Below are 57,671 nucleotides of genomic sequence, written 5' to 3' on the forward strand. Positions count from 1 at the left end.
CTCGTAGCGCACCAGCATCCGGTCGCCCCCGGCCCGATCACTCCGGGCCTGATCACTTCGGGCCTGATCACTCCGGGCCTGATGACTCATCGCCTGGTCACTCATGTCACGCCCCTCAGTAGCTCTTCGGCAGCCCGAGCGAATGCTGGGCGACGTAGTTGAGGATCATCTCCCGGCTGACGGGCGCGATCCGGGGCAGCCGGGACGCGGCGAGCATCCCCGCCAGGCCGTACTCGACCGACAGTCCGTTGCCGCCGAGGGTCTGGATGGCCTGGTCGACCGAGTGGGCCGAGACCTCGCCGGAGGCGTACTTGGCCATGTTCGCGGCCTCCCCGGCGAGGTCGTCGCGGCCGGCGTCGACCAGGGCGGCTGCCTTGCGCATCATCAGCCGCGCGAGTTCGAGCTCGATCTTGCACTGCGCGAGCGGGTGGGCGACGCCCTGGTGCGCGCCGATGGGGGTCTTCCACACCGCCCGCTCGTTGGCGTACTTCGTGGCCCGGTCCAGGGCGAAGCGAGCGGTGCCGCACGCCATGCCGGAGGCCATGATGCGCTCGGGGTTGAGGCCCGCGAACAGCATGAGCAGGGCGGTGTCGCCGTCGCCGATGAGCGCCTCGGCGGGTACGCGGACGTCGTCGAAGTACAGCTGGAACTGCCGCTCCGGCGTACGCACCTCCGTGGGGATGTGGGTCTTCTCCAGCCCGGGCGCGTCCGTGGGGACCATGAACAGCGCCGGCTCGAGTCGGCCCGAGGCGGAGCCCTCGAGCCGGGCCACGACGAGGATGGCATCGGCCTGGTCGACGCCGGAGATGTAGGTCTTCTGACCGCTGATGAGGAAGTCCGCGCCGTCGCGGCGGGCGGTGGTGGTGATGGCGTGTGAGTTGGAGCCGGCGTCGGGTTCGGTGATCGCGAACGACGTGATGGTCTCGCCCGACGCGATGCCGGGCAGCCAGCGCTTTTTCTGCTCCTCCGTGCCGAAGCGAGAGATGATGGTGCCGTTGATGGCGGGCGAGACGACCATCATGAGCAGCCCGGCGCCGGCGGCGGAGAGCTCCTCCTCGACGATCGCGAGCTCGGTCATGCCGGCACCGCCTCCGCCGTACTCCTCGGGCAGGTTCACGCCGAGCAGGCCGAGCCTGCCGGCCTCGGTCCACAACTCGTCGGTGGTCTCCCCCGCGTCGGACTTCGATCGCATGTATTCGAGCCCGTAGCGCGAGCCCAGGTCATAGGCCACCTTGCGGAGCTGGGCCTGCTCGTCGGTGTCGATCACGGGATTGGGGATCTGGGAGATGTCGGTCATCGTGGTCACTCCTGGGCTGTGGTGGGATCGGTGGTGTCGGTGTCGTCGGTGTCGGTGCCGTGGGTGTCGGTGCCGGGTTCGGTGACGACGGCGAGGACCGTTCCCGACTCGACCTGGGTGCCGACCTCCACGGGAAGCTCGGTGACGATGCCGTCGACGGCGGCCGCGATGGTGTGTTCCATCTTCATGGCCTCCATCCACAACAGGGGCTGGCCCGCGGTGACGGTGTCCCCGACGGAGACGGCCACCCGGATGACCGCACCCGGCATGGGCGCGAGCAGCGACCCCGCGGCGACCTCGGCGGCCGGGTCGGTATAGCGCGGAGGTTCGACAAGCGAGACGGGCCCGAGCGGCGAGTCGACCTCGACGACGGTGTCCGCGCCCGGGGTCTCGTAGCGCGCCACGGTGAACACCCGCCGTACCCCCCGGACCGAGAGCACGGCGGAGTCGGCGGACACATCCTCGATGCCGACGACGTCGGCGAGCTCGCCGACCGGGCGGGGGCCCGAGCGGTCGCGGAGGTAGCTCACCTCGAGCTCGTCCTCGCCGACCCGGAAGGTGCGCTTCTGAAGGGCGCGACCGACGTTGCGGAAGCCTGGCTGCGCCAGAGCGACCGGGCCGGCGGCGTGCTCGGCGGTGCCGGAGACGACGGCAGCGGCCAGGGCGGAGATCCGCACCGCCTCGGCGTCGGCGAGCGGCGCGGCCAGCGCCCCGGCGCCGTGGTCGTCGAGGAACGCGGTGGACAGGTTGCCGGCGACGAACTCGGGGTGACGCAGTACGCGGACGAGCTGCGCGCGGTTGGTGGTCAGGCCGTGCACCTTCGCGCGGGCGAGCGCTCCGGCGAGGGAGGCACGGGCCTCGGCGCGGGTGCGACCGTAGGAGATCACCTTGGCCAGCATGGGGTCGTAGTGCACGCCGATGAGGGCGCCGCCGGGGCCCGGCTCGACGCCGCTGTCCAGGCGGATGCCCGGGCGGTGCGGCCCGGAGAACCATGACGAGACGCCGGGGACGTCCAGCGCCCACAGGGTCCCCGTCCCGGGCGTGTAGTCGTTCGCGGGGTCCTCGGCGTACAGGCGGGCCTCGAGAGACCAGCCGTGGGCGGCCGGGGGCTCGGCCGACGGCAGCGGCAGGCCCGCGGCCACGTCGAACTGAAGGGCGACGAGGTCCAGACCGGTGGTGGCCTCGGTGACCGGGTGCTCCACCTGGAGGCGGGTGTTCATCTCGAGGAAGAAGAACTCGCCGTCGTCGGTGGCCAGGAACTCCACCGTGCCGGCGCCGGTGTACCCGATCGCGGCGGCGGCGTGCCGCGCCGCCTCGTAGAGCTTCTCCCGCATGCCGGGGGTGCGCTCGACGAGCGGGCTGGGGGCCTCCTCGATGACCTTCTGGTGGCGGCGCTGGATGGAACACTCGCGCTCCCCGACCGCCCAGACGGTGCCGTGGGCGTCTGCCATGACCTGGACCTCGATGTGTCGGCCGCGTTCGAGGTAGCGCTCGCAGAACACCGCGTCGTCGCCGAAGGCCGACCCGGCCTCGCGCTGCGCGGCGGCGATCTCGTCCTGCAGCGAGTCGAGGGTGCGGACGACGCGCATGCCACGACCACCGCCACCGGCGGAAGCCTTGATCAGGACGGGGAGCATGTCGGAGGTGACGTCGGCGGGTTCGAGGTCGGTGAGCATCGGCACGCCCGCGGCGGCCATCATCTTCTTGGCCTCGATCTTGGAGCCCATGGCCTCGATCGCGGCGACCGGCGGCCCGACCCAGGTCAGCCCTGCCGCGATCACATCGCGGGCGAACCCGGCGTTCTCGGACAGGAAGCCGTATCCGGGGTGGATCGCATCGGCGCCGGCCGCCTGCGCCGCGGCGATGACCAGGTCACCGCGCAGGTAGGTCTCGGCCGGGGTGTTTCCCGGCAGCCGGACCGCCGCGTCGGCCTCGCGGGTGTGGGGCGCGTCCGCGTCGGCGTCGGAGAAGACGGCGACGGTGCTCATCCCGAGCGCGCGGGCGGTGTGGTGGACGCGCCGGGCGATCTCGCCGCGGTTGGCCACCAGGACGGACGTGATGGGTGTGGTGCTCATGGTCTCGTTCCTCACATCCGGAAGACGCCGAAGCGGTCGGTTCCGGCGACCTCTCCGGAGTGGATCGCGGACAGGCTGAGGCCCAGCACCGTCCGGGTGTCTCGGGGGTCGATGACGCCGTCGTCGTAGAGCATCCCGGACAGGAACGCCGGCAACGACTCGGACTCGATCTGGTCGGCGATCGCCGCCTTGAGCCCCTCGATGGTCTCGGGGTCCATCTCCTCTCCACGGGCGGCCGACGCGGCGGCCGCCACCGAGGTGACGACGTCGGCGAGCTGCTGGCCGCCCATCACCGCGGACTTGGCGCTGGGCCAGGAGTAGAGGAACCGCGGGTCGAAGGCGCGGCCGCACATCCCGTAGTGGCCGGCGCCGTAGGACGCGGCCGTGATGAGAGACAGGTGCGGGACCTCGGAGTTGGAGACCGCGTTGATCATCATGGCGCCGTGCTTGATGATGCCGCCGCGCTCGTACTCCGAGCCGACCATGTAGCCCGTGGTGTTGTGCATGAACAGCAGCGGGGTGTCGTAGCGGTTGGCCAGTTCGATGAACTGCGTGGCCTTCTGGGCCTCCTCGCTGAAGAGCACGCCGCGGGCGTTGGCGATGATGCCGATCGGGTAGCCGTGGATCTCGGCCCACCCGGTGCACACGCTCGCGCCGTAGAGGGGCTTGAACTCGTCGAAGTCCGAGCCGTCCACGATGCGGGCGATGATCTCGCGCGGGTCGAAGGGGATCTTGAGGTCGTCGGGCACGATGCCCAGGAGCTCGTCGGCGTCGTAGAGCGGCTCGACCACGTCGGCGCGCGGTGCGCGCCCGGCCTTGGTCCAGTTGAGGCGGCGGACGATGCCGCGGGTGATGCGCGCGGCGTCGGACTCGTCGACGGCGAGGTGGTCGGCGAGCCCGGAGACCCGAGCGTGCATGTCGGCGCCACCGAGAGTCTCCTCGTCGGCGATCTCCCCGGTCGCGGCCTTGACCAGCGGAGGGCCGGCCAGGAAGACCTTGGACCGTTCCTCGATCATGACGACGTGGTCGCTCATGCCGGGCACGTAGGCGCCGCCGGCGGTGGAGTTGCCGTACACGACGGCGATGGAGGGGATGCCGGCCTTGGACAGCCGGGTGAGGTCACGGAACAGGCCGCCGCCCGGGACGAAGACCTCCTTCTGCGTGGGCAGGTCGGCGCCGCCGGACTCGACGAGGCTGATGACCGGGAGCCGGTTCTTCATGGCGACGTCGTTGAGTCGGAGGATCTTGCGTAGGGTCCAGGGGTTGGAGGTGCCGCCCTTGACCGTGGGGTCGTTGGCGATGAGCAGGCATTCGACGCCGGAGACCACCCCGATGCCGGCGACCACGGAGGCGCCGGTCTGGAAGTCCGAGCCCCACGCGGCGAGCGCGCACAGTTCGAGGAAGGGCGACTCGCGGTCGAGGATCATGTCGATCCGCTCGCGGGCGGTGAACTTGCCGCGCTCGCGGTGGCGGGCGACCTTGCGCTCGCCGCCACCGGCCAGTGCCGGCTCGAGGTCGGTGGCGAGCTGGTCCAGCTTGCCCTCCATCGCCTCTCTCGCTGCGCCGAACTCGGCGCTAGTGGTGTCCAGTGTGGACCGCAGGATGGTCATGCCGTGTACCCCAAACGTCGTCCGGCGAGGGTGGTGAGGATCTCGGTGGTGCCGCCGCCGATGCCGAGGAGTCGGACGTCGCGGTACTGGCGGCTCACCTCGGACTCGGCCATGAAGCCGAACCCTCCGAAGAGCTGCACCGCCTGGCCCGCGACCCATTCGGCGCACTCGACGGCGGTGTTCTTGGCGAAGCAGACCTCGGCGATGGCGTCGTGCCCGGCGACGGCGAGGTCGGCGCACCGGTGCGTGTAGGTGCGGGCCACGTCGACACGACGGGCCATCTCGGTGACCGTGTTCTGCACGGCCTGGCGCGACAGCAGCGGGCGGCCGAAAGTCTCGCGTTCGCGGACCCACGCCAGGGTGAGGTCGAGGCAGCGCTGGGCGTGCGAGTAGCCCTGGGCGGCCAGCGCGATCCGCTCGCCCACGAAGCCGATGGCGATCTGGGCGAACCCGTCGTTCTCGGCGCCGACGAGGTTCTCGACCGGCACCCGGCAGTCGGTGAAGGTCAGCTCCGCGGTGTCGGAGGCGCGCCAGCCCAGCTTCTCCAGCGGGGCCGATCGGTGGAATCCCGGAGTGTCGGTGGGGATGACCAGGAGGCTGACGCCGGACGCACCGGGCAGGTCGTCGCCCCCGGTGCGGACCGCGGTGACGACGAAGTCGGCGCGGGTACCGGAGGTGATGTACGTCTTGGCCCCGTTGACCACGAAGTGGTCGCCGTCCCGGCGAGCGGTGGTGGTCAGGTGCCCGACGTCCGACCCGCCGCCGGGTTCGGTGATGGCCAGGGAGCCGATCATCTCGCCGGCCAGGGTGGGGCGGACCCACCGGTCGATCTGATCGGGGCGTCCGGACTGGGCGAGGTGCGGGGTGGCGATGCCGCACGTGAACAGTGAGGCGAAGACCCCGCCGGACACGCCGGCCTCGTGGAGGGCCTCGCACACGATGACCGAGTCGCGCATGTCTCCCCCGCCGCCGCCGACCGCCTCCGGGAACGACACGCCGAGCAGGCCGATCTCCCCGGCCGCGCGGTGCAGGGCGCGGGGGATCGCGCCGGCGGCCTCCCACTCATCCTGGTGCGGCTGGATCTCACGCTCGGCGAAGCGGGTCGTGGTCTCGCGCAGGGCGAGACGTTCGTCGGTGTACCAGGGGTCCCCGGGGACGTGCGGTGGGATGGTGGGGGCTGTACTGCGTGGGATGGTCACGCGTTCTCCTCGGCGGCCGCGCGGGCGGCATCGGCGGTGGTGGGCACGGGGGCGGTGAGGGAGTCGGGGATGTCGACGTGTCGGGAGCGCAGCCACTCGGCCAGCCCCTTGGCCTGCGGGTCCCAGCGGTAGCCGTGGGCGACGCCCTTGCCGAGAAGACCGTCGATGACGAAGTTCACCGCGTGCAGGCGCGGCAGCTCGTAGCGCTCGATCGGCAAGTCGGCGGCCTCGGGCAGCAGGCGGCGGACTTCGTCGACGGTGAGCGTGGCCAGCATCCAGCGGTAGGCCTCCTCGTCACCGGCCCACAGCCCGATGTTCGCCGTACCGCCCTTGTCCCCCGAGCGGGCGCCGAGAACGTCGCCGAGAGGGCGACGGCGGACCGGGCCGGAGGGCGGGACGTAGGCGTCGAGCGGGGCCCCGTCGGCGCCGAGCCCGTCAGAGGTGTGGCCGTCGCCCATCTCCTGCGTCCGCTGCGGCGGTTCGATGTCGACGCGGGTGCCGTCGGGGAGCACGGCCACGTGCGGCACCTCGGTCTGCGGGAGGTAGGCGGGGATGTAGACGCCGTACGGTCCGCCGCGGCCGGGCGGTCCGCTCGGGGTGGCCCCGGGGTAGCTGGACAGCGTCATCGCGACGGCGGCGTCGGAGAACGCCCGGCCCACAACGTCGGGGTCCGCATCCCAGGCGACGATGGTCAGCATGGCCGTCGCGGCGGCCTGGGTGTCGGCGTCGGGGTGGTCGGTCCGGTGCAGACGGAAGTCGAGCTGGGCGGGTTCCCGCTCGAGGCCCGCGCGGAACTGCCGCTCGACCAGGGCGGCCTTGTCGGAGATGTCGAGGCCGGTGAGCAGGAACGTGACCTCGTTGCGGAATCCGCCGAGGCACGTGACCGACACCTTGGTGGTGGGCGGGGCGGGCTCGCCGAGGACTCCGGAGATGCGGACGCGGTCGGTGCCCTCCTGCTCCACCACGGCGGTGTCCAGGCGGGTGACGACGTCGGGGCCGCCGTACCGCGCGCCGGTGACCTCGTACAGCAACTGGGAGGTGACGGTGCCGACGGTCACGGCGCCGCCCGTGTCGGCGTGCTTGGTGATGATCGAGGTGCCGTCGGCGGAGATCTCGGCGATCGGGAACCCCGGTCGGGTGAGGTCGGCGATCTCGCCGCGGTCGAAGAACGCGTAGTTGCCGCCGGTGGCCTGGGTGCCGCACTCGATGACGTGACCGGCGGCCGTGGCGCCGGCGAGCGCGTCGAGGTCGTCGCGGCCCCAGCCGAAGTGGCTGATGGCCGGCCCGACGATGACAGAGGCGTCGGTGACGCGACCGGTGACGACGATGTCCGCGCCCGCGTCCAGGCAGCGCGCGATGCCGAACGCACCGAGGTAGGCGTTGGCGGTGACGGGGACGCCGGCGTCGGCCGGGATGTCGAGGTCAGAGACTCTGGACATGAGGTCGTCGCCCTCGACGTGCGCGACGACCGGCGACAGTCCGAGGCGCGTACCCAGCTCGCGGATCGCGTCGGCCAGTCCGGCCGGGTTGAGGCCGCCCGCGTTGGCGACGATCTTCACGTTCTTCTCGAGCGCGAGCCCGAGGCAGTCCTCGAGCTGGCGGAGGAACGTCTTGGCGTAGCCGAGCTCGGCGCTCTTCAGCCGGTCCCGGCCCAGGATGAGCATGGTCAGCTCGGCCAGGTAGTCGCCGGTGAGGACGTCGAGCTCGCCGCCCTCGAGCATCTCGCGCATCGCGGAGATGCGGTCGCCGTAGAACCCGGACATGTTGCCGACGCGGAGCGGGGGCACCGTCGACTCAGGGCCGACGCGGCGCGGCGCCGGTGGGGTGGACCCGGTCATGCCCGCGCTCCCTTCTCGCGGCCGCCGCCGGGGAGGCCGGCGAAGGCCTGGGCGATGCGCAGCCACTCCTCGGCCTCGGCGCCGACCGCCTCGAGGGCGGTGTCCTCGCGGTGGACGCGCTGGGTGACCAGCAGGCAGAAGTCGAGGATCGGCCCGGTGACGCGCTGCTCGGCGTCGGCGGGGCCGAACTCGACGACGGTGCCGTCGGCCTGCGCGAGCGCGACGTACACCTCTGAGGCGGGGGCCTCGAGGCCGTTCATCATGTAGGCGAAGGCGCGGGTCTTCCATCCCAGCCGGGCGACGTGCGGGAGGGCTCCCACGAACGCCGGGTCGGAGTCGACCGGGACGCCGAGCGCGTCGGCCACATCGACCCCGTGGGCCCAGGTCTCCATGATCCGCGCGGTGGTCATCGACTTGGGACGCATAGGCGGCCCGAACCACGGGATCTTCTCGCCCGGGTCCGCCGCCTTGAGGGCGTCGGCGAGCTCGCCACGGGCCAGGCGCCAGCGCGCGAGGACCTCGTCGCGGCCGGTGGCCGCGACCTCGGCGGCGCCGGCGTCGACGAAGCCGGTCGGGTCGGCCTCGGCCTTCTCGACGACCGACCGGAAGGCGTCCGCGTCGCGAATGGCGGTGACCGAGACCTCGTCGGTCCAGGCCAGGTGAGCGATCTGCAGGCCGATGTCCCAGCCCGCGGCCGGGGTGTCGATGTTCCAGCCGTCGACGCCGGCGGCCTCGACGAGCTCGTCCAGTCGGGCGCTGAGCGCGGCGAGGGCCGTGTGCGGATCCTCTGTGACGGAGGTCTCGGGGTTCGTCATGTGATCACGATGACACCCCGCCACAAAAAAAGCAAGCGTGATTGTTTGCTTTCTCGCCGGGCCTCTGCGAGCCTATGCCTACGGTGATACGCGTCACAGACACGCGTTCCCCTCACCCCTCCCCCGAGCCCCTGGAGACACTGTGCGACTCGACCCCACCGGCATCGACCCGACCGATCACGCCCTCGCCCGCCGCTGCTCCGTGGGGGACATCCCCACCCGTGCGGCCGCTACGTTCTCTCACCGCACCGCCCTCACCGACGACACCGGTTCGTGGACGTATCTCGAGCTCGAGTCCGCCGCCAACCGGTTCGCCCACGGGCTGGTCGAGCACGGCATCCGCGAGTCCGAACCGGTCGCGATCCTCTCCCCGAACTGCCGGGAGTTCGTCGCCACCTACTTCGGGACCGCCAAGGCCGGGATGGTCGCGCTGCCCGTCAACCTGCTGTCCGGGCTCGAGAACATCGCGCACGCCCTGACCGACTCGGGGACGCGCATCGTCGTCGTCCACGGCTCACTCGTGGAGCTCGTCCTCGGAGCGACCGCCGCCATTCCCGGCGTCGAGACCCTCGTCGTCGTCGGCGGGGTCCCGGACGGACTCGGGGCCACGACCGACGGACCCACGCTGATCGGCTGGGACGACCTGCTGGCGGACGACGACTCCAACCCGGACACCGTGATCGGCGACCGCCAGGTCGTCCAGTGCCTCTACTCGTCCGGGACCACCTCCCGCCCCAAGGGCGTCCTCACCTCCCACCTCTCGGTGACCGTCGCCGCCCTCGGCAACGGCGCGCTGTTCGGCCTGAACTGGGGCGCGGAACCGTCGGTCACCGTGTGCCCGCTCCCCCTCTTCCACACCGCCGGCCTCAACGGCGTCCTGCTGTCCGCGGTGACCATGGGCGCGACGGTCCACCTGCTGCCGGGGTTCGACCCCATCGGGTACGCCGACACCGTCGCCCGCGTCCGCGCCACGCACCTCGTGGGCCTGCCCCTCATGCTCGAGGCGCTCGCCGACGGCACCGACCGGGGACTCGACCTGTCCTCGGTCCGGTTCCTCCTCTACGCCATGGCCCCGATGTCGGAGGAGATGCGCCGACGCCTCGAGACCGCGCTCCCCGACGCGCGGATGGTCCTGGCCTCGGGGATGAGCGAGTGCACGCCGGCCACCGTCATGCAGTGGCCCGAACTGGGCCCGGACAAGTCCGACTCGTGGGGCTACCCCACCCCGATCGCCGAGAACCGGATCGCCGAACCCGGCACCGACGAGTTGCTGCCGCCCGGGACCGACGGCGAGATCGTCTACCGCGGCCCGACCGTCATGGAGGGGTACTGGAACAACCCGCAGGCCAACGCGGAGGCGTTCGTGGGTGGGCGCCTGCACTCGGGCGATCTGGGGCGCATCGACGACGAGGGCGTGGTGTGGTTCTCCGACCGCGTCAAGGACATCGTCAAGTCCGGCGGCGAGAACGTCTCGTCACTGCACGTCGAGCGCGTCCTCATGGACCACCCGCACGTCGCGGAGGTGGCCTGCGTCGGGCGCCCCGACCCGACGTGGGGCGAGCTGGTCGTGGCGGTGGTCGTGCCCTCCGAGGGCGCCCCGGCCGAAGACGAGCTCAAGGCCTCGGTGAGCGAGTTCGGCGCCGAGCGGCTCCCCTCGTCACACCGACCGCGCGATGTCGTGGTGGTGGACTCGATCCCCCGCACCGCGACCGGCAAGATCCGCAAGGTCGAGCTGCGCGCGCTCGCCTGACGACCCGATCGGCCTCTCCGGGCGCCCGGCTGGCGCGGGCGGCGCGGGCGGCGCTGGTTCCTAGGGGCCGACCTCGAGCAGCTCGCCGGGGATCTCCAGTCGAGCCGCGGCGAGGTCGGCACCCAGCCCGGGCCGCAGCACCTCTCCGCGCGGCGGGCGCGCCACCAGGTTGACCGCGCGGAGGTTGGGCAGCAGGTACAGCCTGGTGTCCATGCCCTCCAGCTCGGGGACGAGCTCGCGGAAGCGCTCCGCGGTGAGCTCGCCCGCGAGCCAGGCGAAGGCCGAGTCGTCCCACGTCCACACCGCGATGTTGACCCCGCGCCCGACGACGCCGCGGCGGACGCCGGCCACCGACCCCAGGGTCGCGGCGACGGGTTCCCCGCCCGGGACGGCGCCCGCCGACCACGGGACCGGCAGCTCCCCCGGGCCGATCGGCGCGGTCTCGCGCGGCACGGGAACACGGACGCGCGCACCGTCTGGCAGGACGACGGTGTGCCCGGACTCGTCCTGCGGCAGCGGGCGGGCGACCCGGGTGGGGCGCCGGCCGTCCGGGCCGCCCTGGCCGCCCCGGCTCATGCCGACCACCGCGACGACCGGCGGAGCCTGCTCGCCGCGGGCGCCGCTGATGCGGACGCGGTCGGTGCCCTCCTGCGCCAGGCGGAGGGAGTCGAGCCGCAGGACGACGTCGGGCGCCGCGTACCGGGCGCCGGCGACGCCGTCGAGGAGTTGGTCGGTGACGGTGCCGACCGTGACCGAGCCGAACGCCGACGGGTGTCGCGTGATCACCGAGCAGCCGTCGTCGGCGATCTCGGCGATCGGGTACCCGCCGGTGACGGGGTCGGTGGTACGGGTGACGTCGGTGGTGGAGTCGACGACCCCCGTCGCGCCGGGGCCGCCGGAGAGCACGTGTCCCACCGCGACTGAGCCGGCGAGGGCGTCGAGGGCGGACGGGGTCCAGCCGTGGTGCGCCGCCGCGGCGCCGGCGACGAGGGCCTCGCGACTGACGCGCCCGGTGACGACGACGACGGCGCCGGCCGTGAGCGCGCGTGCGATCCCGAACGCACCGTGTCGGACGGTGGCCACGTCGACGTCACCGAGCCCGAGTGCGGGCGCCCGGTCCGTCACCTCGCCCGGGTCGAGGTGGGCCACGGCGAGCTCCACGCCCTTGTCCGCGGCCAGGGCCCGCAGCTCGCGCGCGAGGCCGGCCGGGTCGAGCGCACCCGCGTTGGTGACGATCCGGACCCCGCCGGCACGGTTCCCTCCGGCGCCGTTCTCGCCGGCGCCGTCCCCGCCGGCACCGCCCGCGCCGAGACGGTCCAGGCACTCGCCGATCTGTACGAGGGCGGCGCGCTCGTACCCCGGACCGCCCGCCGCCCGCTGCTCGGCCAGATCGAGCATCGCCTCGTCCGAGAGCATGTCCAGCGCGAGGACGTCCAGGGACGCCGCCGCGAGGAACTCGGCGGTCGCGCTGGAACGATCGGTCCGCGACGCGGAGACGTTGCCGATGCGTAGGGGCCTCGGGCTGGTCGTCATCGATCCTCCGGGTGCGTCTGTCGGGATGGTGCTCCTCTACTCCAGCATGCTTCCCGTCGCGGCGAAGCGGGTGTGGAAGGAGAACGCCTCCTCGAGCATATGCGGGGTGTTGCCGGCGTCGGGCCGGGCGTTCGCCCTGTCGAGGTAGTCGTGGAGCAGCGGCCGGTACGCCGGGTCGGCGCAGTTGTCCACGACGAGGCGGGCGCGCTTGCGGGGGCTGAGCCCGCGCAGGTCCGCCAGGCCGTGCTCGGTGACGATCACCTGGACGTCGTGTTCGGTGTGGTCGACGTGCGGGATCATCGGGACGATCGCCGACACCGCACCGCCCTTCGCGGTGGACGGGCTCAGGAACATGGAGACGTACCCGTTGCGGGTGAAGTCGCCGGAACCACCGATCCCGTTCATGATCCGGGTGCCGCACACGTGGGTTGAGTTGACGTTGCCGTACACGTCCGCCTCGAGCATGCCGTTCATCCCGATGATGCCCAGGCGTCGGACGATCTCCGGGTGGTTGCTGATCTCCTGCGGGCGCAGCGTGATGTGGTCGCGATAGAGGTCGATGTTGTCGACCAGCTCCTCGAGACCCGCCTGCGACAGGGCGAGCGAGGTGGCGGAGGCGTGCGCGACCTTGCCCTCGCGGATGAGCCGCAGCATGGAGTCCTGGATGACCTCCGAGTAGCAGGTCAGATTCTCGAACGGCCCGGCCTCCAACCCGGAGAGCACAGCGTTGGCGACGTTGCCGATCCCGGCCTGCAGCGGGAGGAGGCTGCCGGCGGGCATCCGCCCGCGCTCGACCTCCTGGCGGAGGAACTCCGCGACGTGCCCGGCGATGGCCCGGCTGGTCTCGTCGGGCTCGGTGAGTGCGCTGGCGGAGTCCTGACGGTCGGTCGGCACCACGGCGATCACCTTGGCCGGGTCGACCTCCAGGTGTGCCTGCCCGATCCGGTCGTCGGGCCGGGTGAGCATGATCGGCCGACGCTCTGGCGGCAGCGCGGTGCCGTAGTAGACGTCGTGCATGCCCTCGACGCCCAGCGGGACCCACGAGTTCACCTCGAGGATCACCTTGTCCGCGACATCGAGCCACTTCTTGTTGTTGCCCACGGACATCGCCGGGACGAGCTTGCCGTCGTCCGTCACCGCCGCCACCTCGACCACGGCGACGTCCACGTTCCCGTAGTAGCCCTCCCACACCTGCTGCGCGACATGTGAGAGGTGGATGTCCACGTAGTCCACGCGGCCCTCGTTGATCGCGCGCCGCGCGGTGGGCTCGCTCTGGTACGGCATCCGGAGGTCGACGCCGCCGACCTCCGCGAGCATCGCCTCGACCTCGTTGCTCACCGAGGCGCCGGTGAGCAGGTTGACGCGGAGTCGGCCGCCCGCCGCGCGAACGGTCCGCATCCGCTCAGCGAGGGCCGGCGCGAACGCCTTGGGGGTGCCCGCACTGGCGAACCCGCTGATCGCGACGGTGTCCCCGTCCTCGATCCGGGAGACGGCCGTGGCGGCGTCGGTGAGGAGGTCCCGGAAGTGCGGATGACGGATACGCGCCGGGTCGAACGATGTTCCCGACTGCTGGACAGCAGATCTCATGCGGCGACCATAGCGTCGGTCACACCGCGAACCCGCGTCGCCGGAGCGCCGCGGTCCCCCCGACATGGTGGGGCGCGCGTGCGGCGGACCCCGCGTGGCCGTGCCGGGTCCTCCCTGCACGGGCCCGCCGGGCGGATAGACTCTGCTGACCGCCCCGACCGTCGTGCCCTCCAGGAGTGTGCCCTTGCCCCCCAGGACCACCCCGATCCCCGATCGCATCGACCAGGCACGCGCCAACTGGGAGCGCGAGGGGTGGGCCGACGCCGCGCAGGGCATGACCGTGGTGACGTCGGTGATGCGGGCGCACCAGATCCTGCTCGCCCGCGTCGAGGAGACCCTCAGGCCCTGGAACCTGTCGTTCCCCCGCTACGAGCTTCTGCGGCTGCTCGCTTTCTCGCGTTCCGGGTCGCTCCCCATCACCAAGGCGTCCGAGCGCCTCCAGGTGCACGTCACCAGTGTCACCAGCGCGATGAAGCGGCTGCTCGACGCGGGCCTGGTCGAACGTCGCCCGCACCCGACGGACGGCCGCACCACGCTCGTCGAGATCACCGACGACGGCCGGCGTGTGGTGGCCGAGGCGACCGCCGCGCTCAACGCCGGCGTCTTCGCCGACCCGGGAATGAGCGCCGACGAGCAGGTCGCGCTCATCGACGCGATCGCCTCCCTGCGCCGGTCCGCCGGAGACTTCTGATCCCGGGGCGCCACACGACACCGCGCCCGGCCCCCTCTCGGGTGGGGCCGGGCGCGGCTGATGGTGGCGGGCTCCCTCGGCGGGGAGTCCCGGGGTCACCCGGTGCGGGTCAGGGCACCTCGGTGGCGAGGACGCGGTCCTCGGAGATCTCGGCGTCCGCGTGGATCTCGTTCTTGCTCGACTCCGTCATCGCCACCACGCACAGCATGGACATGGCCGACAGGAGCGACAGCATGATCCCCACCCCGAGCGTGTTGCCGGCGGCGACCATCGCGGCGGCGGCCAGCGGCGGCAGCGCACCGCCGAGGATACCGGCGAGGTTGTAGCCGAGGCCGGCACCGGTGTAGCGGTAGCGGGCCTGGAACAGCTCGGGTAGCAGAGCGCCGGCCGGGCCGTAGGCGATGCCGAAGATGATGAGGGTGACGAACAGGACCAGGGCGAACGCGATCGGCGAGCCGGTGTCGAGGATCGGGAACACGAACAGCGCCCACACCACGGCCAGGGCGACCGAGGTGCCGATGACCTTCTTGCGGCCGATGCGGTCGGAGTAGATGGCCGAGACCGCGATCGCGGCACCGAAGATGAGCGCGGCGACCATGCCCATGCCCAGGACGAAGGGGCGCGGGTGCTCGAGGTTCTTGGTGGCGTAGTTCGTCAGGAAGGAGGTGCCCATGTAGAAGAGAGAGAACAGCGAGGTGAGCGCGCCACCGGCGATGAGGATCTCCTTCCACTGGAAGCGGATCGCATCGGCGAAGGGCAGGGTCCGGGGAGCGGTCTCCGTGGCGGCGAGCGCCCGGTCCTGCTTGAAGACGGGGGTCTCCTCGACTGAGATGCGGATCCACAGACCGATGAGGACCAGGACCGCGGACAGCAGGAACGGGATGCGCCAGCCGTACTGCATGAACGGGCTGTTGACGTCCGCGCCGTCACCGGCGATGAGGGAGAACAGCAGGAAGGTGCCCGAAGAGAGGAAGAAGGCGAAGGCCACCCCGAGCTGCGGCCACATACCCATGAGTCCGCGCTTGCCCTTCGGCGCGTACTCCGCCGTCAGCAGGGTCGCGCCGGCCCATTCTCCGCCGACGGCGAAGCCCTGGAAGAAGCGGCACGCGACGAGAAGGATCGGCGCGAGTATGCCGATACCGTTCTCGAACGCCCCGAACGCCCCGGTTTCGTACCCGGGCAGGAGGCCGATGAACACGGTCGCGACACCCATGATCATGAGCGTCCAGACGAGGGTGCGCTTGCGGCCGATCCGGTCGCCGAAGTGACCGAAGACCGCCGCGCCCACGGGCCGCGCGAAGAACGCGACCGCGAACGTGGCGAAGGACGACAGGGTCGCCGTGGCGGGGTTCTGGTCCGGGAAGAACAGGGCCGGGAAGACCAGGGCCGCGGCGGTGCCGTAGATGAAGAAGTCGTACCACTCGATCGTCGTACCGATCGAGGAGGCCGCGGCTACCTTCGCTAGCGAGGTCTTCTGCGTGACCGGCGGGTCGTTCGGCGACTGTGCCGAATCCCCCGCGGGGAGGTTCGTGGCTGTCAAGACAACTCCAAGTCCTGTAAGGGGCCGTCGGGCGGAAGACCCGGCGGGGTGGTCCCCGGCGCGTAAACGCCGATTGACGGACAAGGTATGTGATGGCTGCCACACCCCGTTACACCCGAAAGTGGAGGGTGGGTGATCTGGCTCACGCGGAGGGCGCGGACAACTCCTGTGGCGTCCTCGTGCGGAACCACTCGACCGTCCGCCGGAGTCCGTCACGCCACGACACCGTCGGCTCCCACCCCAGCGCCTCGGCGGCCAGTGCGGTGTCCGGGCGCCGGACCTGCGGGTCGTCGACGGGACGGTCGATGTACCGGATCCGCGAGGACGACCCCACCACCTCGATGACGTCGCTCGCGATGCGCAGGACCTCGAGCTCGTTGGGGTTGCCGATGTTCATCGGCCCCGCGTGGCCCGATTCGGCCAACGCGAGGATCCCGCGCACGAGATCGTCGACGAAGCACACCGACCGGGTCTGGGATCCGTCGCCGGCCACGGTGAGTTCCTCGCCGCGCAGCGCCTGCCTGATGAAGGTCGGGATCGCCCGCCCGTCGTGGGGGCGCATACGGGGGCCGAAGGTGTTGAAGATGCGCACGATCGCCGTGTCGACGCCGTGGGTGGTGCGGTAGGCCTCGGTGAGTGCCTCCGCGTACCGCTTGGCCTCGTCGTACACCCCTCGGGGGCCGACCGGGTTGACGTTGCCCCAGTATGTCTCGGGCTGGGGGTGCACGAGCGGGTCGCCGTACACCTCGGAGGTCGAGGCCAGGAGGAACCGCGCGCCCTTGTCGCGGGCGAGGCCCAGGGCGTTGTGCGTGCCCTGAGATCCCACTCGAAGGGTGTGGATGGGCAACTTGAGGTAGTCGATCGGTGAGGCCGGGGACGCGAAGTGCAGGACGAGGTCGACCGGGCCCGGCACGTGGACGTAGTCGGTGACGTCGCGCTCCATCAACTGGAACCCCGTGTCCGCCGCGAGGTGCGCGAGGTTGTCCGGGGTGCCGGTGAGGAAGTTGTCCAGGGCGACCACCTCGACGCCGCGGCGGCGGAGCTCGGTGCACAGGTGGCTGCCGAGGAAGCCGGCGCCTCCGGTGACGACGGCCCGTGCGATGGTTCGGGTCATGATGTGGTCCTCCCCGTGTCGTGGCTGAGTAGGTCGAAGGCGGAATCGAGCACCTCGTCGGTCCGCACGGCGTCCAGTCGCGGATCGACGACGTCACCGTGGGGGTCGCCCCACGAGTCGGCGTCCGGGTCGCCGTGCCACAGGACGTGGTGCAGGTGAGGGTCGATGAGCGGACCCCACCAGCGGGGCGGGACGGGGCCGAAGAGAACCACCGACGGGGTGGCCAGCGCCGTCGCGAGGTGCGCGATGCCGGTGTCCCCGCCGAGGACGAGTGCGGCCCCGCGGACGAGGTCGGTCAGGGCGTCGAGGTCGAGTGCTCCCCCGGCATCGGTCGCGCCGGGGGTCGACCCGGCGACCTCGGCCGTCAACGCCGCCTCGTCGGCCGAGCCGGTGACCACCACGCGGTGACCGTCCTCGGCCAGCGCGCGCGCGACGGCCGTCCACCGCCCGACCGGCCAGCGTCGGGCGGGCGCGGCGGCGCCGGGGTGGACGACGACCGGCCCCCCGGGAGCCCGGCCGGATGATCCGCCGGACGAGCCGGTGAGGCGGAGGTCCTCGGGACCGCACGGCCCGCCGGCGTCGCTCACCAGGCGGCACCACCGGCGGACCTCGTGTTCGTCCCGGTGCCAGGGCGGGCCGGTGTGCCCCACCTCCGGGCAGTCGAACCCGATGAGGCGGCCAGGGCCCGTGGCGGTGAGCAGGCCGCGACTGGCCGGTCCGTTGCCGTGCAGGTCCACGGCGATATGCCCCCCACGGATCGGCCCGAGCGGGACCAGGCCGGGGGTCGGCAGGACCGCGTCGACCACGCCCAGGCGGGCCAGCCAGCCCCCGACCCCTGCCGGGGCCGCCAGCACGAGGCGGAACCCCGGTGCCAGTCGTCGCAGGCCCCGCAGCGGTGCGATACCGGTGAGGGCGTCCCCCATCCCGAGGGCACGGAGGGCGAGCACGTCGCCGGATCCGATGTCCTCCGGTCGCAGCGCCCACGACTCCTCACGGGCGACGTCGATGTGCGTGGGCACCCCGGCCGCCCGGAGCGCCTCGGCGGTGTACGGCTCAACCGGCATCGCTGATCCGATCGAGGATCGAGGTCGTGGACCGACCGGACAGGAGCGGGAGGATCTCGACCCGGCCGCCCCAGCCGTGGACGATCGGCGCCTCCGGCAGGTCGGCCACGCGGTAGTCGCCACCCTTGACCCAGACGTCGGGCCGCAGTGCGTCCAGTGCGTGACGCGGGTCGTCCTCGTCGAACACCACCACGGCGTCGACGCTGGCCAGCGCCTCGAGCAACGCGCGCCGGTCGGCGACCGGGTTGACCGGCCGGCCGGGCCCCTTGAGCCTGCGTACGGAGGCGTCGGAGTTGAGCAGGACCACCAGCAGGTCGCCCAGCTCGCGGGCGGCGCGGAGGTACTGCGCGTGTCCGGCGTGCAGGACGTCGAAGCAGCCGCCGGTCGCGACGACGACCCCGCCCGCCTCACGGGTGCGGGCGATGCGGTGGGCGAAGCCGTCGAGGGTGCTCGGTGCGGGCTGGTTGCCGCGGCCGCGGAACCCGGCGGCGCCGCCCTCCGCCACCCACCGGGAGGCGTCGGCCACGGCCCGGACCGCCGCGGTGGCCGCCGACTCCCGCCGGCCCAACGACGCGGCGATCGACGCCGCGACGCGGTCGCCCGCGCCGCACGGGTCGCCGGCCTCGCGCCCGCCGGACGGGATCTGCCGCAGGTCGTCCCCCTCTGCGAGCCAGGCGCCCTCGGAGCCGACGGTGACGACCACGGCGCGGGCCTCCCAGGCGCGCCGGAGCGCACGGGCGAGTTCGCCCGGCCGTTCCGGGTCGGCGTCGAGACCGAGGGCACCCGCCGCGTCGAGGGCCTCGGCCAGGTTCGGGGTGACGACAGCGCACCCCGTCACGGGCGACCCGCCCCGGGGGTGCGGGTCCCAGACCACGTCGCCGTCCCGCGCGGCGTGCTCGAGCCCCGCGCGCACGGCCGGGTCGCGGGTGGTCCCCGCGCCGTAGTCACTCACGAGCACGACCGCCCCGGCCAGCGCGTCCGCCAACCGGGCGGGGTCGACATCGCGCGGTGTGGCCGGCCCACCGTCGTCCACGCGGAGCAGCGTCTGGCCGCCGGCCCGGATGCGGGTCTTGGTGCGGGTGCCGCCCTCGTGCCCGAGCGCGCGGACCTCGATGTCGGCGAGCTCGGAACGCAGCGTCTTCCCGGCGGCGTCGTCGGCCAGGGGCGCGACGAGCCGGACGCGGGGCACGCGGTCGATCCGCGCGCACATGAGCGCCGCCAACCCGGCGCCGCCGGGACTCACGCGCGTGTGGTCGGCGTCCACGACGGGGACGGGGGCGTCGGGGCACAGCCTGGTCGACGTGCCCTCGAGGTCACGGTCGAGGACGACGTCTCCGACGACGGCCACGGGTTCAGCGTGCATTGTCCACCTCTCGGCTCCGGGGCAGCCGCGTGTCCACGGCGGCCGCGAGGGCGTGCAGGAGCACCAGGTGACACTCCTGGATCACCGCCGTGTTGCAGGAGGCGACCCGGATCGACTCGTCGCACTCCTGCTCGAGCGGGCTGGGTCCGCCTCCGGTGAGCGCCCATGTGGTGACCCCTCGTTCGCGCGCCCGGCGGGCGGCGGCGATGACGTTCTCGCTGGTGCCGCTCGTGGACAGCAACACGAGGATGTCGCCCGGCGAGGCGTGTGCCTCGACCTGGCGGGCGAAGACCTCGGCGTAGCCGTAGTCGTTGCCGATCGCGGTGAGTCCGGACAGGTCGGAGGTCAGGGCGATCGCGGAGACGGGACGCCGGTCGTCGATGAACCGTCCGACGAACTCGGCCGTGAAGTGTTGGGCCTCGGCCGCGCTGCCGCCGTTGCCGGCGGCGAGGAGCCGGCCGCCCGCGAGCAGGCGCGCGGTGAGCCGGCCCGCCCACCGGTCGAGGGTGGGTCCGTGTCGGGCGACGTCGTCGAGGGCCGCGCGCAGTCCCCCGAGGTGCGACTCGAGCCACCCGCTCGCGGGGGTCGCGTCCCCTGCCGTGCGGGGGGCGGCCGACCGCGCGGCGTCCGCGTAGGCGGCGAGGGTCGCGTCCACGACGCCGTCCCAGGAGAAGAGCGTCTCGGCCCGGCGGCGCGCGGCGGCGCCCATGGCCTCCGCGTGGTCACGGTCGTCGAGCAGCTCGGTCACCGCCCGGGTGACGGCGGCCTGGTCGCCGGGTGGCACGAGTAGCCCGGTGACGCCGTCGTCGACCGAGTCGAGCAGCCCGCCCACGGCCGTGCCGACGAGGGGGCGGCCGCACGCCATGGCCTCGAGCGGGACCATGCCGAAAGGTTCGTACCACGGGGTCACCACCACGACGTCGGCGGAGGCGAGGAGGGCCGCGGCGTCCGGGCGGTCGAGCCGCCCGGTGAAGGTCACCCGGTCGTCCACCCCGAGTTCGCGCGCGAGCGCCTGCAGCCGCACGGCCTCGGGGTCGCGGTCGAGTTCCGCACGGTCGGGTCCGCCGGCCACGACGAGGTCGGCGTCGGGGATGGAGGTGAGCGTGCGGATGGCGTGGTCGATGCCCTTGCGCGGCACCATCCGGCCGAGGGAGACGATCCGGCGGTACCCGTCGCGGCGCGACGGCAGGTGTTCCGCACGCGTCTGGTGGGCGTCGGGGCGGAACAGTTCGAGATCGACCCCGCAGGGGATGACGTGGATCCGGTCGGGGTCGGTGCCGAGGTCGACGAGCTCACGGCGTTCGTCGCGGCAGCTGGCGGTGACGGCGTCGGCGCCGGTCGCGAGCGCGACCTCGTCGGCGAGGCGGCCGGGCGGGCTGGTGTCCGCGCTGCCCTGATGGCGTCGCTTGACCGCGCCGAGGGCGTGGAACGTCTGGAGGAAGGGCACGTCGACCGTCTGCCGGGCGCGATGAACGGCCAGGCCGGACATCCAGAAGTGGGCGTGGGCGACGTCGGGGACGCCGTCGGCGAGCCAGTGCCGCGCCAGCGCGCGCCCGAACTCGTCCATGTAGGGGGCGAGCTCGTCCTTGGGCAGCGGCGCCGGTGGGCCGGCGGTGACGTGGACCAGCCGTACTCGCTCGGCGAGCCGGATCGTCCCGGGAGCCGAGGCCGACTCTCTACGGGTGTAGACGGTGACGTCGTGCCCGCGCGCGCCGAGGCCGGTCGCCAGCTCGGCGACGTAGACGTTCTGCCCGCCCGCGTCCTCCCCGCCGAGCGCGGCCAGTGGACTCGCGTGTTCCGATACCAGGGCGATCCTCATGTCGTCATCTCCTGCAGGACGGTGTCCCAGTCCGCCAGGAAGCGGCCGAGTCCGTAGTGGCGCAGTGCGTGGTCCCGGGCGGCGGCGCCGGTCGCCGCGGCGGCGTCGCGGTCGTGGAGCCAGTCCCGGGCGCGCGCGAGCAGTTCGTCGGGGTCGTTGCTGAGCAGGCCCGCCTCGGGCGGCACCGCGTGGGGCGCCTCGGTGGTGCTCAGCGCCAGGACTGGCATGCCGAGCGTCATGGCCTCGAGCAGGGCCAGGCCGAGGCTGGTCCAGCGGTACGGGTGGAAATAGGCGCGGTGCCGGCCGAGCGTGCGGTGCAGTTCGGCCTGGGGCGGGTTCTCGTGCAGCGTCGGTGCGAGGTGCGGTGCGAGCTCGGCGAGCTCGTCCATCCCCATGCCGTAGACGTGGAGGGGCACCTGACGTCCCAGGTCCACGACGAGGTCGGTGCCGGCGATGCGACCACGGCGTACCGGTTCGTTGACGACGACGGCGAGGCTGGCGTCCTCCCCCGTCCACGACCGCCCGGGATCGACGATGCCGTGCTCGACCACGCCCGTGCGAGCGGATCCGCAGTCCCACATCATGCGGTTGAAGCGGGTGACGTGGATGACGGGCACCCGGTCCTGGTCGGCCATCGGGTGCCGGGACCCGGCCGCGTGCTCGCGGGGCGTGTCGTGCTCGACATAGACGGCCGGCACGTCGACGCCGGCCCGTAGTCCGGTCCACTCGCGCAGCAGGTCGACCTCGTGGGCGCGTTGGAGGATCACGACGTCGATCCCGCCGTCCGCGGCCCGGTCGCGCAGCTGCCCGGGGGCGAGCTCGGAAACCGAGGCGGGCCAGTCCCACGTCTGTGCGCGGCCGCGGCCGTCGGGGCCCCGGTCCGGCAGGACGGGCACGAGGTACTCGTGGTCCCCCTGGACGAAGGACGTGGTCCAGGAGCCGTGGACGTGCCAGATCAGGATGCGCATCGGGTCCTCCTCTCCGTGGCGAGTTCGGTGACGGCGGAGACCACCTCGTCCGGCGGGACGCCGGTCAGGCAGGGGTGCCCGTCGACGGGGCACTCGCGGGCGCGGGTGTAGCGGCACGGTGCGTGTTGGTCGCCGAGGAGCCGGACGGGGACGCCCCAGGGCGCCCAGCGGTCGGCGGGGACGACCGGTGAGAACAGCGAGACGACGGGGGTGCCGACGGCGGCGGCCAGGTGGGCGGGGCCGGTGTTGCCGACGACGACGACGGCCGCGCGCTCGAGGACCGCGGCCAGCTGCGCGAGGTCGGTGCGTCCGGCGAGGTCGAGGACACCGCCGTCGGTGCGGCGGGAGCCGTCGGCGCCCGGGCTCTCGCGGGGGCGGTCGCCGCCGGGGCACGCCGCGAGGGTCCGGTCGACCAGGTCGCGCTCGCCGGGGCCGCCGGTGACCGCGACGAGGTACCCGGCGTCGCGCAGCGTCGCGACGATGCGCCCGGCGTGGTCGGGCGTGAGCGACCGGGCGGGGACGGAGGCGCCGGGGTGGACGACGACGAGGTCGCGCCCGTCGCCCGGGAGCAGGTCGGTCACGTCGGGGAGCGGGTGCCGCACGGCGAGACCGGGGATCCGGGCGGGTCGCCGGGCGCCGGCCGCGACGGCGATCTCGACGGCGGCCTCGACCTCGTGCCCGCCGCCGGGCGGGTCCTCGCGGCGCACGCGCACGTCGAGCAGCGAGCCGGGGTAGTCCACGCTGGCGGCGGCGATGAAGGGCACCCCGGCCAGCCGCAGCAGCAGGGACATCGGCAGGGGGCTCTGGTGGAAGGAGGTGAACACCACCGCACGGTCGTAGCCCCCGGAGGCGATCCTCTCGACCAGCCCGGCGGTGGCGGCGCGGTCGACCGGCGGCGGGCGGAAGCCCGACCAGGGGGCGTCGTACACCAGCACCTCGGAGACCGCCGGGAGGAGCCCGGCGGCCGCGAGGCCCTGGGAGGAGACCAGCAGGTCCACCTCGTCGCCCGTCTCGGCCAGGAGGGTCAGGGCGGGGCCGCAGAGCAGCACGTCGCCGTCGGAGTCGAGCCGGACGGCCAAGGTGCGTCCCATCAGCGCAGCACCTCCCCCACCGCCGTGAGCAGGTCGGGGGCGACGCACGGGGCGTCGCAGACCTCTTCGGGCCGGGTCACCGGGGTCGGCACGAGGACCGGCCGGGCGCGTGCGGCCAGGGCGGCCTCGACGTCGGCGCCGATGTCCCCGATGACCACGCACTCGCGCGGGTCGACGCCGAGGTCGGCGGCGGCGCCGGTGACGAGACCGGGTTCGGGCTTGCGGCAGCCGCACCCGTCCTCCGGTCCGTGCGGGCAGTACCGCCAGGTGTCCATCCCGCCGAGGAGCTCGTCGACCCGGGCGTTGACCGCGCGGACCGCCGCTTCGTCGAGCAGTCCCCGGGCGATGCCGGACTGGTTGGAGACCACGCCGACCGCCAGGCCCGCGGCGCGGGCCCGGTCGACGGCCTCGCGGGCGCCGGGCATGAGCTCGACCTTCGCCGGGTCCCCGTTGTAGGGAACGTCCCGCACGAGGGTGCCGTCGCGGTCGAACAGCACCGCGCGGGGCCTCGGCGGCCACGGTGTCGCGTCACGGTGGCGCCGCCACCCGTCGATCCGGTGGCGGACCGCCGCGAACGGGATCGTGAGAGACGTCGGCACCATCCGGCGCACCTCGGCGCGGAACTCCGGGTCGCCGGGCCGGGGCCCGGGTCCGAGCCGGATGGCCAGGAAGCGGGCGGTGAGGCCGGCCCAGGCCAGCGCGCCGACGCCGGCCGCCGCGCCGGCCGCACGCACGGTACAGGCCGCGCGGGCCGTGCCGGCATCAGTCCCGGTCGCGAGGCCCGCGGCGGGGGCGGTGCGCGCCCACGCGCCCGCGGCCACCGCCGTGGCGGCACCCCCCGCCGCGACCAGCGCCCCGGCCACGGTGGCCACGTGATAGCCGAATCCGCCGCCCGGGGCCTGTGCCACCTCGCGCCAGCGCGGGCCGTGCAACCTCCGCATGAGGGCGTCGTCGGCGTTGCCGGCCTGCAGGCGCAGGCTCACCCCGCCGTCAGCCGGGCGGACGGGATGGACGATGTGCCGTGTGCCGCGGGTGAGCGACCAGCCCGCGCGGCGGACCCGCAGTGCGAGATCGGCGTCCTCGCGGAAGGCCCGGGGGAACCGCTCGTCGAAGCCCGCCACCTGTTCGAGGGCCGCGCGGCGGTACGCCATGTCCGCGGTCGCCCAGTCCGCGCCCTCGAGCGCGGCGACGTTGCGCTCCCAGTCCGTCGGCGGGCGATCCGTCGGACGCGGCACGCGGATCGAGGCCTGCGTGGCCCCCGTGTCCGGGCCGCACGCCGCGAGGTCGTCCACGAGACCGGATAGCCACCCGTCGGGCAGGATCACGTCGTCGTCGAGGAAGGAGATCCACTCCGGGGCCGACTCGTGGGTGGCCCGCCAGCCGCGGTTGCGGGCGGCGGCGGGGCCGCGCCCGTAGCCGCGGACGACGCGCAGCGGCCAGTCGACTCCCGGCAGGCTCGCCGACAACGGGTCGACCCGCCCCGGCCGGTCGTCGACGAGCACGACCTCCACGGGAGCCGGGTGGGTGTCATCTGTCCGCTGCGCGGCCAGGGAGTCGAGCATCGCCTGGAGGCACTCCCGACCGATGGTGGGCACGACGATCGCCCAGCGGGGAACTCGGCTCATGCGTCACCGCCGGCGACGAAGTCGGCGCGGCGCACGAGGTGGGGGCCGAGCACCAGCGCGGCGACGGGCGCCGACCCGAACAACTCGAGGGCGTCGCGGGGATCGTCCACCATGGGCCGGCCCGCCGTGTTCAGGCTCGTGTTGACCAGCACCGGGACACCGGTCCGGGCCTCGAAGGCGCGCAGCAGGTCGGCGACCCGCGGCGTGTCGGAGTCCGAGACCGTCTGGACCCGCGCGGTGCCGTCCGTGTGCACCACCGCGGGCAGCCGATCCCGCCATTCGGGGCGCACCGTGTGCACGAAGAGCATGTACGGGCTCGGCAGCGGGCCGTCGGTGACGATATCGGCGGCGCGCTCGGCGAGGATCATCGGCGCCACGGGCCGGAACTGCTCACGCCCCTTGACGTCGTTGAGCCGCTCGACGTTCGCCGCCCGCGTCGGGTTGGCCAGCAGGGACCGGCGACCCAGCGCCCGGGGACCGAACTCACTACGCCCGTCGAACCACGCAATGACGCCGTCGGCGGCGAGTAGATCGGCCACCTCGCCCGCCAGATCATCCGGGGTGCTGAAGGGCACGCGCGCCGCGGTGAGCCACTGCGCCAGCTCGTCGTCGTCCCATCCACGCCCCACCGCGGGGTCCACGGCCCCCGGGGCGAGCTCGTCCTGCTCGCGCGCCAGGTGCAGCGCCGCCCCCAGTGCGGTACCGGAGTCGCCGGACGCCGGCTGGACCCACACCTCGTCGAACGGCCCGTCACGCCAGATCCTCGTGTTGGCCACACAGTTCAGCGCGGTCCCGCCCGCCATGGTGAGCACGTGCTCGCCCGTCTGCCGGTGCAGCCAGCGCACGTTCTCCACCAACACCTCCTCCACCCCGGCCTGCACCGACGCGGCGAGATCGGCGTGCACACCACCCCACGTCCCGTCGTCGACGCGGCGGGGCGCGAACCTCTCCCACTCCGGGGCGCGCGCGGTGAACCCCCCGTCCGGGTTCGCGTGCAGGCTCTCGCGCAGCTCCGGCAGGAAGCGCGGCTCGCCGTAGGAGGCCAGTGCCATCACCTTGAACTCGTCGCTCGAGCGTAGAAAACCCAGGTGCTCGGTGAGCGACTCGTAGTACAGGCCCAACGAATCGGGCAGTTCCTGGCGGTGACAGATCTCCAGCTCCCCGTCGCGGTAGTGCCCCGCCAGCTGGGAATGCCGCTCCCCCCGGCCGTCGTTGACCACCACCGCGCACGTGCGGTGCGGCCCGGCCAGCGCGGCGGAAGCGGCGTGCGCGACGTGATGCTCGACGAACCGCACCTGGTCGGGGTCCAGCCCGGGTAGCGCCTCGGCGAGGAACTCCGGCGCGCGCCGCACGTAGTCGATGCGCACCGGGTCGAAGGGGTCGTCGGGCTGCAGCGCCGCCAGCTCGGGGTCGAAGGCGTACCCCACCGCGTCCAGATCCGCCGCGGTGATCCCGGCCTCCTCGAGGCACCAGCGCATCGACAGCTCCGGCAGTTCCCAGGCAGAGAACGGCACCGGCCGCTTGGCGTGCTTACGGCGGGAGAAGCGTTCCTCCTCGGCCGCGGCGACCACGCGTCCGTCGACGACCAGCGCGGCGGACGAGTCGTGGAAGGTGGCATTTACTCCCAGGACGATCATGGCGCGACCATAGGCCCGATCGGGGGGAAGTGGCCACCGAACGCGGCCGTCCTAACGCTCGACCGCGAACCGGCGTGCGAAGCCTCAGCTCTCGTAGCGCCTCGCCGCGCTGGACCTCTGGCTCTCCTCGAGGGCCAGGAAGCGCGCCTCGACGTGCGGTGGCAGGACCCGCCGATCCCTCGCCACCCAGGCCGCGCCGCGGAGGGCGTCGAGCACCCCCGCCGCGGTGACCCGGTCCCGCGGGGCGCCCGCGAGGACGTCGCGCGTGCGCCGGAGTGCGGCGGGCAGCGGCCGGCGCAGCCACGTGAACCAGAGGGTGTTCCGGATGCCGTGACGGCGGCGCAGATGCGGGTCGCGCAGCACCGACGCCTGGTGGTGCACGGTCATCTCGGGCAGGTAGCAGAGCTCCCAGCCGGCGGTGGCGAGGTCGGCCGCGAGCAGCTCCTCCTCGCCCCCCAGCCACAGACGATCGTGAAAGCCGCCGACCTCCCGGTAGGCCCCGGCCCGGACGATGCTCGCCCCCGCGAGGAAACTGCCCAGCGCCGGCCCGGGGAGCCAGTCCGGGCCGCGCACCGGTGAGTTCTCCAGCTCCGCGACGATCGGGTCGTCCTCGCCGTCCGGCTCCACGACGATCCGCGCCGTGACCACGCCCAGCCGCGGGTGCGCGTCGAGGGCGTCCGCACCGGCGCGCAGCGAACCGGGATCCCACCACGTGTCGTCGTCGCAGAACGCGACATAGGGGGTGGTCGCCGCGTCCACCCCGAGGTTGCGGCCGACCGCGCCCAGGTTCGTGGGGCTGGCGATGAGCCGCACGCCCGGGCGCTGGCGGGTGATGGCGTCGGCGGTGCCGTCGGTGGAACCGTTGTCGACGACGATGACCTCCGGACGCTCGGGAAGCCCCGCCAGCCGGTCCAGGGCGGCGAGCGCCTCCTCGCGGCGGTTCCAGGTGATCATCACCACGCTCACCCTGGGATCCCGACCATCCGGCTCCGGTGCGCTGCTCATCCGACTCTCCTTCCGTGTGGCGGCTTCCACCCGTCGTCTACGGCGCGGGGCTTCTACCCGTCGTCCGCGGCGCGGAGCCGCTCCCGCGCGCGCAGGGTGCGCTCTCCCACGACCCGGCGCGCGGCGAGCGCGGCAGGGATCCGCGGCACCGCGCTGAGGAGTCCCCTCCGTCCGTCCGCGCTGCGCATCCCGTCCACGACCTCACCCGCGACCGCGCCCGCCGGCAACCGGAGGACCGCGGTGAGGAGCCGGCTGCGGGTGAGGCCGGCCCGGCGGATCCCCGGCGCGTCCCGCACCGGTGACGGGTGGTGGTGGGCCACGAGGTCCGGGACGTGGCAGAGCTGCCAGCCCGCGTCGTGCAGGTCCAGGGCGACCCGCTCCTCCTCGCCGGGGAAACGGATGACGTCGTCGAACCCACCCACCTCGAGGAACGCGTCGCGGCGGACGATCGCACCGCACCCGACGAAACCCAGCAGAGCCGGGCCCGGGGCGTCCGGCGCGGTGCCCAGGGGCGAGTCGGCGAGGACCGCGTTGATCGGGTCCGGCTCGTCCGCCGGACCCACGAGGATGGTGCCGGCGGCCAGGCCGAGTCGCGGGAACTCGGCGAAGAGCCGCACCGCCCGCTCGAGGGAGCCCGGTTCCCACCACGAGTCGTCGTCGGCGAACGCGACGAGCTCGGTCCGCGCCGCCCGCGCGCCGACGGTGCGGGCCCTCGCGGCGAGGTTCTCGGGCGACGCGATGACGCTCACGTGGTCACCCGCCGCGCGGCACACCTCCACCGAGTCGTCGTCCGAGGCGTTGTCCACGACGATCACGGGCGCGTCATGGCGGGGCAGGGTGGCCCGGAGGTCCTCTCGTCGGTTCCTCGAGGCCACCACGACCGTCACGTTGGTGTTCACCGGCCCGAGGCTAGCCCGACGAGCCGGGGCTGGCGGGACGGCGCCGGGTCGGGCAGGCTCGGGACGTGCGCGTACTCATCGTCGGTTGGTCCAGTCCCCTGCACGGCGAGGCCACGGCCGGCGACGTCCTGGCGATGGAGGCGGTGGCCCTTCGCCTCACCGCCGACGGGATCGGTCACGACACCGCCTGGAGCGCGGTGATGTGCCCGCCCGGCGGCCTCCGCCTCGACGACGTCGATCCCTCCCGGTACACCCACGTGGTCTTCGTGTGCGGCCCCGCCAGCGGCGACGCCGCGGTCGAGATGCTGGACCGCTTCCCCCACTGCCGACGCATCGCTGTCGGCGTCAGCGTCGTGGACCACGCCGATCCCCTGCTCGACCGGCTCGACGCCGTGATCGCCCGCGACGCCCCCGGTTCGACCGCGCGACCTGACCTGGCGGCACGCGTCTCGCCATCAGCGGTACCAGTCGTCGGGGTCTACCTGACCGGCGGCCAACACGAATACGGCGACCGTCGCCGCCACGAGGCCGTGATCGGCGCGCTCACCGACTGGCTGGGCGGCCTGGACGCGGCGCTGCTGTCGCTGGAGACCCGACTCGACCCCCGCGACTGGCGACTGCCCTCGACGCCCGGTCAGGTGAGCTCGGTGATCGCCCGCATGGACGCCGTGGTGACGATGCGGATGCACGGACTCGTGCTGGCCCTGCAGGCCGGTGTGCCCGCACTGGCGATCGACCCGATCAGCGGTGGCGGCAAGGTGTCCGCGCAGGCCGCCGCGTGGGACTGGCCGGCGGTCGTCGGCGCCGACGACCTCGGCGCGGGCGCGCCCGGCGCCGACGCGTTCACCGCCGACGGCCTGGGCGCCCCCGGCCCCGGCGAGACCGTCCTCGACCACTGGTGGCGGTGGTGCCTGTCCCCCGACGGGCGCGCCACCGCGAGCCGACGCGCCGACGACCGGCCGTCCGACGGCATGCTCGACGACCTGATGAAGGCACTGCGGTCGCGGTGAGCGCGCGGCGGCCGACGTCCGATGGCGGTTGGGCGGCGTCCGGTCGCCGATGCTGCGGACGCGACCGGAAGCGCGGCGGCGCGAGTCGCTCTAGTGTGGCCGTGACGCCGACCGCGAGTTCCCACCCGAGCACGAAGGAGAGCGCCCGTGCCCCGACCCGTCCCCCGACTGATCAGCGACCAGTCCTTCGACTTCGTGCGCTCGGGATACCTCTTCGCCTCCCGGGTACGGCGGCGTGCGGGGGTCACCGCCGAGTCCCAGACACCGGTCCGGTTGCGGTTGATGGGCCGCAGCGCGGTGTTGCTCCGGGGAATCGACGGCGTGCGTGCGTTCTACGACGCCGACAAGGTCAAACGTGACGGGGCGATGCCGGGGTTCATCCGGTTGCCTCTGTTCGGCCCCGGCTCCGTCCACAAGCTCGACGGCCGCGCCCACGCCACACGCAAGAACGCGATGGCCGACATGGCCTACGACGACGACCGGGCAGCCCACTTCGGCGAGCTGGTGGCCGAGGAGCTCGAGGAGATGCTCGACCAGTGGGCACGCAGCGGCGCCGGCACCGTGTACGACGACACGGCGACCGCGTTCGGTCGGGCGGCGTTCCGCTGGGCCGGTCTGCCCCTCACCCCTGCGGAGGCCGACCGTCGCGCCCGCCAGATGAGCCGCCTGCTCGACACGTTCGGACGCGTGGCGACCAACCCGGTCGCGCAGATCGAGCGCATCCGGCTGGACCGGTGGGCCACCGACCTGATCCGGGCGGTGCGATCCGGCCGGCACCGGGCCGACCCGCACTCCGTCCTGGCGGCCATGGCCGACCTGCGCGATGAGAACGGCGCGCTCGTCGACGACCGCACCGCGGCGGTGGAACTGCAGAACCTCACCCGGCCCACCGTGGCGGTGGCCCGGTTCGCGGCGTTCGCCGCCGTCGCACTCACCGAACACCCCGCGTGGGCGGACCGGATCCGGGAGGCCGCGTCCGCCGCCGGGCGGCTGACCGAGATCCCCGAGGCCGTGGCGTTCGCCCAGGAGGTCCGCCGTGTCTACCCGTTCGTTCCCATGCTGCCCGCCCTGGCGACCACGGACTTCGAGGTCCAGGGCTGCCCCGTGCGCAAGGGCCAGCGGGTCCTGCTCGACCTGCTCGGGACCGACACCGACCCGCGGCACTGGCCGGACGCCACCACGTTCGACCCCGACCGGTTCATGGACGTCGACGACGCCGAAGCGCTCGAGGCGTTCATCCCCCACGGCGGTGCCGGCGTGCGCACGGGCCACCGCTGCCCTGGTGAGAAGATCGCCGTGGCCGCACTGTCCGCCGCCGTGGCCGCGCTGTGCCGCCCCGAGGTGCGGGTCAGCCGGGACCCCGACGACCTGACGTTCCCGTGGACCGAGATGCTGACCCGGCCCGCGACCGGCGTGCGGGTGGCGTGGCAGGAGCGCTCGGCCGCGACGGCGTAGGGCCGCCGCCGTGACCCGGCCGCGAGGCGGGAGGGGGTCAGGGCAGGAGGCCGAGCAGCCGTGCCCGGGCCACCGACTCCATCCGCGACCGCGTCCCGAGCTTGGTGCCGATGTTGCGCAGGTATGCCTTGATCGTCTCCGGGGAGAGCGACAACCGCGCGCCCACCTCGGCGTTGGACAATCCGAGCGCCACCTGGGCGAGGACGTCGATCTCGCGGGGCGAGAGCACCGAGTTCGCGGGCACCGGCACGTCGCCGGCGTCGGGAGCGCGCCCGACGCCGGCGAGGGCCGACCCGGCCGCCAGCAACCGGTCGCGAAGGGCCGGGTCCCCCAGCTCTGCGGCGATCGCCCGCAGCTCGCCGTGCAACACCCTCAGCTGCTCGCGATCCGAGGCCTCCAGGCCGACCGAGTGCTCGGCGGCCGCGACGTCCGCCATGCGCAGGCGGCGGTCGACCTCGTCGCGGACCCGGAACTCCGAGGCGAGCTCGGCGGCGACCGAGTTGAAGGTCCGGGTCACGTGGTCACCGAGCTGCGCGGCCACCCGCGTCGACCCGTAGAGGATCGTGCGCGCGACGCCGGAGACCATCACCGGCACCGAGATGATGGCGCGCAGCCCCTCCTGCCCCACCGCCTCGGCGTAGTGCCGGGTGATTCCGGAGCAGTCCTCGTAGTCGCGCACCGTCGCGGGTCGCCCCGACGCCATGACGTGACCGCCGAGCCCGCGCCCCTTGGCCACCTGCAGGCCCTGCATGGAGGAGGTCCGGGCGCCGATGAACCGACTGAGTTGGGCGGTCTCGCCGTTCCCCTCCCCGGCGAACACGATCGGGAGCCCGGAGTCCTGCCGGGCCCGGCGCAGTGCGCCCAGGACGGCGTCCGAATCGCTCGGTCGGAGGGTGGTCATGGCAACGCTCCTCGTACTGACGTCGATCAGCTCCGCGCGGAGTCGCGGATGCTGGTGATGATGGCGCTGAAGTCCTTGTCACCGTGATCCTGCGCGAACTCGTCGTACAGCGCCGCGGCCGCAGCACCGAGGGGCGCCACCGTGCCGGTGCTCTCGAGCGCGGACAGCGCCAGGCCGAGGTCCTTGTTCATCAGTGCCGTGGCGAAGCCGGGCTTGAACTCGTTGTTCGCCGGCGACGTCGGGACGGGGCCGGGTACCGGGCAGTTGGTGTGCAACGCCCAGCTGTTGCCGGTGGCGCCGGTGACGACGTCGAACAACGCCTGGTGCTCGAGACCCAGCCGCTCGGCCAGGACGAACGCCTCACCGATCGCGATCTGGTGCACGGCGAGGACCATGTTGTTGCACACCTTCGCGGCCTGCCCCGCACCGGCGCCGCCGCAGTGGATGACCTTGCCCGCCATCGGCTCGAGCAGCGGCTGCGCGGCTGCGAACGCCTCGTCCTCACCACCGACCATGAACGCCAGGGTGCCGGCGGTGGCGCCCTTGACCCCGCCCGAGACGGGAGCGTCGACCTGGAGCATGCCGGCGGCCACCGCCTGCTCGTGGACCGCGCGGGCGTCGTCGACCGAGATGGTGGACGAGTCGATGAACAGCGTCCCCGCCTCGGCGGAACCGAGCACGTCGGCGTAGGTCGAGGTCACCAGCGCGCCGTTGGGCAGCATCGTGATGACCGCGGCGGCACCCCGCACCGCCTCGGCCGGGGACTCGCACACCGTCACCCCGGCCTCACGCGCGGCCTGCTGCGCGGCCTCGACCGGGTCGAAACCGCGGACCTCGTGACCGGCCCCGACCAGATTGGCGGCCATCGGCCCGCCCATGTTGCCCAGCCCGAGGAACGCCACGGTCGGCTTGCTCGTGTCCACGTTGCTCATCTACTACGCTCCCAGTCCGCGAGCGGCGACGGCCCGGCCGACGACGACCCGCATGATCTCGTTCGTGCCCTCAAGGATGCGGTGGACCCGCAGATCCCGCACGATCTTCTCGATTCCGTACTCGGATAGATATCCGTAACCGCCGAACAGCTGCAGCGACCGGTCCGCGATGTCGAAGCAGCGGTCGGTGACGAACAGCTTGGCCATGGCGCATAGTTCGACGTGGTCGGGCTCCTTGGCGTCCAGCGCCGCCGCCGCACGCCACAACATCAGCCGGCTGGCCTCCAGCTCGGTGGCCAGCTCCGCGAGGGTGAAACGGATGGTCGGCTCGTCGATGAGCGCCCCACCGAACGCCTCGCGGTCCCGCACGTGGGCCACCGCCCGCGCATAGGCCTCCTGCGCGCCGCCCAGCGAACAGGCCGCGATGTTGATGCGGCCGCCGTTGAGACCGCGCATGGCGATGGTGAAGCCCAGCCCCTCCCCGCCGGAATCCGCACCGCCGATGAGGTTGGCGGTCGGCACGCGCACGCCCTCCATGATCACCTGCGCGGTGGGCTGCGCGTTCCAGCCCATCTTCCGCTCGTCCGCGCCGAAGCTCAGCCCCTCGGAGTCCGCGGGGATCAGGAACGCCGAGATGCCCTTGGGGCCGGCGTCCCCGGTCCGCGCCATGACGAGGTAGACGTCCGACTGCCCGCCACCGGAGATGAACTGCTTGGTCCCGGTGAGCACGTAGTGGTCGCCGTCCCGCACCGCCTTCGTCCGCAGCGCCGCCGCGTCCGAACCGGCGCCCGGCTCGGTCAGGCAGTAGCTCGCGAACAGCTCCATCGAGGCCAGCCGCGGGATCCACTCCCGCCGCTGCTCGTCCGTGCCGAACTCGTCGACCATCCACACGCACATGTTGTGGATCGACAGATACGCCGCCACCGACGGACACCCCCGCGCGAGCTGCTCGAAGATGCGGACACCGTCCAGGCGACGCATCCCGCTGCCCCCGACGTCCTCCGAGACATAGATCGCGCCCATGCCCATCCCGGCGGCCTCGCGCAGGACGTCCTTGGGGAAGTGGTGGGTCTCGTCCCACTCCTGCGCCATGGGCCCGACCCGCTTGTCCGAGAAGTCGCGTGCGGCGTCGACGATGACCTTGTCGTCGTCATCAAGCGTGAACATCGAAGTTCCTCTCCTACGCCCGGTAGGCGTCAGTCCATCGTGGGGATGACGAACTCGGCGCCGTCCTTGATCCCCGAGGGCCACCGCTGCGTGACCGTCTTGACCTTGGAGTAGAACTTGATCGACTCCGGGCCGTGCTGGTTGAGGTCGCCGAAGCCGGACTTCTTCCAGCCGCCGAAGGTGTGGTACGCGATCGGCACCGGGATCGGGACGTTCACGCCGACCATGCCCACCTCGACGCGGGAGACGAACTCGCGAGCCGCGTCACCGTCACGGGTGAAGATGGCCACGCCGTTGCCGTACTCGTGGTCGCTGGGAAGCGCGAGGGCCTCCTCGAAGTCCTTGGCGTGGACGATGGAGAGCACCGGGCCGAAGATCTCGTCGGTGTACACGCTCATGTCGGTCGTGACCTTGTCCAGCAGGGTCGGCCCGACGAAGTAGCCGCCCGAGATGTCCTCGCCGTTGAAGGAGTCCGTGTACGCGCCCACACCGCGGCCGTCGACGAGCACCTCCGCGCCCGCGTCCGCACCCTGCGAGATGTAGTCGAGCACTCGCTCCTTGGACTCCGGGGTCACCAGCGGGCCGTAGTCGGACCGCGGGTCGTGGCTGTGGCCGACCTTCAGCTCCTTGACCTTGGGCAGGAGCTTCTCGATCAGCTTCTCGGCGGTGCCCTCGCCGACCGGCACGGCCACCGAGACGGCCATGCAGCGCTCGCCCGCCGAGCCGAAACCGGCCCCGACGAGGGCGTCCGCGACCTGGTCCATGTCCGCGTCCGGCATGATGATCGCGTGGTTCTTGGCGCCACCGAAGCACTGCGCGCGCTTGCCCGTGCGGGCCGCGTTCTCGTAGATGTACTGCGCGATCGGGGTCGAGCCGACGAAGCCCACCGCCTGGATCGTGTCGTTGTTCAGGATGGCGTCCACGGCCTCCTTGTCGCCGTGCACCACCTGGAAGATGCCGTCCGGCAGACCGGCCTCGGTGAACAGCTCCGCCAGGCGGACCGGCACCGACGGGTCGCGCTCGGAGGGCTTGAGGACGAACGCGTTGCCGCACGCGATGGCCGGGCCGGCCTTCCACAGCGGGATCATGGCCGGGAAGTTGAACGGCGTGATGCCGGCGACCACGCCGAGCGGCTGGCGCATCGAGTAGACGTCCACGCCGGTGCCGGCGTTCTCGGTGTACTCGCCCTTGAGCAGGTGCGGAATGCCGATCGCGAACTCGATGACCTCGAGGCCGCGCTGGATGTCGCCCTTCGCGTCCGGGGTCGTCTTGCCGTGCTCGATCGCCAGGAGCTCCGCGAGCTCCTGCATGTTCTGGTTGACCAGGTCGACGAACCGCATGAGCACGCGGGCGCGCTTCTGCGGGTTCTGCGCGGCCCACGCCTTCTGCGCGGCGGCGGCCTTGGCGATGACGTCGTCGACCTCGGCCGTCGTGGCCAGCGGCACGACCGCCTGCGCCTTCCCCGTGCTCGGGTTGAGCACGTCCTGGGTGCGGCCGCCCGTGGCCGCGACGCGCGCGCCGTTGATGTAGTGCTCGACCTGCCTGAGATCCGACATGTCCGTCCCTTCGTCAGCGGGCTCGCCGCGGCCTGGTGACCGCGCGCCCCTCTCCCGTGATGCCCATCACCCTATACTTGCAACTCCTAGTAATCCATATCGAGGCGGCGACGGGCCTCGCACCATCCCCTTTCGGGTGTACCGCCACCGCGGACGACGGACCTACTGTGAGCTGACTCACTACACAACTGGCACGTCCGTCGACAGGAGTACCCATGTCCCCGCTGCCCACCGAGGCCACCGTCCGGTTCCGCGCCGCCCGCGACTTCCTCCAGGCCCACGCGCAGGACTACGAGGGGGCCCGGGACGGTTTCGCCTGGCCCGAGCTGGACGAGTGGAACTGGGCGCTGAACTGGTTCGACGTCCAGGCCGAGGGCAACGACGATCCCGCGCTGTGGATCGTCGAGGAGCACGACGGTGGCGGTGCACCCACCGAGGCCAAGTACTCGTTCGACGAGATGCGCATCCGTTCCGACCGCACCGCCAACTGGCTCCGCGACCACGGGGTGGAGCCCGGCGACCGCATCCTGCTCATGCTGGCCAACCAGGTGGAGCTGTGGGACGTCATGCTCGCCGTGATCAAGCTCGGCGCCGTCGTCATCCCCGCGACCACCCTGCTGGCCGAGGGTGACCTGCGCGACCGGATCGCCCGCGGTGGCATCAAGCACGTGATCGCCCGCGCCGAGCTGGCCGACCGCTTCGCCGGCATCTCCGGTGACTTCCAGCGCATCTCCGTCGGCGGGGCCGACGTGGGTGGCGCCGTCGGCGGGGCCGATGTGGGTGACGCCGTCGGCGGGGCGCCCGAGGGCTGGATCGATCTGGCCGGTGCGATGGACGCCTCCCCCGACTTCGAGCCCAGCCACACCACGCACGCCGACGACACCCTGCTGCTGTACTTCACCTCCGGCACCACCAGCAAGCCCAAGCTCGTCGAGCACACGCACGCCTCGTACCCCGCCGGTCACCTGTCGACCATGTACTGGATCGGCCTGCAGCCCGGCGACGTGCACCTCAACGTGTCCTCGCCCGGCTGGGCCAAGCACGCGTGGTCCAACGTTTTCACGCCGTGGATCGCCGGTTCGTGCGTGTTCATCTACAACTACTCCCGCTTCGACGCGACGGCGATGATGCGCGAGATGGACCGCTGCGGAGTGGCCAGCCTGTGCTGCCCGCCGACCGTGTGGCGCATGCTCATCCAGGCCGACCTCACGCAGCTGCAGGTCCCGCCGCGTCTGGCGGTGGGCGCCGGTGAGCCGCTTAACCCCGAGGTGATCGGCCGCGTCCGCGACGCGTGGGGCGTGACCATTCGTGACGGCTTCGGCCAGACCGAGACCACCGTGCAGATCGCCAACACCCCCGGCCAGCCCATCAAGGACGGCTCCATGGGCCGGCCGTGCCCGGGCTTCGAGGTGGCGCTGGTGGACCCGGCCACGGGGCAGGAGGTCACCGATGACGGGGCCGAGGGCGAGATCTGCCTGCGCCTCGACCCGCGGCCGCTCGGTCTGATGGTCGGCTACCACGGCGACCCGGAGCGGACCGCTGCCGCGTACGCCGACGGGTTCTACCACACGGGCGACGTGGGCTCCCGGGACGCCGACGGCTACATCACCTACGTGGGTCGCACCGACGACGTCTTCAAGTCCTCGGACTACCGGATCTCACCCTTCGAGCTCGAGTCGGTCCTGCTCGAGCACCCGGCCGTGGCCGAGGCGGCCGTGGTGCCCTCCCCCGATCCGGTGCGGTTGAGCGTGCCCAAGGCGTTCGTCGTCCTGGCCGGGGGTTGGGAGGCGACCGAGGAGACCGCGCGGGAGATCTTCGAGTACTCGCGCACCCACCTGGCCGGCTACAAGCGGATCCGCCGGCTGCAGTTCACGGACCTGCCCAAGACGATCTCGGGCAAGATCCGGCGCGTCGAGCTGCGCAGGGCCGAGGTAGACAACGGCCCGTCGGTGGACTTCCCCGGCGAGTTCCGCGAGGAGGCGCTGCGCTGACCGCGACGACGACGGCGTGAGCGCCGCGCCCGCAAGGCCGCCCGCCGCACGGAGGGCCGAGGGGTGGGCGCTAGGTTGACTGTCATGACCGCACCCGAGATCGAACCCTCGCTGCTCGCCGTCGCACTCGCCGCCCCGGGCTTCATGCCACTGGAGGAGGGCACGACTCTCTACGAGATCGCCTGCGAGTACCTGGGCGACGGTGTGGGCGTGGAGATCGGCACGTACTGCGGCCGCTCGACGGTGTTCCTCGGCGCCGCCGCGCGCGTGACCGGCGGCAGCATCGTCACCGTCGACCACCACCGCGGGTCCGAGGAGCACCAGCCGGGCTGGGAATACCACGACACCTCGCTCGTCGACCCGCACACCGGGCGCCTGGAGACCCTGGTCGCCTTCCGCCACACCATGTGGGACGCGGGTCTGGACGAGGTGGTGACCGCCGCGGTGGGCAGCTCCCGGCAGGTCGCGCGGGTGTGGGGCACTCCCGCGTCGTTCGTCTTCATCGACGGTGGCCACTCCTCCGAGGCCGCGCAGGCCGACTACTCCGGCTGGGCCCGGTGGGTGAAGATCGGCGGAGCGCTGCTCATCCACGACGTGTTCCCGAACCCCGAGGACGGCGGTCGTCCGCCGTACGAGATCTACTGCCGCGCCCTGGAGTCAGGGCAGTTCACCGAGGTGGCCGCCGTGGATTCGCTGCGTGTCCTGCGCCGGGTTTCCGGCGAGGTCGGCGCACCGATGCCCTGAGAGGGGTCACACGGCCCAGCGGCCGCCCGCGCTCCACGCGTCACCGGCGCCAGGCCGGCCGTGGCGTGTGTGCAGGAACCGCCCCACCACGGCAGCCCCGAGGTCGTCGACCTCCGGCGCCACCACCGTGCCCTCGACCCGCCGGGCCAGCGCATCCAGGAACCGCGAGAGGCCGGGATCCGCGCCCAGGCGGAAGAACGTGGTCTGCGCGCCGAACCGGGCGACCCTGTCGAGCTCGTCGACGGTCGTGCGGATCGTGTCCGGGTCCGGCGGGTAGGCGAACCAGGGTTCGCCGCCGCTGAGCAGGTGCGCGGTGGGCTCGCCATCGGTGACGATGAGCAGGACCGGCTGCATGGTCGGGTGCTCGCGGAAGAAACGACCCGCCAGGAGCAACGCGTGGTGCAGGTTCGTCCCGGCCTCGTACTGGGCGTCCAGTGACAACAGTGACTCGATCGTGCGGGTCTGGGCGAACCGCCCGAACGAGATGAGCTGGAGCCGGTCCTGCCGGAAGCGGGTGCTCACCAGGTGATGCAGGGCGAGCGCGGTGCGCTTCATCGGCACCCACCGGCCCTCCATCGCCATGGAGAACGAGGTGTCCACGAGCAGCGCGACCGCGGCCTGCGTCCGGGCCTCGGTCTCGCGGACCTCGATGTCCTCGGGCAGGAGCCGGACCCCGCCAGCGGGTTCACCGCCGTCGGCGGCGATGCGGGAGATCGCGTTTCCGATCGTTCGCGGCACGTCCCACGACTCGACGTCGCCGAACTCCCATCCCCGGCTCGACCCCGTCTGGTCACCGGCCGCGCCCGATGCACGGGTCTCCCGCGCGCCCGATCTGCCGGACAGCCGGCGGGCGGCGTCCCGCAGCAGCGACCGGCCCAGTTTACGGAGCGCGGCCGGGGACAGTCGCAGGTCGCCGTCCGACCGGCGGCTCAGATAGCCCGAGTCCCGCATGGCCTGCTCGAGCCGGGCCAGGGTCTGGACGGACACCGCCGCCTCACGACCGAGGGTGCGCTCGACGGCCTCCAGGTCCAGTTCGGACAGCGGCGACCGGTCACCGCGGGACAGCTGCTCGGCCAGGCGGTCGAGGTCTCCGAGTTCGGCCATCGCGGCCGTCCCCTCGGACACGCCTAGGTCCTCGGAGCCCTCGAAGTCCTCGGAGCCGTCCCAGTTCTCGCCGGGTCGCAGTGTCTGCAGCAATCCGTCGAGTCTGCCGAGCTGCTCGGAGAGCTCGGGCGAGCCGAACGCCTGCTGCGACAGGGCCATGAGCTCCTCCCGCTGCTCCGGGGTCATCGAGCGCATCATCCGCTGCGCTGCGGCCGAGCGCTTGGCGAGGGTGTCGATGAGCTCGTCGACGTTCTGCGGCTGCTCGGGGAAGGCGTCACCGTGCCTGTCCATGAACTCGCGGAAGTCCTCGTCGGTGTCCTCCCCGCGGGCGTGCTTGCCCAGCAGGTCGGTGAGGCCGGAGAGCATCTCGGACACCGCCGCCCGGTCGGCGTCGGTGGTGTTCTCCAGCGCCTGCTTCATTCCGGCGAACCGCGCGTCGAGCGCCTCGGCACCCAGCAGGTCCTGGATCCGCCTGTACGCCTCGCGGGCGTCCGACGAGGCCCAGTCGTAGTCCTTGAGCTCCCCCACCGCGGCCGCCGGACTGTCGGGGAGGTTCTCGATGGTCATCTCCCGCAGCGTGCGGTCCATGGGGTCCATCTCGGTGTCGCGGGCGAGCTGCCCGCGTTCGGCGAGCAGCGCCTCGTCGAGCAGCTTCGAGACCTCGTCGAGGGTGCCGCCCAGCCGGTGGCGCTTCAGCAGTTCACGCCGGCGGCGGTGGACGCGCCCCGCGAGCTCGTCGAGCCCGGTGTGGTCGCGGCCGCCGGAGCGCAGGAACTCGCGCATCGACTGCTCGGGCGAGTAGCCGGCCATGACGCCCTCGGACACCGCGTCGAGTGCCTCGGACAGGTCGAGCGGGGGCGCGAGCGGGTCCGGCCCGCCGACGTAGCGTCCGTAGCGGGCGCGGGGTTCTGGTCGCGACATCGCGCACCTCCTGCTCCGGCGGCCGCGTGGCCACCGGGACGTGTCAGCCGTAGACGGCGGCGCCGTCCCCGGTCTCCTTAGACAGGCGCCGCGAGAGGTACAGCCCCTCCAGCGCCAGCTCGATCGCACCGGCCCGCTGGCCGGCGTTAATGGCGCCGACCCGGTCGGCGATCTCGTCGTACAGCCCCGGTACGGACAGCTCGGGCAGTGCGGCCAGGAACTCGGTCGCGGTGACGCTCGCCCCCGTGGTCAGGGTCACCGAGCCGTCGAACGCCTCGACGAGCGGGGCCATGTCGATGCCGCGGAAGAGCCCGCGCACGACGTCCACGGTCGCGGTGCGGAGCAGGTACCGCAGGATCTCGGATTCGCGCCCCTCCTCGCCGGGTTCGAACTCGATCTTGCCGCGCAGGACCTCCACGGCGGCGTCGAGATCCACGAGCCGGGCCACCGCCTCGCCGGGGTCGTCGGCCCCGCGGACGGCGGCCCGCCGGCGGGCCGCCGCGGCGACGGTCTCCGCGCCCGCGATGGCGAAACGCGCCGACACGCCCGAGGCCTGGTTGATCGAGTCGGAGGTGCGCAGTTCTCGGGTGAAGCGGGCGAGCAGCTCCATGAGGGCGTCCGGCACCTCGGCGGTGAGCTCGGCCTCCTGCCGCACGACCTCGATCTCGTCGGCCAGGTCGAGCGGGTAGTGGGTGCGGATCTCCGCGCCGAACCTGTCCTTGAGGGGAGTGATGATCCGCCCGCGGTTCGTGTAGTCCTCCGGGTTCGCCGACGCCACGACCAGTACGTCGAGGGGCAGCCGCAGCACATAGCCGCGGATCTGGACGTCCCGCTCCTCCATGACGTTGAGCAACGCCACCTGGATGCGCTCGGCGAGGTCGGGCAGCTCGTTGAGCGCCACGATCCCGCGATTGGCGCGGGGTACGAGTCCGTAGTGGATGGTCTCCGGGTCACCGAGGCGGCGCCCCTCCGCCACGCGCATGGGGTCGACGTCGCCGATCATGTCGGACACCGACGTATCCGGGGTGGAGAGCTTCTCCACGTACCGTTCGGTGCGGTGGCGCCACTCGACGGGCAGCGCGTCACCCTCGCGGGCGATCCGCTCGCGGGTCGGGTCGGTGATGGGGGCGAGCGGGTCCTCTCCCAGTTCGGAGCCGGCGACGACGGGGGACCACTCGTCGAGCAGCCCGACGAGGGTGCGCAGCAGGCGCGTCTTGCCCTGTCCGCGCTCACCGAGCAGTACGATGTCGTGCCCGGCGATGAGGGCGCGCTCGACCTGCGGGATCACTGTGGTGTCGAACCCGTGCATCCCGGGCCACGGGTCCCGTCCGGCGGCCAGGGCCGCGAGCAGATTGCCGCGCAACTCGTCGCGGAGGGTGCGGCTGGTGTAACCGGCGGCGCGCAGCTCGCCGAGGGTCCTGACGTCCGGCTTGTCGCTCACATCGCCCACCGTAACCCTGTGACGCGACTTCCGCTTCCGACCTACAGTGGCGGCATGCGTTCCGTGCTGACGGTGGTCCTCAACGTCATCTGGCTGGTGACCGCGGGCGTGTGGTTGTTCCTGGGCTATGTGGTCGCCGGGATCCTCGCGTGCATCCTCGTCGTCACGATCCCGTTCGGGGTCGCGAGCTTCCGGATCGCCGCCTATGTCCTGTGGCCGTTCGGTCGCGAGGTCGTCGACCGGGGCCGGCCCGGCGGGGCGAGCACGGTCGGCAACGTCATCTGGTTCCTGGTGGCCGGGCTGTGGCTGGCGATCGGCCACGTCGCCACGGCACTCGCCCAGGCGGTGACGATCATCGGACTGCCGCTGGCGTGGGCCAACCTCAAGCTCATCCCCGTGACGTGTTTCCCGTTCGGCAAGGAGATCGTGCGCTCCGGCCGGGCGTCGATGGTGCCGGTCGCCTCCCGCTGACCACCCGTCCGGGGCCGGCGGCGGTCGCCGTGCCCGGGGTCGGCGGCGGCCGGGTCAGTCCTCGATCCGCGGCTGGTGGTGACTGGCGATCGAAACCCGGTTGAAGGCGTTGATGAGCACGATCGTCCACTCCAACGCCGAGAGCTGCTCATCGGAGAAGTGGTCGGTGGCGGCCGCCGTCGCGGCAGCGCGTTCGTCGCCGTCGTCCAGGCGTGTCAACGTCTCGGCCAGGCGCAACGCCGCCCGCTCGGGGTCGCCGAACGCGTCGAGTTCGTGCCACGCGGGCAGCAGGTCCAGCCGTTCCTGTGACACCCCGGCCTCGCGGGCGGCCGGCACGTGGGTGGCCAGGCAGGCCGCGCATCCGTTGATCTGCGACACGCGCACGTTGACCAGTTCGAGCAGTGCCTCCTCCAATCCGGCCTCGCGGGACGCCTGCCGGGACGCGACGGCGGTACGGACGAGCTGCTTGTAGACCTCGCGCTGGGTCCGATCCAGCTGCGGGACCCCCATATCAGCCGTCCTCCGCTCCGACCCGGGCGCGGTCCTCGTCGGTGGCGTCGCGGTACGCTCCCGCGAACTCGTCGGCGTTCTTGCCGAGGAACCCTTCCACCATCGAACACACGGGGACGATCATCACGCCCTCGTCGCGGGTCGCCTCCACCGCGCCGCGCACGAGCGCGGTACCGAGACCCCGGCCTCCGAACTCCTCGCCGACCACGGTGTGGTGGAAGATGCGCTCGCCGCCGATCTCGCGGAAGTCGGCGTGGCCGGCGACCTCGCCGGAGGCGTCCCGGATCTCGAACGCACTGCGCGAGTCGGAGCGCTCCACGGTCACGGTGCTGCCGCTGCTGTCGGTGTACTCGGTCATCGGTGTTCTCCCCTACTCGGTGGTCCGTGCACGCGGATCGGGATTGACCCGCGGTCTGAGCGTGGTGGTGGGCAGCGTGGGCGCGGGCAGCCGGGTCAGGCCCTGCGGGTCGTGGCCGATGTAGCCGTCCACGCGGCCGAAGCGGTCGGAGCCGGCCTCCCACAGGTCACGGTAGTGGGCGATCTCGTCGTGGGTCCGCCCGATGAAGTTCCACCACATGATGATCTCCTCGGCGAACGGAGTGCCGCCGATGAGGATCGCGCGCCCGGCGGTGGCGCCGGTGTTGCGGAGGGTCAGGGTGGTCTCGCCGACGCCCGTGTAGGCGAGTTCGGTCACCGCGACGCGCACCCCCTCGAGCGTGAGGTCGCCGCTGTCCGCGAGCAGCCCGTGCTCGAACTCCGGGTCCACGTCGAGCGTCAGCTCGGCGCCGGGGTCGAGCCGGATCTCCGCCGCGAGGAGGGGGGTGTAGGTGGGGACCGACGACGACGAGCCCATCAGTGACCCCATGAAGACCTGCATCGACGAGCCCTCGAAGCGGACCGTGTCGGGCACGAAGTGGTCGAACCTGCGGCCGCCCACCTCGCGGTGCGACTCGGGGAGCACGGTCCAGAGCTGCACTCCGTGCAGCATGGTGGTGTCCTGGGTCGACACCTCGGTGTGGCAGATGCCGGACCCGGCGGTCATGAGGTTGACCTCCCCGGGGCGCACGACGGCGTGGTTGTCGCCGGAGTCGTGGTGGGTGATGTTCCCCTCGAACAGCCAGCTGACGGTCTGCAGGCCGGTGTGCGGGTGGGAGGGGACGTCCATGCCGCCGCTGACGGAGACGTCGTCGGGTCCGTAGTGGTCGACAAAGCAGAAGGCACCGATGAGGGAGCGTTGCCGCTGCGGCAGCGTGCGGCGGACGGTCATCGCGCGCGGCCCGCCCAGGGGGACGTCGCGGGAGGTGATGATCTCCACGGCGGCGCCACCGGGGCGTGGCCCGTCGGGCGCGCCGCCGGCCTCGCACTCGATCTCCTCGGGCCGGGGGTCGAGGTTGGTCATTCGGCCACCTCGCTCATCTGTTCGCGGGCGCCGGCTTCCTGTCGCCGCATCTCGAGCTTCCGGGCGTTGATCGTCCCGCCCAGCGCGAGGACGAGCGCCTTGTCGACCAACGGTACCGGTAGATGGTCCAGCAGGCGACGGGTCAGTCCGCGGCGCAGGGCGGCGAGCGGGCCGATCCCCAGGATCCCCGCGAAGGTGACGACGAGGTCGAGTCGACCGAAGTCGGCCCGCACGCGGTCGGCCAGAGTGGAGAGGGAGTCGGGGTCGGTGACGTCCGCGGCTACCGGCGTGATCCCCGTCCCGCCGGCCCCGGTGATGACGACGACGGGAGCGACCGGGTCACTGTGGTCCATACCACGACGGTACCGGCGGAACCGGCCCGGGTGGGGCGCTACCGGCGGCTCAGACCGTGCCCCGAGGCCGAGCTTGCCGCCGAGGACGACGATGTACGGCTCGCCCTCGCGGCCGGCCTCCGCCCACAGCTCGCGCAACCTGCGCACGCTGCCGGAGATGTCCCGGGAGATGGGTGTGGTCATCCAGCCGTCGGCGCTGCGGCAGATCCACTTCAGGTTCTTCTCGTTCCCTGCCGCGCCCACCAGAGTGAGCGGGCCGGGCGTCCGGGCGGGCTTGGGCCAGGCCCAGCTGGGCCCGAAGTCGACGAACTCGCCGTGGTACTCGGCCTTGTCGTGGGTCCAGAGCTCGCGCATCGCCTCGAGGTACTCGCGCAGCATTGTGCGACGGCGCTTCGGCGGAACGTTGTGGCCGCCATCTCGTCGAGGCTCCAGCCGTAGCCCACGCCCAGGACGGCCCGGCCGTCGGAGAGGTGGTCGACGGAGGCGAAGGTCTTGGCCAGCGTGATGGGATCGCTCTCCACCGGGATGGACACGGCCGTGCCCAGCCGGATGGTCGAGGTCACCGCGGCGGCGGCGCCCAGCGCGACCCACGGCGAGCGCCGCGGTGTGTGGCCTGATACCCCGGTCGCTCGTGAACAGCGTCAGGCCGAATTCCATGCGCACTCCCCGGTCTGCGTCGCCACCCGCGCCGACACGTGATGAGGCAGGTGTCCCGCGGCGGCGTGGCGACAGACTAACGCGCGACGACGGCGGTCGGGCAGGCCTCGCCCGGCGCACAGTCCGCGGGGTCACCCGGCTGCGACCGCAGGCGCTGCATGGTGTGGTCCGAGACGTACCGGAAGATCTCGTTGCCCGGCGTGGTGCGCGACAGTGCGTCAGCGGCCAGCAGCACCACCGCGGCGGTCCATGTGCTCAGCTCGACGGGCCACCGTTTGCCGTCCGCGAAGACCAGGCCGGTCCAGTACGAACCGTCGTCATCCCTCAGGTGCTGCATGTTGGTGAACTGCTGCAGCGCCTGCTCGTGCCGACCCGCGGCCTCGAGCGCGAGCACCAGCTCGCATGTCTCCGCGCCCGTGACCCACGGACGGTGGTCGACGCAGCGGATACCGAGGTCGTCCACCACGAAGTCGTCCCAGCGGGAGTCGAGCCGGGCCTGCGCCTGCTCCCCCACCATGACACCGGCCAGGACCGGGTAGTACCAGTCCATGGAGAACTCGTCCTTGGGCGTGAACAGCTCCGGGTGCGCGCGCAGCGCGTGGCCCAGCCGGTCGGCGGCCGCGTCCCAGTCCGGCGCCGTCTCCCCCAGCTCCTCGGCGATCGCGACACCGCAGCGCAGCGAGTGGTGGACGCTCGACGACCCCGTGACCAGGGCCTCCTCGCAGAAGCCCTCGGGGCCGGCGCCCCACCACATCTGCCCCTCCGGGCCCTGGAACGTCAGCACCAGGTCGAGCGCACGCCGCACGGTCGGCCACATCGACTCCAGGAACCCCGGGGTGCCGGTGACCAGGTGGTGGTGCCAGACCCCGACCGCGACGTAGGCGCAGAAGTTCGAGTCGACGTCGCCGTCCACGATCCGGCCGTCCTGCCACTTGATCGGCCACGAACCGTCCGGGCGCTGGGAGTCGCGGAGGAACCCGTAGGCCCGCTCGGCGGCCTCCCACTGGCCGGCGACGGACAGACCCATCGCCGACTCGACGTGGTCCCACGGGTCGGTGTGCCCACCGGTGAACCACGGGATCTCACCGTTCGGCTTCTGGACCGAGGCGATCCACTGCCCGGTGGCCCGGACCGCGTCGGCGTCGAGGACGCCCGGCACGCTGGGCACCGGCCGGTCACCGGCCACCACGGTCACCGGCCCCGGGCGGGACACGCCGTTGTTGTGTGACTGCACGGACGATCAGGCCTCCACGGGCTTGCGCAGGTAGAACACGATCGACTTGCCCATGACCGGGTTGAGCAGCTTCTCGGCGGTGCGTGTGACCCACGGGCCCTTCATGAGGTCCCACACGAGCAGCTTGTGGTACGCCTTCGGCAGCGGATGATCCTCGTTCTCCGTGCCGACCGCGCACTTGAGCCACCAGTACGGCGCGTGCAGCGCGTGGGCGTATCCGGTGCCCGTCACCTCGAGGCCCGCGGCGCGCAGCTTGTAGCCGAGTTCCTCGGCCGTGTAGATCCGGCAGTGCCCGCCCGGGTTGGAGTGGTAGGCGTCCGACAGCTTCCAGCACAGCTTCTCCGGCCACTCCCGCGGCACGGTCACCGCGGCGACCCCGCCCGGCTTGAGGATCCGGACCAGCTCCGCGATGGCCTTCGTGTCCTCCGGCACGTGCTCGAGGACCTCGGAGATGAGCACCAGGTCGAACGTCGCGTCCCCGTACGGCATGGCCAGGGCGTCCCCGGTGACGGCCTCGCCCTTCGACGTGGGCAGGCCCTCGCCCTCGGCCTCCATGGCCGCCAGCATGTCCGCGACCTGCTGCATCTCGTCGGCATTCTGGTCGAACGCTGTGACGTCGGCCCCACGCCGGTAGAGCTCGAACGTGTGACGGCCGAGCCCGGCCCCCACGTCGATGGCTCGCATGCCCGGGGTGACCCCCAGACGGTCGAAGTCAGCGGTCAGCATGCGGCGTCCTCCTGCTCACGGATGTCGTACTCACCGGATTCCGGGAGCACCTCGGGCGCGTCGTCGGTGACGTGCTCGTCGATCTCGGTCTGATCCGGCCCGAGGACCGGCCCCGCCGACAGGTCCGGCAGCGCGTCGCCGCGGACCCGGGCGATCGCCGCCTCGTAGACCTCGACGGTCCGGCGGGCGACGGCCGCCCAACTGTAGCGCTCCATCACCCTCGCGCGGCCACCCTCCGACAGCCGGCCCCGCTCGACGGGATCGGACAGCAGCGCGCTGATCTCCCGGGCCAGTGCGTCGACGTCCCCGGGCTCGACAAGGCGGGCCGCCGAATCGTCCGTCCCGACCACCTCCGGCAGTGCGCCGGCCCGCGTCGCCACGAGAGCGCAGCCACTGGACATCGCCTCCACCGCCGGGAGGGAGAACCCCTCGTACATACTCGGAACCACCGCGATCTCGGCGGACCCCACGAGTTCGGCGAGCTCGTCGTCGTCGACCCCGGACACCAGGTCCACCGCATCGCGCAACCTCAACCTGTCCAGCAGACGCGACGCCTCGCCCTTCGGCTTGAGCTTGGAGATCAACGTCAGGCGGACGTCCGGGTGTTCCTCGCGCACCTTCGCCAGCGCGCGCAGCAGGACGGGGACACCCTTGAGCGGCTGGTCGGCGCTCGCCACGCACACCAGGCGGCCGGGTTCGCGACGCCGCCCGTCGTGGAAACGGTCGGCGTCCACACCCAGCGGGATCGTGACGATCCGGTCCGGGTCGACCCCGAAGTCCACCGCGATGTCCTCCGCCGAGTTGCCGGAGACCGTGATGATCTCCTGCAGCCGGCGGGAGACGCGGATCTGCATACCGAGGAAGCCGAACCACCGCCACGTGGTGATCTTCTTGCGCAGCGGGGCCTCTTTCATGGCCAGCGCGCGATCCCTCGTGATGGGATGGTGCACGGTCGCCACCACGGGGAAGCCGGCCTTCTCCAGGTCCAGCAGGCCCGAGCCCAGGCACTGGTTGTCGTGCACCACGTCGAAGTCGTCCAGCCGGTCTTTCAGCGTGCGCGCGGCCCGCAGGCTGAACGTCCGCGGTTCCGGGAACCCGGCGGTCCACATCGTGACCACCTCGAGCACGTCGATGAGGTCCCGGATCTCACGGGGGCGCGGCGTACGGAACGGGTTCGCGTCGTTGTACAGGTCCAGGCTCGGCACCTTCGTCAGCGTGGGCCCGGGATCCAGCTCGGGGTACGGCTGACCGGAGAACACCTCGACGGTGTGGCCGAGTGCCGCCAGCTCACGGCTCAGGTGGCGTACGTATACACCCTGCCCGCCGCCGTGGGGTTTGCTCCTGTACGAGAGCAACGCGATCCGCACGATCGATCGCCTCCTTCTACGGTCATCGGCCCCGCCGTCGCGACTGCCGTGGGTCGCGACGGGCACATCGGGCAAGTCTAGAACACGTTCCCCAGCAGCAAGGACGCGGCCGGGCAGCCGACCCGCCGACACACCGGACCCCCGGCACGCGGGGTGCTCGGGGGTCCGGTGAGACGGGCTGGGCGCGGCGGCGATCCTGCCGCGCCAGCCGATCAGTAGCCCAGGTCGTCGAGGCGGACGGACGCGCCGGTGGCGTCGCCGAAACCGTCCTCGGGGCCGTAGAAGCCGTCGCCGTAGTCCGGGATGGAGTAGGCGGCGGCGCGGGCCTCCTCGGTGGGCTCGACCGTCGAGTTCCGGTAGCGGTTGATACCGGTACCCGCCGGGATGAGCTTACCGATGATGACGTTCTCCTTGAGGCCCACGAGCCGGTCCGACCGCTTGTTGATCGCGGCGTCGGTGAGGACGCGGGTGGTCTCCTGGAAGGAGGCCGCCGAGAGCCACGAGTCGGTGGCGAGCGAGGCCTTGGTGATGCCCATGAGGACCGGGCGCGCCGAGGCCGGCGAACCACCCTCGGTGAGCACGCGGCGGTTCTCCGCCGTGAGCTCGGCACGCTCCACCAGGGCACCCGGCAGGAACTCGGTGCTGTTCGACTCGTTGATCGCGACGCGGCGCATCATCTGGCGGACGATGACCTCGATGTGCTTGTCGTGGATCGACACGCCCTGCGAGCGGTAGACCTTCTGCACCTCGTCGACGAGGTGCTTCTGGACACCGTTCGGGCCGAGGATCGCCAGCACCTCGTGCGGGTCCGCCGGGCCCTCGAGGAGCGCCTGACCGCGCTCGAGATGGTCGCCGTCGGCGATCGGCCGCGAGGAGCCGTCGTCGAGGGTGATGTGAGCGAGACCCTGACGCTTGGAGAGCTTCTCGTAGACGATCTCGTCCGCCCCGTTGTCGGGCACGATCGTGATCGTGTAGAAGCGCTCCTCCTCGTCGATGCGGATCCGGCCCGCCTCCTCGGCGATCGGCGCCTTGCCCTTGGGCACGCGCGCCTCGAACAGCTCCTGCACACGTGGCAGACCACCGGTGATGTCGTCGCCGACGCCACCCTGGTGGAACGTACGCATCGTGAGCTGGGTACCGGGCTCACCGATCGACTGGGCGGCGACGATGCCGACGGCCTCGCCGATGTCCACCAGCTGACCGGTCGCCATCGAGCGGCCGTAGCAGGTGGCGCAGACGCCGGTGCCGGTGGTGCAGGTCAGGACCGAGCGCACCTTGACCTTCTCCACGCCGGCGCTGATGAGCGCCTCGATGGTCGGGTCGCCCAGGTCTGTGCCCGCCGACACGATGACCGTGCCGTTGGCGTCGACCGCGTCCTCGGCGAGCGTCCGGGCGAACGTCGAGGTCTCGACGTGCTCGTCGCGCTCGAGGACACCCGTGGAGTTGCCCTGGGCGTCCATGATCGGACGGGCGATGGTCGTCTCCACGCCCTTGCTGGTGCCACAGTCGGTCTCGCGGACGATGACGTCCTGGGAGACGTCGACCAGACGACGGGTGAGGTAGCCCGAGTCGGCGGTACGCAGGGCGGTGTCGGCCAGACCCTTACGCGCACCGTGCGTGTTCATGAAGTACTCGAGCACCGTCAGGCCCTCGCGGAACGAGGACTTGATGGGCTGCGGGATGAACTCGCCGTTCGGACGGGTCACCAGGCCCTTCATGCCGGCCAGCGACCGGATCTGGGTCATATTGCCCGCCGCGCCCGACTTCACGATCGTCGGGATCGGGTTGTCGTCCGGGTAGTTGGCCTCCATGGCCTGGCCGATCTCGTCGGTGGCCTCCTGCCAGAGCTTGACCAGGTCGCTCTTGCGCTCCTCGTCGGTGATCTTGCCGAGGTCGTACTGCGACTCGAGGCGCGCGGCCTTGGTGTCGTACGAGGCGAGGATTTCCTTCTTGGCCGGCGGCACGAGCACGTCGGACATGGCGATGGTGACACCCGACCGGGTGGCCCAGTAGAAGCCGGTGTCCTTGAGCTTGTCCACCGTCTGCGCCACGACGATCATCGGGTAGCGCTCGGCTAGGTCGTTGATGATGACGGCCTGACGCTTCTTCGGCATCTGCTCGTTGACGAACGGGTAGTCCGCCGGGAGCAGCTCGTTGAACATGACGCGGCCGAGCGTGGTCTCGGCCAGCCACTCCTGCCCGGGGGTCCAGCCCTCGGGGAACTGCTCCGCCTCGATCTCGGCGCTGGGGCGCTGCTGCGTCATCCGGACCCGGATCGGGGCGTGGATGTCGAGCACACCCAGGTCGACGGCCATGATGGCCTCGGCCGGGGTCGCGTACACGCCGGTCGCCGGCGCGTCGTCGGTGGCGGGCTCGTAGGCGCCCTCGGCGCCCTCGTCCAGACGGGTCAGGTAGTAGAGGCCCGTGACCATGTCCAGACGCGGCATGGCGAGCGGACGACCCGACGCCGGCGACAGGATGTTGTTCGACGCGAGCATGAGGATGCGCGCCTCGGCCTGCGCCTCCGCGGACAGCGGGAGGTGCACGGCCATCTGGTCGCCGTCGAAGTCGGCGTTGAAGGCCTCACACACGAGCGGGTGCAGCTGGATGGCCTTGCCCTCGACGAGCTGCGGCTCGAACGCCTGGATACCCAGGCGGTGCAGGGTCGGAGCGCGGTTGAGCATCACCGGGTGCTCGGCGATGACCTCTTCGAGCACGTCCCACACCTGATCGCGCTGACGCTCGACCATGCGCTTGGCGGACTTGATGTTCTGCGCGTGGTTGAGGTCGACGAGCCGCTTCATGACGAACGGCTTGAACAGCTCGAGCGCCATCAGCTTGGGCAGACCGCACTGGTGTAGCTGGAGTTGCGGGCCGACGACGATGACCGAACGGCCCGAGTAGTCGACGCGCTTGCCGAGGAGGTTCTGACGGAACCGGCCCTGCTTGCCCTTGAGCAGGTCCGACAGGGACTTGAGCGGGCGGTTGCCCGGCCCCGTGACGGGCCGCCCGCGGCGACCGTTGTCGAACAGCGCGTCGACGGACTCCTGAAGCATCCGCTTCTCGTTGTTGACGATGATCTCGGGCGCGCCGAGGTCCATCAGTCGCTTGAGGCGGTTGTTGCGGTTGATCACGCGACGGTAGAGGTCGTTGAGGTCCGACGTGGCGAAGCGGCCACCGTCGAGCTGGACCATCGGCCGCAGCTCCGGCGGGATCACCGGGACGGCGCCGAGCACCATGGCTGCCGGGTGGTTGCCCGACTGCAGGAATGCGGAGACGACCTTGAGCCGCTTGAGGGCGCGGATCTTCTTCTGCCCCTTGCCGTTGCGGATGATCTCGCGCAGCGACTCGGCCTCGGCCTCGAGGTCAAAGTTCAGCAGCAGCTGCTGGATCGCCTCGGCACCCATGCCGCCCTCGAAGTACTCGCCGAAGCGGTCCTCGAGCTCGCGGTAGATGCCCTCGTCGGCGATGATCTGGTTGACGTCGAGCTTGACGAAGGTGTTCCAGATCTCCTCGAGGCGGTCCAGCTCACGCTGGGCGGCCTCGCGGATCTTCTTCATCTCCTTCTCGCCGCCGTCCTTGACCTTGCGGCGCTGGTCGGCCTTGGCACCCTCGGCCTCGAGCTCGGCGAGGTCGGCCTCGAGCTTGCGCGCGCGGGCCTCGATGTCGGAGTCGCGCTCGTCCTCGATGATCTTGCGCTCCTCGAGGAACTGCGCCTCGAGGGTGCTGAGCTCGTTGTGACGCAGCTCGGTGTCGACGCCCGTGATGACGTAGGCGGCGAAGTAGATGATCTTGTCGAGGTCCTTGGGCGCGAGGTCCAGGAGGTAACCCAGACGCGACGGGACGCCCTTGAAGTACCAGATGTGGGTGACGGGCGCGGCCAGCTCGATGTGGCCCATACGCTCACGACGCACCTTGGCGCGGGTCACCTCGACGCCGCAGCGCTCACAGATGATGCCCTTGAAGCGCACGCGCTTGTACTTGCCGCAGTAGCACTCCCAGTCCCGGGTGGGGCCGAAGATCTTCTCGCAGAACAGGCCCTCCTTCTCCGGCTTGAGGGTGCGGTAGTTGATGGTCTCCGGCTTCTTGACCTCGCCGTAGGACCAGTTACGGATGTCCTCGGCGGTCGCGAGGCTGATGACCAGCTCGTCGAAGTAGTTGACGTCCTGCACGTAGGCGTCCTTTCCCGGGTGGGATGATGGCGGGCCCCTCGCGGGGTGGGGCCGGTGGGGCCCGCCGTGGTGGAACTCGAATCTGTCGGGTGCGGGGCGGGGCGGCGGCTGCCGCCCTCCCGCCTACTGGGCCAGCTCGTCGGCCGCCGAGGACTCGTCGCGCGAGAGGTTGATCCCGAGGTTCGCGGCGGTACGGTCGAGGTCGTCGTCGTCACCCTCGCCCAGGGAGACCGCCTGGCCGTCGCTGGAGAGCACCTCGACGTTGAGGCACAGCGACTGCAGCTCCTTGAGGAGGACCTTGAAGGACTCCGGGATGCCCGGCTCGGGGATGTTCTCGCCCTTGACGATCGCCTCGTAGACCTTCACGCGGCCCACGACGTCGTCGGACTTGATGGTGAGCAGCTCCTGCAGCGTGTACGCCGCGCCGTAGGCCTGCATCGCCCAGCACTCCATCTCACCGAAGCGCTGGCCGCCGAACTGGGCCTTACCGCCGAGCGGCTGCTGGGTGATCATCGAGTACGGACCGGTCGAGCGGGCGTGGATCTTGTCGTCCACCAGGTGGTGCAGCTTGAGGATGTACATGTAACCCACGGCCACCGGGTACGGGAACGGCTCGCCGGAGCGGCCGTCGAACAGCGTCGCCTTGCCGTCGGCCTTGACCATCCGCTCACCGTCACGGTTCGGCAGGGTGCAGCCGAGCAGACCGGTGATCTCGGTGTCGGCCGCGCCGTCGAAGACGGGGGTCGCGGTGTTGGTGCCGGCCTCGACGTGGTGGATCTCCTCCGGCAGCTTGGTCGCCCAGTCGGGCAGGGAGCCGTCCGCCTCGCGCGGCACCTCCCAGCCCGCCTTGGCCAGCCAGCCGAGGTGGGTCTCCATGATCTGACCGATGTTCATACGACGCGGGACGCCGTGCGTGTTGAGGATGATGTCGACCGGCGTGCCGTCGGGCATGAACGGCATGTCCTCGGCGGGGAGGATCTTGCCGATGACGCCCTTGTTGCCGTGCCGGCCGGCGAGCTTGTCGCCGTCCTGGATCTTGCGCTTCTGCGCCACGTACACGCGCACCAGCTCGTTGACGCCGGGCGGCAGATCGTCGTCGTCGTCGCGCGAGAACACGCGCACACCGATGACCTTGCCGGACTCACCGTGGGGCACCTTGAGCGAGGTGTCGCGCACCTCGCGCGCCTTCTCTCCGAAGATCGCGCGCAACAGGCGCTCCTCCGGGGTCAGCTCGGTCTCGCCCTTCGGGGTGACCTTGCCGACCAGCACGTCGCCGTCGCGGACCTCGGCGCCGATGCGCACGATGCCGCGGTCGTCGAGGTCGGCGAGGACCTCGTCGGAGACGTTGGGGATGTCGCGGGTGATCTCCTCGGCGCCCAGCTTGGTGTCGCGGGCGTCGATCTCGTGCTCCTCGATGTGGATGGACGTGAGCACGTCCTCCTCCACGAGGCGCTGCGAGAGGATGATCGCGTCCTCGTAGTTGTGACCCTCCCACGGCATGATCGCCACGAGCAGGTTCTTGCCGAGCGCCATCTCGCCGTTCTCGGTGCAGGGGCCGTCGGCGAGGACCTGGCCGACCTCGACGCGGTCGCCCTCGTCGACGATCGGCTTCTGGTTGGAGCAGGTGCCCTGGTTGGAGCGCGCGAACTTGGACAGGCGGTACGTCTGACGACCGCCGTCGTCGTCCATGACGGTGATGAAGTCGGCCGAGACCTCCTCCACGATGCCCGGGTGGGTGTTCACGACGACGTCGCCGGCGTCGACGGCCGCACGCAGCTCCATGCCGGTGCCGACGAGCGGCGCCTCGGAACGTACGAGCGGCACGGACTGACGCTGCATGTTCGCGCCCATGAGGGCACGGTTGGCGTCGTCGTGCTCGAGGAACGGGATCATCGCGGTGGCGACGGAGACCATCTGCCGCGGCGAGACGTCCATGTAGTCGACGTCACCGGCCTCGACGACCTCGACGTCGCCGTGCTTCTTGCGGACGAGGATGCGTTCCTCGACGAAGCGACCCTCGGTGTCGATCTCCGAGTTGGCCTGCGCGACGACGTAGCGGTCCTCCTCGTCAGCCGTCAGGTAGTCCACCTGGTCGGTGACGACGCCTTCGACGACACGGCGGTACGGGGTCTCGATGAACCCGAACGGGTTGACGCGGGCGTACACCGAGAGTGAACCGATGAGACCGATGTTGGGACCCTCGGGGGTCTCGATCGGGCACATGCGGCCGTAGTGCGAGGCGTGGACGTCGCGGACCTCGAGGCCGGCGCGCTCACGCGAGAGGCCGCCGGGACCGAGCGCCGAGAGGCGACGCTTGTGCGTCAGGCCCGACAGCGGGTTGTTCTGGTCCATGAACTGCGACATCTGGGAGGTTCCGAAGAACTCCTTGAGCGCCGCGGTGATGGGCCGGATGTTGATCAGCGACTGCGGGGTGATCGCCTCGGAGTCCTGCGTTGTCATGCGTTCGCGGACGACGCGCTCCATGCGGGACAGGCCGACGCGGACCTGGTTCTGGATGAGCTCGCCGACGGTGCGCAGACGACGGTTGCCGAAGTGGTCGATGTCGTCGACCTCGACCGGCACCTCGCGGCCGCCGGCGACCTGCATGCTCGACTCGCCCGCGTGGAGGCGCACGAGGTACTCGATGGTCGCGGCGATGTCCTCGCGCGTGAGCGTGGTGGTGGCGTCGCCCTCCGGATCCGGCAGGCCGAGCTTGCGGTTGACCTTGTAGCGACCGACGCGGGCCAGGTCGTAGCGCTTCTCCTTGAAGAAGAGGTTCTCCAGGAGGGCCTCGGCGGACTCGCGGGTCGGCGGCTCGCCCGGGCGCAGCTTGCGGTAGATCTCCAGCAGGGCCTGGTCGGTGTCCTCGACCGTGTCCTTCTCCAGCGTGGACATCATGATCTCGGAGAAGCCGTAGCGCTCCTTGATCTCGGTGGTGGTCCAGCCCAGCGCCTTGAGCAGCACGGTGACCGACTGGCGACGCTTGCGGTCGATGCGCACGCCCACGGTGTCGCGCTTGTCGACGTCGAACTCGAGCCACGCGCCGCGCGACGGGATGACCTTGACGGAGTGGACGTCCTTCTCCGTGGACTTGTCGCGTGAACGGTCGAAGTACACGCCCGGCGACCGGACGAGCTGGGACACGACGACCCGCTCGGTGCCGTTGATGATGAACGTGCCCTTGTCGGTCATCATGGGGAAATCGCCCATGAAGACGGTCTGCGACTTGATCTCACCGGTCTCGGTGTTCTCGAACTCCGCGGTGACGAACAGGGGCGCCTCGTACGTGCGGTCCTTCTCGCGGCAGTCCTCGAGGGACGCCTTCACCTCTTCGAAGTACGGCTCCGAGAACGAGAGGGACATGGAGCCGGAGAAGTCCTCGATCGGGGAGATCTCCTTGAGGATGGACTCCAGACCTCCCTCGAGGTTCGTGGTACCGCGCGAGGCGGCCCTCTGCTGCCACTCCTCCGAACCGATGAACCACTCGAACGACTCCGTCTGGAGGTCGAGCAGCCCCGGGACCGGCAACGGCTCGGAGAGCTTCGCGAACGAGACTCTCCGGGGCGCACCGGGAACGGTGGAGACTGACGTGGTCTGGCGGGAGACTGCCAAGATGGGTCCTTCCAGCACCTCACGTGATCACCACGGGCGGTGACCACAGATGTATCTGCGAGCGGTCCGCCGACGGTTATCCCCCCAGGTCCGCGACCGGATGGAAGGCTCGGAGATCGCCCGGGGAAACCGGGGACGAGCCGTCACGGACGGACGAGTGGGCAAATAGCAGCCAGCGCAACGACCTAATCTAGTGGAAGGCGGCGACAAAGTCCAGCCTTCGACGGGAAAGCCCCGGAGGCTGCTCATATACGCGGCGCGTCGTCCGTCTCTGCGCTGGTTGCCCTCGTGGCTCTCGCCTCATCGGCCCCCGGTCGGGACGTCGCGCCCGGGCGGTGTGGATCACGCCCGACGCTCCTAAAGGGTGACGGGTGAAAGCCCGTTCGTCAAGGATCCGACTCGGTCGGGTCTCTGATCGGTGCTCGCACAGGCTCCGTCAGGAGGGGAGGTCGGGGATCCTGGAGAGCTTCCACACGCCGTCGACCTTGTCGAGGCCGACGAGGTACGTGCCGCTGGTACTGCCGGCGGCCGCGCCGTCGCGGCTCATGGACACGTCCTGGACCAGCAGGACCTCGGCCTTGTCGCCCTGCAGGTAGGACAGGCCCGCCTCACGGACGAGCGCGTCGACGGTGGTCGCGGTCTGCTCGTAGCTGTCCCGTAGAGCGGGCCAGTTCCGCTCGAGCTCCTCCACGAGCCCCGGGGTGAGGAACTCCTCGAGCGAGGCGTGGTACTCGTCGAGTTTCTCGTGGTCGATCGCCACGAGCCGCTGCACGTTGGTCGTCGCGGCGGCGAGGACCTCCTCGGTGGCCTGCTGGTCCACGAACGCCCGGTTCTCGACCGAGACGCCGGGTTCGGTCGCCAGGAACGCCCCCGCGGCGCCGGCGACCAGACCGACCGCCACGGCGGCGGACGCGAGGACGACCCCGGAGGGACGACGACGAGGCGTGCGCTCCCCCGTGTCCCCGCCCGCCGCCGCGTCGTGCGCTACGTCCGGGGCGGGGTCCGCCGGGCCGGCGGTGGTCTCGGCCCGGGTCGGCCCGGAGTGCCCGGCGAGGCGTCGCCGGGCCTGCGGGGTGGCCTGCTTCTGGGTTCTCTTGATGGGTGGCATCAGTTCTTCCCGCCCTTCGTCATCGGCCGGCGGTGGTGGTCGGCGCCGGGGTGGTCTCCTCCGCCTCCGGCGCGTCGTCGCTCCCCTGCTCCCCGGCGGCCGCCTCGGGCACCGCCAGGCCCTGCACCGACCGGCTGGACTGACCGACGGGGACGGTCACGCCGACCTGGTTGACCGCGTCGGCCTTCCACTGCCCCTCGACGCGGGTGAGATCGACACGCATGGCCTGGCGGCCCGTGATGTCGTCCTGGCCCTCCCGCTCGGAGTGCGCGGTGAACACGACCAGCACGGCGGCGTCGCCGGCGCCCCGGTCGAGGGTC

At 71.8% G+C, this 57,671-nt stretch carries 43 protein-coding genes and 1 pseudogene (2 of these 44 only partly in view); 7 read left to right on the top strand and 37 right to left on the bottom strand.

Annotated features, from left to right (window positions below):
• From C3V38_RS01695 to C3V38_RS01725, 7 genes are all read right to left on the bottom strand, one after another.
• Positions 1 to 18, bottom strand: the start of a protein-coding gene (locus C3V38_RS01695; RefSeq protein ID WP_061228286.1) for an enoyl-CoA hydratase family protein. The gene continues 765 nt to the left of window position 1, outside the view; only the first 18 of its 783 coding nucleotides appear in the window; its start codon is at positions 16 to 18; its stop codon lies beyond the left edge, outside the window.
• 97 nt (positions 19 to 115) lie between these two features.
• Positions 116 to 1,297, bottom strand: a complete 1,182-nt coding sequence (locus C3V38_RS01700; protein WP_061228339.1) for an acyl-CoA dehydrogenase family protein — start codon at positions 1,295 to 1,297, stop codon at positions 116 to 118.
• A 5-nt stretch (positions 1,298 to 1,302) separates the two neighbouring features.
• Positions 1,303 to 3,372, bottom strand: coding sequence for a biotin carboxylase N-terminal domain-containing protein (locus C3V38_RS01705; protein WP_061228285.1), 2,070 nt, complete (start codon positions 3,370 to 3,372; stop codon positions 1,303 to 1,305).
• An 11-nt stretch (positions 3,373 to 3,383) separates the two neighbouring features.
• On the bottom strand, positions 3,384 to 4,982 hold the full coding sequence (locus C3V38_RS01710; RefSeq protein WP_061228284.1) for an acyl-CoA carboxylase subunit beta: 1,599 nt from the start codon (positions 4,980 to 4,982) through the stop codon (positions 3,384 to 3,386).
• On the bottom strand, positions 4,979 to 6,181 hold the full coding sequence (locus C3V38_RS01715) for an acyl-CoA dehydrogenase family protein (protein ID WP_174705749.1): 1,203 nt from the start codon (positions 6,179 to 6,181) through the stop codon (positions 4,979 to 4,981). The genes C3V38_RS01710 and C3V38_RS01715 overlap by 4 nt, the downstream gene beginning before the upstream one ends.
• The gene (locus C3V38_RS01720; RefSeq protein ID WP_061228283.1) at positions 6,178 to 8,019 is read right to left on the bottom strand and encodes an acyclic terpene utilization AtuA family protein; all 1,842 of its coding nucleotides are present in this window, start codon (positions 8,017 to 8,019) and stop codon (positions 6,178 to 6,180) included. The genes C3V38_RS01715 and C3V38_RS01720 overlap by 4 nt, the downstream gene beginning before the upstream one ends.
• Entirely contained in the window at positions 8,016 to 8,834 is an 819-nt protein-coding gene (locus tag C3V38_RS01725) for a TIGR03084 family metal-binding protein (protein WP_106384961.1), read from the bottom strand. Before C3V38_RS01725 ends, C3V38_RS01720 begins: the two co-directional genes overlap by 4 nt.
• Positions 8,835 to 8,976: 142 nt before the next feature.
• On the opposite strand from C3V38_RS01725, the gene C3V38_RS01730 reads away from it, so the two are divergent.
• A complete protein-coding gene (locus C3V38_RS01730) occupies positions 8,977 to 10,584 on the top strand; it encodes a class I adenylate-forming enzyme family protein (protein WP_106384962.1) in 1,608 nt (535 codons plus the stop codon).
• A gap of 60 nt (positions 10,585 to 10,644) precedes the next feature.
• Here the strand turns inward: C3V38_RS01730 and C3V38_RS01735 are convergent, their stop codons facing one another.
• Together C3V38_RS01735 and C3V38_RS01740 are read right to left on the bottom strand one after the other, a co-directional pair.
• Positions 10,645 to 12,117, bottom strand: a complete 1,473-nt coding sequence (locus C3V38_RS01735; RefSeq protein WP_061228280.1) for an acyclic terpene utilization AtuA family protein — start codon at positions 12,115 to 12,117, stop codon at positions 10,645 to 10,647.
• 36 nt (positions 12,118 to 12,153) lie between these two features.
• Complete coding sequence (locus C3V38_RS01740; protein WP_061913583.1) at positions 12,154 to 13,704, bottom strand: succinate CoA transferase; 1,551 nt, start codon at positions 13,702 to 13,704, stop codon at positions 12,154 to 12,156.
• 184 nt (positions 13,705 to 13,888) lie between these two features.
• Between C3V38_RS01740 and C3V38_RS01745 the strand changes: the two genes are divergently transcribed.
• Positions 13,889 to 14,395 (top strand): MarR family winged helix-turn-helix transcriptional regulator, encoded by a 507-nt coding sequence (locus tag C3V38_RS01745; RefSeq protein WP_061228278.1) that lies wholly within the window; start codon positions 13,889 to 13,891, stop codon positions 14,393 to 14,395.
• Positions 14,396 to 14,504: 109 nt separating this feature from the next.
• Here C3V38_RS01745 and C3V38_RS01750 read toward each other — a convergent pair whose 3' ends face one another.
• From C3V38_RS01750 to C3V38_RS01800, 11 genes are all read right to left on the bottom strand, one after another.
• Positions 14,505 to 15,935, bottom strand: a complete 1,431-nt coding sequence (locus tag C3V38_RS01750) for an MFS transporter (RefSeq protein WP_061228277.1) — start codon at positions 15,933 to 15,935, stop codon at positions 14,505 to 14,507.
• Between the two features lie 142 nt (positions 15,936 to 16,077).
• Positions 16,078 to 17,049 carry a UDP-glucuronic acid decarboxylase family protein gene (locus tag C3V38_RS01755; RefSeq protein WP_061228276.1) on the bottom strand — a complete coding sequence of 324 codons (972 nt, stop codon included), beginning with the start codon at positions 17,047 to 17,049 and terminating at the stop codon, positions 16,078 to 16,080.
• The gene (locus C3V38_RS01760) at positions 17,046 to 18,113 is read right to left on the bottom strand and encodes a glycosyltransferase family 9 protein (RefSeq protein ID WP_165001055.1); all 1,068 of its coding nucleotides are present in this window, start codon (positions 18,111 to 18,113) and stop codon (positions 17,046 to 17,048) included. The genes C3V38_RS01755 and C3V38_RS01760 overlap by 4 nt, the downstream gene beginning before the upstream one ends.
• Positions 18,103 to 19,476, bottom strand: a complete 1,374-nt coding sequence (gene rfaE2 / locus C3V38_RS01765; RefSeq protein ID WP_106384963.1) for a D-glycero-beta-D-manno-heptose 1-phosphate adenylyltransferase — start codon at positions 19,474 to 19,476, stop codon at positions 18,103 to 18,105. Before rfaE2 ends, C3V38_RS01760 begins: the two co-directional genes overlap by 11 nt.
• On the bottom strand, positions 19,466 to 21,295 hold the full coding sequence (locus C3V38_RS01770) for a glycosyltransferase (protein WP_061228274.1): 1,830 nt from the start codon (positions 21,293 to 21,295) through the stop codon (positions 19,466 to 19,468). Before C3V38_RS01770 ends, rfaE2 begins: the two co-directional genes overlap by 11 nt.
• Complete coding sequence (locus C3V38_RS01775; protein WP_106384964.1) at positions 21,292 to 22,263, bottom strand: glycosyltransferase; 972 nt, start codon at positions 22,261 to 22,263, stop codon at positions 21,292 to 21,294. The genes C3V38_RS01770 and C3V38_RS01775 overlap by 4 nt, the downstream gene beginning before the upstream one ends.
• Positions 22,251 to 23,354: a glycosyltransferase family 9 protein gene (locus C3V38_RS01780; RefSeq protein WP_174705750.1), complete on the bottom strand. Its 1,104-nt coding sequence runs from the start codon at positions 23,352 to 23,354 to the stop codon at positions 22,251 to 22,253. The genes C3V38_RS01775 and C3V38_RS01780 overlap by 13 nt, the downstream gene beginning before the upstream one ends.
• A complete protein-coding gene (locus C3V38_RS01785; protein WP_106384965.1) occupies positions 23,354 to 24,979 on the bottom strand; it encodes an HAD-IIIA family hydrolase in 1,626 nt (541 codons plus the stop codon). The genes C3V38_RS01780 and C3V38_RS01785 overlap by 1 nt, the downstream gene beginning before the upstream one ends.
• Positions 24,976 to 26,616: a carbamoyltransferase C-terminal domain-containing protein gene (locus tag C3V38_RS01790; protein WP_061228396.1), complete on the bottom strand. Its 1,641-nt coding sequence runs from the start codon at positions 26,614 to 26,616 to the stop codon at positions 24,976 to 24,978. The genes C3V38_RS01785 and C3V38_RS01790 overlap by 4 nt, the downstream gene beginning before the upstream one ends.
• An 84-nt stretch (positions 26,617 to 26,700) precedes the next feature.
• The gene (locus C3V38_RS01795; protein ID WP_061228397.1) at positions 26,701 to 27,621 is read right to left on the bottom strand and encodes a glycosyltransferase family 2 protein; all 921 of its coding nucleotides are present in this window, start codon (positions 27,619 to 27,621) and stop codon (positions 26,701 to 26,703) included.
• 53 nt (positions 27,622 to 27,674) lie between these two features.
• Positions 27,675 to 28,520 (bottom strand): glycosyltransferase family 2 protein, encoded by an 846-nt coding sequence (locus tag C3V38_RS01800; protein ID WP_106384966.1) that lies wholly within the window; start codon positions 28,518 to 28,520, stop codon positions 27,675 to 27,677.
• 65 nt (positions 28,521 to 28,585) lie between these two features.
• On the opposite strand from C3V38_RS01800, the gene C3V38_RS01805 reads away from it, so the two are divergent.
• A complete protein-coding gene (locus tag C3V38_RS01805) occupies positions 28,586 to 29,530 on the top strand; it encodes a polysaccharide pyruvyl transferase family protein (protein ID WP_106384967.1) in 945 nt (314 codons plus the stop codon).
• Between the two features lie 147 nt (positions 29,531 to 29,677).
• Complete coding sequence (locus C3V38_RS01810) at positions 29,678 to 30,985, top strand: cytochrome P450 (RefSeq protein WP_106384968.1); 1,308 nt, start codon at positions 29,678 to 29,680, stop codon at positions 30,983 to 30,985.
• Between the two features lie 37 nt (positions 30,986 to 31,022).
• Here C3V38_RS01810 and C3V38_RS01815 read toward each other — a convergent pair whose 3' ends face one another.
• From C3V38_RS01815 to C3V38_RS01830, 4 genes are read right to left on the bottom strand one after another with little or no spacing between them, the layout of a single operon-like run.
• Complete coding sequence (locus C3V38_RS01815; protein WP_106384969.1) at positions 31,023 to 31,886, bottom strand: LuxR C-terminal-related transcriptional regulator; 864 nt, start codon at positions 31,884 to 31,886, stop codon at positions 31,023 to 31,025.
• A gap of 26 nt (positions 31,887 to 31,912) precedes the next feature.
• Complete coding sequence (gene mmsB, locus C3V38_RS01820; protein ID WP_061228402.1) at positions 31,913 to 32,818, bottom strand: 3-hydroxyisobutyrate dehydrogenase; 906 nt, start codon at positions 32,816 to 32,818, stop codon at positions 31,913 to 31,915.
• 3 nt (positions 32,819 to 32,821) lie between these two features.
• Complete coding sequence (locus C3V38_RS01825) at positions 32,822 to 33,985, bottom strand: acyl-CoA dehydrogenase family protein (protein WP_106384970.1); 1,164 nt, start codon at positions 33,983 to 33,985, stop codon at positions 32,822 to 32,824.
• Between the two features lie 29 nt (positions 33,986 to 34,014).
• Positions 34,015 to 35,541 (bottom strand): CoA-acylating methylmalonate-semialdehyde dehydrogenase, encoded by a 1,527-nt coding sequence (locus tag C3V38_RS01830; RefSeq protein ID WP_106384971.1) that lies wholly within the window; start codon positions 35,539 to 35,541, stop codon positions 34,015 to 34,017.
• Between the two features lie 215 nt (positions 35,542 to 35,756).
• Here C3V38_RS01830 and C3V38_RS01835 point away from each other — a divergent pair, with 215 nt between their 5' ends.
• Together C3V38_RS01835 and C3V38_RS01840 are read left to right on the top strand one after the other, a co-directional pair.
• A complete protein-coding gene (locus tag C3V38_RS01835; protein ID WP_106384972.1) occupies positions 35,757 to 37,532 on the top strand; it encodes an AMP-binding protein in 1,776 nt (591 codons plus the stop codon).
• Positions 37,533 to 37,616: 84 nt separating this feature from the next.
• Entirely contained in the window at positions 37,617 to 38,276 is a 660-nt protein-coding gene (locus tag C3V38_RS01840) for a class I SAM-dependent methyltransferase (RefSeq protein WP_061913610.1), read from the top strand.
• A gap of 6 nt (positions 38,277 to 38,282) precedes the next feature.
• Here C3V38_RS01840 and C3V38_RS01845 read toward each other — a convergent pair whose 3' ends face one another.
• Positions 38,283 to 40,301 (bottom strand): VWA domain-containing protein, encoded by a 2,019-nt coding sequence (locus C3V38_RS01845; protein WP_106384973.1) that lies wholly within the window; start codon positions 40,299 to 40,301, stop codon positions 38,283 to 38,285.
• A 43-nt stretch (positions 40,302 to 40,344) separates the two neighbouring features.
• A complete protein-coding gene (locus C3V38_RS01850; protein WP_217354157.1) occupies positions 40,345 to 41,751 on the bottom strand; it encodes a sigma 54-interacting transcriptional regulator in 1,407 nt (468 codons plus the stop codon).
• Between the two features lie 45 nt (positions 41,752 to 41,796).
• Between C3V38_RS01850 and C3V38_RS01855 the strand changes: the two genes are divergently transcribed.
• Positions 41,797 to 42,213 (top strand): YccF domain-containing protein, encoded by a 417-nt coding sequence (locus tag C3V38_RS01855; protein WP_061228408.1) that lies wholly within the window; start codon positions 41,797 to 41,799, stop codon positions 42,211 to 42,213.
• Positions 42,214 to 42,267: 54 nt separating this feature from the next.
• On the opposite strand, the gene C3V38_RS01860 is transcribed toward C3V38_RS01855, so the two are convergent.
• The 11 genes and pseudogenes from C3V38_RS01860 to C3V38_RS01910 all read right to left on the bottom strand — a co-directional run.
• Positions 42,268 to 42,723 (bottom strand): carboxymuconolactone decarboxylase family protein, encoded by a 456-nt coding sequence (locus tag C3V38_RS01860; RefSeq protein ID WP_061228409.1) that lies wholly within the window; start codon positions 42,721 to 42,723, stop codon positions 42,268 to 42,270.
• 1 nt (position 42,724) lies between these two features.
• Complete coding sequence (locus C3V38_RS01865; protein WP_061228410.1) at positions 42,725 to 43,081, bottom strand: GNAT family N-acetyltransferase; 357 nt, start codon at positions 43,079 to 43,081, stop codon at positions 42,725 to 42,727.
• Positions 43,082 to 43,093: 12 nt separating this feature from the next.
• Positions 43,094 to 44,122, bottom strand: coding sequence for a pirin family protein (locus tag C3V38_RS01870; protein WP_061228411.1), 1,029 nt, complete (start codon positions 44,120 to 44,122; stop codon positions 43,094 to 43,096).
• A 425-nt stretch (positions 44,123 to 44,547) separates the two neighbouring features.
• A pseudogene (locus C3V38_RS01875) lies at positions 44,548 to 45,132 on the bottom strand (TIGR03619 family F420-dependent LLM class oxidoreductase); the annotation flags it as partial.
• A 76-nt stretch (positions 45,133 to 45,208) separates the two neighbouring features.
• The gene (locus tag C3V38_RS01880) at positions 45,209 to 46,327 is read right to left on the bottom strand and encodes a prenyltransferase (RefSeq protein WP_232302955.1); all 1,119 of its coding nucleotides are present in this window, start codon (positions 46,325 to 46,327) and stop codon (positions 45,209 to 45,211) included.
• Between the two features lie 45 nt (positions 46,328 to 46,372).
• Positions 46,373 to 47,092: a class I SAM-dependent methyltransferase gene (locus C3V38_RS01885; RefSeq protein ID WP_061228413.1), complete on the bottom strand. Its 720-nt coding sequence runs from the start codon at positions 47,090 to 47,092 to the stop codon at positions 46,373 to 46,375.
• Positions 47,086 to 48,459 carry a glycosyltransferase family 4 protein gene (locus tag C3V38_RS01890; RefSeq protein WP_061228414.1) on the bottom strand — a complete coding sequence of 458 codons (1,374 nt, stop codon included), beginning with the start codon at positions 48,457 to 48,459 and terminating at the stop codon, positions 47,086 to 47,088. Before C3V38_RS01890 ends, C3V38_RS01885 begins: the two co-directional genes overlap by 7 nt.
• Positions 48,460 to 48,671: 212 nt before the next feature.
• Positions 48,672 to 52,631, bottom strand: a complete 3,960-nt coding sequence (locus C3V38_RS01895) for a DNA-directed RNA polymerase subunit beta' (RefSeq protein ID WP_061228415.1) — start codon at positions 52,629 to 52,631, stop codon at positions 48,672 to 48,674.
• 123 nt (positions 52,632 to 52,754) lie between these two features.
• Positions 52,755 to 56,261 carry a DNA-directed RNA polymerase subunit beta gene (locus C3V38_RS01900; protein WP_106384974.1) on the bottom strand — a complete coding sequence of 1,169 codons (3,507 nt, stop codon included), beginning with the start codon at positions 56,259 to 56,261 and terminating at the stop codon, positions 52,755 to 52,757.
• Between the two features lie 418 nt (positions 56,262 to 56,679).
• A complete protein-coding gene (locus C3V38_RS01905; protein WP_061228417.1) occupies positions 56,680 to 57,351 on the bottom strand; it encodes a hypothetical protein in 672 nt (223 codons plus the stop codon).
• 19 nt (positions 57,352 to 57,370) lie between these two features.
• On the bottom strand, positions 57,371 to 57,671 hold the final stretch of the coding sequence (locus tag C3V38_RS01910) for a hypothetical protein (RefSeq protein ID WP_232302951.1). Its footprint extends 389 nt past the window's final position; the window shows 301 of its 690 coding nt (coding positions 390-690); its start codon lies beyond the right edge, outside the window; the stop codon is at positions 57,371 to 57,373.

Source organism: Dietzia sp. oral taxon 368, from assembly GCF_002999155.1.
In the GTDB taxonomy this organism is placed as follows: Bacteria; Actinomycetota; Actinomycetes; order Mycobacteriales; family Mycobacteriaceae; genus Dietzia; species Dietzia cinnamea.

What these genes read in the sequence shown, in the direction of transcription:
- C3V38_RS01700 (WP_061228339.1), bottom strand. Translation starts at nt 1,297, where the DNA reads ATGACCGACATCTCCCAGATCCCCAATCCCGTGATCGACACCGACGAG.
- C3V38_RS01705 (WP_061228285.1), bottom strand. Translation starts at nt 3,372, where the DNA reads ATGAGCACCACACCCATCACGTCCGTCCTGGTGGCCAACCGCGGCGAG.
- C3V38_RS01710 (WP_061228284.1), bottom strand. Translation starts at nt 4,982, where the DNA reads ATGACCATCCTGCGGTCCACACTGGACACCACTAGCGCCGAGTTCGGC.
- C3V38_RS01720 (WP_061228283.1), bottom strand. Translation starts at nt 8,019, where the DNA reads ATGACCGGGTCCACCCCACCGGCGCCGCGCCGCGTCGGCCCTGAGTCG.
- C3V38_RS01725 (WP_106384961.1), bottom strand. Translation starts at nt 8,834, where the DNA reads ATGACGAACCCCGAGACCTCCGTCACAGAGGATCCGCACACGGCCCTC.
- C3V38_RS01735 (WP_061228280.1), bottom strand. Translation starts at nt 12,117, where the DNA reads ATGACGACCAGCCCGAGGCCCCTACGCATCGGCAACGTCTCCGCGTCG.
- C3V38_RS01740 (WP_061913583.1), bottom strand. Translation starts at nt 13,704, where the DNA reads ATGAGATCTGCTGTCCAGCAGTCGGGAACATCGTTCGACCCGGCGCGT.
- C3V38_RS01755 (WP_061228276.1), bottom strand. Translation starts at nt 17,049, where the DNA reads ATGACCCGAACCATCGCACGGGCCGTCGTCACCGGAGGCGCCGGCTTC.
- C3V38_RS01760 (WP_165001055.1), bottom strand. Translation starts at nt 18,113, where the DNA reads ATGCCGGTTGAGCCGTACACCGCCGAGGCGCTCCGGGCGGCCGGGGTG.
- rfaE2 (WP_106384963.1), bottom strand. Translation starts at nt 19,476, where the DNA reads ATGCACGCTGAACCCGTGGCCGTCGTCGGAGACGTCGTCCTCGACCGT.
- C3V38_RS01770 (WP_061228274.1), bottom strand. Translation starts at nt 21,295, where the DNA reads ATGAGGATCGCCCTGGTATCGGAACACGCGAGTCCACTGGCCGCGCTC.
- C3V38_RS01775 (WP_106384964.1), bottom strand. Translation starts at nt 22,263, where the DNA reads ATGCGCATCCTGATCTGGCACGTCCACGGCTCCTGGACCACGTCCTTC.
- C3V38_RS01780 (WP_174705750.1), bottom strand. Translation starts at nt 23,354, where the DNA reads ATGGGACGCACCTTGGCCGTCCGGCTCGACTCCGACGGCGACGTGCTG.
- C3V38_RS01785 (WP_106384965.1), bottom strand. Translation starts at nt 24,979, where the DNA reads ATGAGCCGAGTTCCCCGCTGGGCGATCGTCGTGCCCACCATCGGTCGG.
- C3V38_RS01790 (WP_061228396.1), bottom strand. Translation starts at nt 26,616, where the DNA reads ATGATCGTCCTGGGAGTAAATGCCACCTTCCACGACTCGTCCGCCGCG.
- C3V38_RS01795 (WP_061228397.1), bottom strand. Translation starts at nt 27,621, where the DNA reads ATGAGCAGCGCACCGGAGCCGGATGGTCGGGATCCCAGGGTGAGCGTG.
- C3V38_RS01815 (WP_106384969.1), bottom strand. Translation starts at nt 31,886, where the DNA reads ATGACCACCCTCCGACCGAGCGATTCGGACGCCGTCCTGGGCGCACTG.
- mmsB (WP_061228402.1), bottom strand. Translation starts at nt 32,818, where the DNA reads ATGAGCAACGTGGACACGAGCAAGCCGACCGTGGCGTTCCTCGGGCTG.
- C3V38_RS01825 (WP_106384970.1), bottom strand. Translation starts at nt 33,985, where the DNA reads ATGTTCACGCTTGATGACGACGACAAGGTCATCGTCGACGCCGCACGC.
- C3V38_RS01830 (WP_106384971.1), bottom strand. Translation starts at nt 35,541, where the DNA reads ATGTCGGATCTCAGGCAGGTCGAGCACTACATCAACGGCGCGCGCGTC.
- C3V38_RS01835 (WP_106384972.1), top strand. Translation starts at nt 35,757, where the DNA reads ATGTCCCCGCTGCCCACCGAGGCCACCGTCCGGTTCCGCGCCGCCCGC.
- C3V38_RS01840 (WP_061913610.1), top strand. Translation starts at nt 37,617, where the DNA reads ATGACCGCACCCGAGATCGAACCCTCGCTGCTCGCCGTCGCACTCGCC.
- C3V38_RS01845 (WP_106384973.1), bottom strand. Translation starts at nt 40,301, where the DNA reads ATGTCGCGACCAGAACCCCGCGCCCGCTACGGACGCTACGTCGGCGGG.
- C3V38_RS01855 (WP_061228408.1), top strand. Translation starts at nt 41,797, where the DNA reads ATGCGTTCCGTGCTGACGGTGGTCCTCAACGTCATCTGGCTGGTGACC.
- C3V38_RS01860 (WP_061228409.1), bottom strand. Translation starts at nt 42,723, where the DNA reads ATGGGGGTCCCGCAGCTGGATCGGACCCAGCGCGAGGTCTACAAGCAG.
- C3V38_RS01865 (WP_061228410.1), bottom strand. Translation starts at nt 43,081, where the DNA reads ATGACCGAGTACACCGACAGCAGCGGCAGCACCGTGACCGTGGAGCGC.
- C3V38_RS01870 (WP_061228411.1), bottom strand. Translation starts at nt 44,122, where the DNA reads ATGACCAACCTCGACCCCCGGCCCGAGGAGATCGAGTGCGAGGCCGGC.
- C3V38_RS01885 (WP_061228413.1), bottom strand. Translation starts at nt 47,092, where the DNA reads ATGCTGACCGCTGACTTCGACCGTCTGGGGGTCACCCCGGGCATGCGA.
- C3V38_RS01905 (WP_061228417.1), bottom strand. Translation starts at nt 57,351, where the DNA reads ATGCCACCCATCAAGAGAACCCAGAAGCAGGCCACCCCGCAGGCCCGG.